Source organism: Dyella sp. 333MFSha (assembly GCF_900102405.1).
Taxonomy (GTDB): domain Bacteria; phylum Pseudomonadota; class Gammaproteobacteria; order Xanthomonadales; family Rhodanobacteraceae; genus Luteibacter; species Luteibacter mycovicinus.
On record NZ_FNBR01000001.1, the window covers coordinates 1,042,063 to 1,096,472 of the forward strand.

A 54,410-nucleotide genomic window follows, 5' to 3' on the forward strand; every position below is an offset into this window, starting at 1 on the left:
ATCTGTCAGGCGCGTTCCGGTCCGACACGATGCGGATGCACTCCCGGCTCAGGGCGCACGTAGCGGTTGCGGCTTGTCCAGTGCGGCGACCAGCGGCCCGTCGCGATCGTAGATGTCGGGCTTGTAGCTGAGCTTGCCGTCGTCGGCGATGTCCACGGTCCAATAGGCAAGAAGCACGGGCACCGCGGTGGGCAAGGTGACGTTCTGCGTCTTCTTCGTCGCGATGCGCTCGTCGATCGCCTGACGGCTGAACTTGTCCGGATCGTTGAACAGCAGCTCGACCAGGTCGAGAGGATGCTCGACGCGGATGCAGCCGGAACTCGTGTCGCGCTTGGCCCTGGAGAACAGCTCCTGGTGCGGCGTGTCGTGCAGGTACACCGCGAAGGAGTTCGGGAACCGGATCACCACCTGTCCCAGCGAGTTGCCCGGGCCGGCGTCCTGCCGCAGTGTGATCCCGCGCGGGTTGGCCCAGTTGACGCTGGATGCCGCCACCACGTTGCCGGCGCTGTCGAGCACGCGGATACGGTTGTTGGCGAGGTACGACGGGTTGCTGCGGATCTTGGGGAGCACGTCGTTCTTCAGGATCGTGGGCGGCACGGTCCACGTCGGGTTGAACGTGACGTAGGTGATCTGCGACCGGAAGATCGGCGTGCTTCGGTAGGGCTTGCCGACCTGCACACGCGACTTCCATACGGGATTTCCGTCGCGGTAGAAGCTGATCTTGTAGCCGGCGACATCGACGACGACGAACGTACCCTGCAGTGAATGCAGCAGCCAGCGTGCGCGCTCGAGATTGGCGCGGACCTGACTGATACGGTCCTGCACGGGGACGTTGAGCGAGGCCAGCGTGCCGGCGCCCACACTGCCATCAGCATCGAGATACTGATCGGCCTGAAAGCGTTTGACCGCGTCCGCCAGCGCGTTGTCGAAGTGGTGTCCATGGGCGAGCGTCGGATCGAGATAGCCGCCAGCCACCATGCGGGCGCGCAAGGCTTCGACGCGGGCGTCCTTCATGCCGGGCTTGAGCGTCGGGCCCTCGGGGACGCCGGGCCATCCGCCCTGCGCGGCGGTGGTTCGCAGCTGCGCCAGTGCATCGCGCAGTTTGGCGTAGAGCGGGTTTTGCGGCCTCGCCATGGCGAATGCCTGGTCGACACTGCGCTCATCGACCGATGTCTGCAGCATCGACATACCCTGTTGAGGATCGATGGCGGCGGCATCGAAGTTCCAGGTCGGATCGAGCCGGACGGGGTCGACCTTGCCGCGGGCCAACTGAACGAGCGCGGTGATGTAAGCGCTGCTCGCGGCCATGTCGAAGTCGGCCTTCTTCTCGGGCGTGGCGCTGGCGCGGTCGGGGGATTCGGCAAGCGCCTTCAGCTCGCTGAGGTGGTAATCCTCGGGAAGAAGCCCATCGGCGTCGACCGAGGCGAGGCCCCCGAGCAGTTGCTGGACATTGCTGTCGTCCGTCCATGCCGCGGTGTAGTGGCGCTGCATGTAGAAGTCGGCGAGTGCCTTACCGAGCGCGGCGTCCTGCCGCGAAATCGGGCTGCCCTGGATCGGCGCCATCTGCTGGACGCGTGCGTAAATGGCCTGGGCGACGGGATCGTCGATGGCTGGCGGGGCAGGGGTGGACGCCGCCGTTGCGGGGTCGGGCGCGACGATGGGCGGCGGCGACGCGCCCGATGCCGCCGTCGCCGGATGCACCTGCGGGCCCGCCGCGGCGGCGAGCGGAAAAAGCGACCACGCGAGGAGCGCGGCGCTGCGAAATCTGGCTTCCATAGTCATTATCTATCGCTTCCGGTGGAACGGCGGGCTTTACTTAAGCATTTCACATATATGAATGGCAGAGATGTGACGGCTTTGTGGTCAATAAATGATCAGCGCGTTAGGATGGCCCGTCGTACTTCATCCGGCTGGTCGCATGATTCGATCGTTTCGGACGCTTCTGGCGTCGGCGCCACTCCTTGGCGCACTGTTTTTTCTTCCCGCGCAGGCCCAGGCCGCCGACTCCCTCGGTGACGCTCTGGCTCATCTCGCTCCCTCCGCCGATCCGAAGGTGATCGGTCTCGCGGTCAAGGCGGCGGAGTGTGCGCAGACACAGGGCGGGGCGCCGTCGGATCGCCTGGCGGTGATCGATTACTCGAAGCCGTCGTCGCAGCCGCGTCTCTGGGTATTCGATACGGTGAACAGGAAGCTGCTGTTTCAGGAACTGGTCGCGCACGGCAAGAACAGTGGCGACGCCAACGCCACGAAATTCTCCAATGCGCCCGAAAGCCTCGCATCCAGCATCGGCCTCTTCCGTACGTCGGATACGTACATGGGGAAGAACGGGTATTCCCTGCGCATGTCGGGCCTGGAGCCCGGCGTCAACGATCAGGCACTCGCGCGGGCCATCGTGATTCATGGCGCCGCCTATGTGAATGAGGCGATGGCGAAAGTCGCCGGTCGTATCGGTCGCAGCTGGGGTTGTCCCGCCGTTCGCACGGCCATCGCACACAAGCTGATCGACGCGCTGAAGGGTGGTCAGATGGTCTTTTCGTACTACCCCGACCAACGCTGGCTGGCCTCTTCCCATTACCTGAAATGCAGCAACGGCCAGCTTGCCAAAGTGGAAGCCAACACCGTCGCGCGCGCCGGGATCTGATCCTCCCTCCCTGGTCGCGCTAGAATTCCCGGACCCTAACCGTGGAATCGAGCATGAAACACGTTCTTGCGATCGCTGCCTGTGTCGTCCTGGCCGGCTGCGCCACCAGCGGCATGACCGATACCCTGCCCAAGCTCAGCAGCAAGACGGGCAAGAGTGTCACGGCCTATGTGCAGTGCGTCGAACCGAAGTGGCAGGCACTCACCAAGGACGCGAAGGGTAACGCCAAGGACGACGAGGGCCGTGTCACCGCGAACGACAACGGCAAGCATGAGCGCCTTGATGTGACCGCCAGCGGTGCGGGTGCCCAGGTAGTGATGTACGAAATTCAGAAGGTGAAGGGCGGCGATTACGACGGCCGCTATCGCGAAGAGGCCATCTCCTGCCTGTAAGCGCGGTCGCCAGGCATCAGATGACGATGGGCTCGACCAGTTCGGGCCCATCGTTTTTCGGTGAGCCGACGCGCTTGCCGACCGGATGAAAGACGAGGTCCGGCCCGGCCGCCGAGCCGAGGGCTTCAAGTGCCGGTTCGAGGGGCGCGAAGAGCCAGTCCTCCCACGCCTCCGGTGCCAGCATGACGGGCTGACGATCGTGCACGTCGCCCGTGACCTTGCCCGGCTCGCCGGTCACGATGGTGAAGCTGCGTAGCGGCTCGCCATCCGGTCCCCGCCACACTTCCCACAGCCCCGCGAACAGAAGCAGCTCGCCATCGGCGGCCTGGATGAAGTATGGCTGCTTGCTGCCTTTTTCGCCGGTCCACTCGTAGTAACCGGAGGCGGGCACCAGACAGCGACGCCGTCTGACCGCCGCACGGAACGCAGGTTTTTCGGCAAGGCCTTCACGCCTGGCGTTGATCGTCTTCGCACCGATCGAGGCGTCCCGGGCCCATGAGGGTATGAGCCCCCAGCGACCGGGTCCGATGTCGGCGCGGCCATCGCCGGCGGTGACGATCAGTGCCCGCTGGGTGGGAGCGATATTGAACCGGTCGTCGCGCTGGTTGATTTCGCTGGTCAGATCGAGCTCGAGCCGCTCCAGTACGTCGCGACCCTGTCGTGACAGGGTGGCAGGGCCGAAGGTGGCATAGCGTCCGCACATGCCGATGAGCCTACCGATTTCTCGTGATCTTGATGTTTATGCTGCTTCGATCGACGACCGGGAGTGACGAGCGTCGATCGGAGGAACTATGGAATCGGTCCGTTATCAGCGCACGCTGGGCCAGCAGGCTACTTACCTCGTGGAGTACGACACCGAAGGTTATCGGATAAGCAGGGACGGGCGGCTCCGTCGGGCGCGACCGCTGGGCCCCGCCTGCCAGGCCATGGGCCGCCGTGAGCGGCAGCGCGCCGCGCGCCGGTTCGCCATCGACGACATCGAAAAGCTCATCGGGATGGAGGAGTAAGGCTCAGGCGACCGGACGGGCGTTGCGCGCGCGATCCACGGCGTCGAGCAACTGGGCACGGTCGAAGGGCTTTTCCAGAAAGACGGCTGTGCGCGGAAACGGCGCGAGGTCCTGTGGGAGCCGGCTGGAAATGACGACGATGGCGGTGGAGGGGCGTTCGCGCAGCGTCGCCTGCAAAAGGACGCTTCCGCGTCTTTCGCCTGGCGTATCGGCATGGATGACCAGCAAGGCCAGGTCGTCCATCTCATTGAAGGCCTGCTTCGCCGCCCGGTACGTCACGACGCCGCGTGCGTCGTAGCCCGCGTCGCTGAGAACCATGGCCACGGTCTCGGCGACCATGGCGGCACGGTCGAACACCAGAGCTGGCTGGCTGGCGAAGTCATTCATGGCGCGATTCTATCCCGCGCGCGCGCCGCGCGGGAGAGTCAGCTTTGCGACGCGTCGGGCGGCCAGTTGGCGTTGATCGTTTTCATCCGCGCCATCAGGTCGCGGACTTCGTCGTTCCGGTCGGCAATCCGCTTTTCCTCCGCCACCTTCTGAGCCGCGAAGTCCTGGTTCGTGCCCTGCACGGTCGCGTGGACAAGGCGACAGGTCTCCTCGGCCGACGCGGCCCGCGTGTGGAAGCCCAGGCGGTCGGCCAGGATCTCCATACGCAAGCCGGGGTGGGTCTGTTCCAGCTCCCGGGCGCGCACGAGGAAGAACTGCTGCCACTCGCGCTCGGGAGCGCCGGAAAGAACGGCTTCCACGCGCGGGATCTCGGGGCGGTCGAATTGCTCGGTATCGTCCACGGCCTCAAACGAGTCGATGTCGATCCAGTCGCGGCTGGCCATTGAGGTATTTCTCCTGGACGATGATAGTGAGCGATAGGGGCGCGCGATTGTTCGGCGTCGGATGTGCACGATCCGTCAGTGGACGGCGCCCGTTCACCGAGCGTCGACGTCACGAAACCAATGCTCTTCACATTCATCAACGAGGCTCTCTCCATGCGCCATTTCTTCATTGCCGGGCTCGCCAGCGTCGTGCTCATCTCCGGCTGCGCGACCCAGAACGAGCGCCACGTCGGTATTCACGACGTTCCGTCCAGCACGGTATTCGCCAATCAGTCTCCGGCGGACGGCGATGCCACGCTGAATATCGTGCGCGACCAGGGCCTCTGGGGCGCCGGGTGCTCGAGCGCCATCTATCTCGACGACAAGGCTGTGGCGGATATGGAGATCGGCGAGCAGCTGGTGCTTCGCGTGCCCTCCGGTACGCGGAAGCTGAGCCTTCTTCCGCACGGGTCGTGTTCGGCCGATCGCGTCGACGTCGACGCCAGTGTGGGGCAGGGCGAAACGAAGAACTTCTCGATTCCGGCCAGCGGTCGGGGACTCGGCGTGCAGGCTCCGCCTAAGGCATAACGCTTGCCATTGCCGTCGCGGAGGCGCAAGAATCATCACGTCGCCGCGACATCGGCAAGGGGGTGTTCCGTGCATCGACGTACCGTGGGTCAGTATTCCGTGGAGGTCCGCACCCTGCGAACCCTGGCCGGCGTCTGGAAAGCCGCCTACATCGTGGAGCCCGCCGTGAGCGCGGGCCCCCGCGATTTCGTGATGATCACCCTCCTGGACGAGTTCGACGACGAGCGCGTCGCCGTCGATGCCGCGATGGAGCGGGGCGTCAGGCACGCCGACTGGCTCAATGCCTCGCGTGGCGCATTGACGCAGTGACGTGACTGTTCCGGCGACTCCGCCATAACGCGGCCACGACGGCTGTCCGCCTAGCTTCGCCGCATGGGCCTCCGGCCCCTTCAGGCGGAGCCGACCTTGCAGCACACCACCCTCTACGTCCCATTCAATGCGTCCACGCGGGGTCCCTGGATCCTGCGTCGAAATGCCGAGCTGGTCGGCCAGTACCCGACGCGCGAAGACGCGCTGCGCCACGCGGTGAGCCTGACTGCGGCGTTGCGTGCGCAGTCGGGCCAGCAGGTCGACATCAAGATCGAGGATGAGTCCGGACGGTGGCAGGCGGCTGAGGTGGAGGGCGCTGGTCCCGTCTGAGGGCTTTTCTTTCCTCCGTCTCAGGATATGAGATCGCGGAAAGCGATAAGAGGCGCCTCCCTGTCCGGATGCCCTCATGGCCGCCTACCTTCAATCCCGACGTACCGACGAAGCCGATTCGGTGCTCGCCACGAGCCACGATGGGCGTACGCTCGCCAGTCGCCTTACCGACAAGTACGGCGACCGGGTCGCCACGGCGTTCACCGTGTTCGGACGGGAGGGGAGTTTCGTCCCCTTGCCTGCCGACCTGCCCGACGGACTCTCGAGAGCACTCACCGTCCGGGGCATCGAACGCCTCTACAGCCACCAGCAGGAAGCCTGGGAGGCCGCGCGTGCCGGGCGTAACGTGCTCGTGGCCACGCCGACCGCATCGGGCAAGACGCTCTGCTACACCTTGCCGGTGATTTCCTCGGTTCTGGAGACCGGCGGCAAGGCGTTATATCTCTTCCCGACCAAGGCGCTGGCGCAGGACCAGGTCGCCGAACTGCTCGACATCAACCGGGCGGGCGACCTGGGCGTCAAGGCGTTTACCTTCGACGGCGACACGCCGGGCGACGCGAGGCAGGCCATCCGCCTGCATGGCGACGTAGTGGTCAGCAATCCCGACATGCTCCACCAGGCGATCCTCCCGCATCACACCAAGTGGGCGCAGTTTTTCGAGAATCTGCGTTACGTGGTGATCGATGAGATCCACACGTACCGGGGCGTGTTCGGCTCGCATCTGGCCAACGTGCTGCGCCGGCTGAAGCGGATCTGCGCCTTCTACGGTGTCACGCCGCAGTTCGTCCTCTGCTCGGCCACCATCGGCAACGCCACGGAGCACGCGCAGGCGCTGATCGAGGACGAGGTGGTCACCATCTCGTCCAGCGGTGCGCCCAGTGGTGACAAGCACGTGCTGCTCTGGAATCCGCCGGTGATCAATCCGGACCTGGGCCTGCGGGCGTCGGCGCGCTCGCAGACCAACCTGATCGCCCGCGTCGCCATCAAGGCGAAAATGAAAACGCTGGTGTTCGCCCAGTCACGCCTGATGGTCGAGGTGCTGACCAAGTATCTGAAGGACGTCTTCGATCACGACACCCGCAAGCCCGCCCGCATCCGCGCCTACCGGGGCGGCTATCTCCCGACCGAGCGGCGTGAAGTCGAGCGCGCGATGCGAGCCGGCGATGTGGATGGCATCGTGTCGACCTCCGCGCTCGAACTGGGTGTCGACATCGGCAGCCTCGACGCCGTCGTCCTCAACGGGTATCCGGGTTCCATCGCGGCGACCTGGCAGCGCTTCGGTCGTGCCGGGCGCCGCCAGCAGCCGTCTCTGGGCGTGCTCGTCGCGACCAGTGCGCCGCTGGACCAGTACCTCATGCGGCACCCGGCCTTCCTGACCGAAGCGACGCCCGAGCACGCACGCATCCAGCCGGACCAGCCGCTCATCCTGCTCGACCACATCCGTTGCGCCGCGTTCGAGCTGCCTTTTCTCGCCGGGGATACCTTCGGTCCCGATGACGCGGAGCCCTATCTCACGGTGCTCGCCGAGTCGGAGGTGCTGCATCGCGAGGGTGACCGCTGGGAATGGATCGCCGACTCCTACCCGGCGAACGCGGTGAGCCTGCGCTCGGTCGCGGACGGCAATTTCGTCGTCGTCGACCGGACGGAGGGTCGCCAGACGATCATTGCCGAGGTCGACTATTCCGCCGCCGCTCTGACGCTCTACGAGGGTGCGATCCACATGATCCAGTCGGTGCCCTACCAGGTCGAGAAGCTCGACTGGGAAGGGCGCAAGGCGTACTGCACGCGGACGAGGGTCGACTACTACACCGACGCCATCGACTACACCAAGCTCAAGGAGCTGGAGTGTTTCGACGGCAGCAAGGCGGGGCAGGGCAGCGCCCGTCACGGTGAGGTGCACGTGGTGCGCCGGGTATCGGGTTACAAGAAGATTCGTTACTACACGCACGAGAACATCGGCTACGGTCCGGTGAACCTGCCCGATCAGGAACTGCATTCCACCGCGGTGTGGTGGCAGTTGCCGCAGACGGTGCTGGACGAAGCGTTCCGTTCGCGTCAGCACGCCCTGGATGGATTTCTGGGTGCGGCGTATGCGTTGCATACCTCGGCCATCGTCGCGGTCATGGCGGAGGCGCGCGACCTGCAGAAAGCCGTCGGTTCAGGTGACGGTGGATGGTCCGCGCAGGTGGATTCCTCCGGTCGCGGGCAGATCCATGCGCCTGATGGAGGCATCGCGCTGCCGGACGCGCTCGAGCGGTTCCTGCCCACCGTCTATCTGTACGACAACTTTCCCGGCGGCGTCGGCCTCAGCGAGCCGTTGTTCCATCGCTCGTCGGAGCTGCTCCGGCATGCGCTGGCGACCGTTGAAGGCTGCGAGTGCAAAGCGGGCTGTCCCGCCTGTGTCGGACCCGTACTGGCGGCGGACGAAGCGCGTGGGGAAAACACGCCACGTGCGCTGACGGCTCGTGTGCTGAGGTTGCTGGGGGCGGATGCGCGGATCGGTGGCGATGCATGAGTGATCTGGCTGCGCGGCTGCGGGCGCTGAGGAAGCAGGCGGGCATTCGCGAATCCGGGCCATCGCCGACAGGATCGGCCCCCGCCAGAAGCCGCTCCGCCGCGGATGCTTCGTCCGGGCCATCGGGTCAGACGGCCCGCCGGGAGCCGACCCTGCCGGCGAAAGCACCTCGCCCCGGTATCGATCTGGCCGCGCTGCGCCGCATGGCCGGCGTACGCGAGCGCGTCAGCCAGCCGCGCGCTCCTTTACGCTCGTACACCCGTGACGTTCCCGGCGATGAGCTGTCCCCCGGCCTCCGTCTTCTCGAGCAGCGTTTCGCCTCGTCCGAACCGCCTGCCGAGTTCGACCTGACCTTCGCGCGTCTCGCCACGGCGCGACGCGAGCATCTGCTGCACTTCGACACGGAAACCACGGGCCTGGCCGGCGGAACGGGTACACGCGCTTTCATGATCGGCGCCGCCGACTGGCACGACGGCGCGCTGCGTGTGCGTCAGCTCTACATCACGACCATGGCCGCGGAGACGGCGATGCTGAAGGCGTTCTCCGAGTGGATCGATCCGCATACGGTACTCGTCAGCTACAACGGCAAGTCGTACGACGCACCCTTGCTCGCCACGCGTTACCGGCTTGCCCGCCTCGCGAATCCCTTGTCCGGCCTGACGCATGTCGACCTGCTGCACCCGATGCGACGGCGCTACCGGCAGGACTGGGAGAACTGCAAGATGCAGACGGCCGAGCGCCGGCTGTTGCGCATCGTCCGCGAAGACGACCTGCCGGGGTCTGAAGCACCGCGTGCGTGGCTCTCCTACCTGCGTGGGGGCGCATCGACGGACCTGGTCCGCGTCGCCGATCACAACCTGCAGGACGTACGCAGCCTCAGCGGCCTGCTGATCGAGGCGCATGGCTGGGCGGAGAAGGACGCATTGGCGGCTTCGCTGGCCGATTACAAAAAATAGACGCCGGGCCGCGCAGGCTCGATGACGATCAACCATGCGGTGAGGAGTTCGCGTCATGAACGAAGCCACGAAACCCTGCGATCACGCCGGCTGTAACTGCCATGTGCCGGTGTCCAGGGACTTCTGCAGCGAGAGTTGCCGCATGGCGTCCGAAAGCCAAATGGGAGGCGCCGGCTGCGAATGTGGGCACGCCGCGTGTCAGCAGCGCCACCGATCCGGAGGTACCGACAATGAGCAACGACAGTAAGCAACCGACACCCGGTTACCGCGAGGACAATCCGAAGCCATCGAACGGCACCCCCTCGGTTCCCGGCGAGGGGCATCCTAAAGAGTCGCAGAACATGCCCAACGACAAGCCCGGTAAGCAGGGCTCCTGACAGAAAGGCCGCGCATCCTGCGATGCGCGGCCTTTTTGTTACCCGGAAGCAAGGTACCGCGATGCTATCAGGCGGCCTTGCGCAGCAGGCCGCCGATGCCGGCCATCGCGCCGCCGATCGCCTGGGTCTTGTGATCGTCGCCCATGGCGATGCCTTCCGCGCGGACGAACTCGAGATCGGTCACGCCGAGGAAGCCGAACAACGCCTTCAGGTAAGGCTCCTGAAAATCCATGGCCGCCGCAGGGCTGCCAGGGCTGTAGATGCCGCCGCGCGAGGACGCCACGATGACTCGCTTGCCGCCGGCCAGGCCTTCGGGCCCCGTCGCCGTGTAACGGAAGGTCTTGCCGGCGACCGTGATGCGATCGATCCAGGCCTTGAGCGAGCTGCTGATGGAGAAGTTGTACATCGGCGCGCCGACGACCACGACGTCGGCGGCCAGGAACTCCTCCATCACCCTGGCGCCTTCGGCGGCCTGCGGATCGTTTTCGCCGGACGGCAAAGCCCAGTGCGGCAGCGGTTCGGCGTGGACGTCGCGATAGGTGACTTCGACACCGGGATGGTTGGCGACGAATTCGGCGACGATCGCCGCGGTCAGGCCGCGGGAGACCGAGTGGGCGCCCAGCGCGCTGGCATCGATATGCAGGAGTTTCATGGACAGATTCCTCGACAGGGGCCGCCGTGGCGGTATGCCGACAAGTTACCCTGCGCACAATGCCTTGATTAGTCGGCGTGAGGTAGACTGATTGTTCTAAACGAGAAACGACGGACTCCCCGATGGAAGGCGCGCTGCAGGACCTCAACGACCTCTATTTCTTCGCCTCGGTGGTGGAGCACGGGGGTTTTTCGGCGGCGGGGCGGGCCCTGGGTATCCCCAAGTCGCGCCTCAGCAAGCGGATCGCCCAGCTCGAAGACCGTCTGGGAGTCCGGCTGTTACAGCGCACCACGCGCCGCTTCGTCGTCACCGAGATCGGCGAACGCTTCTACCAGCACTGCCGCGCCGTCCTCGAAGAGGCCCGCGCCGCACAGGATGCGGTGGACGAACTGCGCACGGAACCCCGTGGCGTGGTCCGCGTCAGCTGCCCGATCTCCCTTGCCCAGAACGTACTGGGCCCGATGCTGCCGGCTTTTCTGCTCGAGCACCCCAAGGTCCAGGTCCGCGTTACCGCGACCAATCGCCGGGTCGACCTGATCGGTGAGGGCTTCGACGTGGCGATCCGCGTGCGCGAAAAGCTGGACAGCGACGCCACGCTGGTCCTTCGCAGCATCGGCTATGCGCGCAGCCTGCTCGTGGCGAGTCCGAAGTTTCTCGACAGCTACGGCCGGCCGAAGACGCTGGACGATCTCGCCCAGGTGCCGGCGCTGTCCATGTTCGAGCACGAGGGTGCGCAGGTGTGGGAGATGGTCGATGCCAGCGGCAAGAAGGCCGCTGTCGAAGTAAAGCCGCGTCTGGTCAGCGGCGATTTTTCGGTGCTGATCGCCGCCGCCGTCCAATGCTGCGGTGTGGCCTTGCTGCCCGAGGAGTATTGCGGGCCGCTGATCGCCAACGGTCAGCTGGAATGGGTGCTTCCGGATTACACCACCGCGCAGGGCACGTTGCACTTCGTCTACCCGAGCCGGCGTGGCCTGCTGCCGGCGATCCGCAGTTTCGTCGACTTCCTCGCCGAACGCCTGCCCAAGGCTCGCTCGGACTTCCATAAGGAATGCGAGACGGTGGCGGGCAATCCCGCCCAGGCAGGGGCGCTGCAGATGGCGCGCATGTTAGGATCGGATCATTCGGCGGCATTTGGCCGTCCAAACGAATAAGGGCGTTCAATGCAGCTCGAAACCAAGCTTCCCAAGGTCGGTACGACGATTTTCAGTGTCATGAGCCAGCTCGCGCTGGAACATAAGGCGGTGAATCTGGGGCAGGGTTTTCCCGATTTCGAGCCACCGGAGGCACTGCGCGACGCGGTCACGCGCGCCATGGCCGAGGGCAAAAATCAGTATGCGCCGGGCGTCGGTATCCCGAAGCTGCGCGAGCAGATCGCCCTGAAGACCGAGCGACTCTACGGCCACCGCGTCAGTCCCGATACGGAAGTCACGGTCACCTCCGGTGCCACCGAAGCGCTGTTCTCGGCCATCGCCGCCGTCGTGCGCGCCGGTGACGAGGTCATCGTCTTCGATCCGTGCTACGACAGCTACGAGCCGGCCATCGAACTGCAGGGCGCGACGGCGGTGCATATTCCGCTGACGTTGCCGTCCTTCGGTATCGACTGGCAGCGGGTTCGCGATGCGATCACGCCGAAGACGCGCATGATCCTGATCAATTCGCCGCATAACCCGTCGGGTGCGGTGCTCTCTCGCGCCGATCTCGACGAGCTCGCGTCCATCGTGCTCGACTCCGGCATCGTGGTGCTGTCCGATGAGGTCTACGAGCACATCGTGTTCGATGGCGCCGAGCATCAGAGCGTGCTGCGCCATGCGGAACTCGCCACGCGGAGCATCGTCGTGTCGTCGTTCGGCAAGACATATCACTGCACCGGCTGGAAGGTCGGCTATGCCATCGCGCCGAAGGCGCTGACCGCCGAGTTCCGCAAGGTGCACCAGTACCTGACCTTCTGCACCTTCAATCCGGCGCAGCAGGCGTTTGCGGAGTTCCTCGAGTCCACGCCTGAGCATTACCTCGAGCTTCCGGCCTTCTATCAGGCCAAGCGCGATCGTTTTCGCGAGTTGCTCGCACCGTCGCGACTGAAGCTGCTGGACGTGCCGGGCGGATACTTCCAGCTGGTCGATTACAGCGCGATCCGCGATCTCGACGACATTAATTTCAGTGAATGGCTCGTGCGCGAGGGCGGTGTCGCCGCCATTCCGCTGAGCCCGTTCTACGAAAGCGCCCCGGACACGCGGCTGGTCCGGCTGTGCTTCGCGAAGAACGACGCCACCATGGAAGCCGCCGCGGAGCTGCTGTGCAAACTCTGACCGTCACGCTTGTCCAGGGTGCGACCCGCTGGCACGACGCCGCGGCTAACCGCGAGTATTACGGCGCCCTGGTACGCGGCGCCGCGCGGAGCGACCTCTTCGTCCTGCCGGAAACCTTCCTGTCGGGCTTCACCAACGATACGCTCGGCAATGCCGAGACCATGGACGGCGCGAGCGTCGCGTGGATGCGCTCGCTGGCCGGCGAGGTGAATGCCACGGTCACCGGCAGTCTGGTGATCCGCGAAGGCGAGACGGTCTTCAACCGGCTGATCTGGGCGTCGCCCGACGGCTCGCTGGCTTACTACGACAAGCGACACCTGTTCCGCATGGCGGGCGAGCACACGCGCTACGGTGGCGGTAACGAGCGCCTGATCGTGGAACTCAAGGGGTGGCGTATTCTTCCGCAGGTCTGCTACGACCTGCGCTTTCCGGTGTGGCTGCGCAACGGTCGTCGTGAGGCAGCCGCGGGCGGCATGGATTACGACCTCGCGCTGTTCGTCGCGAACTGGCCGGCGCCGCGTCGTCAGCCGTGGCGCACCTTGCTGCGTGCACGGGCGATCGAGAACCTGGCCTACGTAATCGGCGTGAATCGCGTCGGTGTGGACGGTAACGACCATCCGTACGCCGGCGACAGCGCGATCATCGATCCGGTGGGCGAGCCATTGATCGAACTGGGGCCGCAGGAGCAGGTGGTCACCCTTGTGCTCGATCCAAAGCCGTTGCAGGCGCACCGCGAGCGGTTTCCTGCGTGGATGGACGCGGATCGGTTTTCTCTGGACGTGTCGGTCTGACTGGATGTAGGAGCGCGCTTTGCGCGCGATGGGGTTCGGCGTCGGCGCTTCGTTGGCTTTTCGCGCGCGGGGCGCGCTCCTACCGCGCGCGGGCGCGCTCCTACCGCGCGCGGGGCGCGCCCCGGCCGCGCGCGGGGCGCGCTCCTACCTTGCGCTGAACGGAACTACCGGCCCCGCCTTGAGGCCCTTCCGCCACGCTGCCAGCTTTTCTTCGATGCCCTCACCGACGTCGATCTGCGGCTCCGACGCCTCGAGCGAATCCTTTTTTTCCCACGCCGCGATCTCCGTCTTCGCCTTACCGAAGGCTTCCACGAAATCGCTGGTGGCATTCAGTCCGTCGGTGAGCCAGGCACGGCCGAAGTAGGTGATGTCCGAGTCGGCGCCGCAGCCGAACGAGGTGCGGTCGGTGCGCGCCGAGGTCATGACCAGGGTGCCTTCGCCGCGCAGCTTCGGGACGAAGCCGCCGGAGTAGCACGCGTTGACCACCACGACCTTCCAGCGGAACGGGTGCCTGGCGAAGATATCGGCAAGGTCGTCGACGTCGAGCTGATCCAGCGGAATCGGGTCCATATCCACGAGCAGGGAGTGGTCGCTGCCGCCGTGGGTCGCGACATAGAGCAGCAACACGTCTTCCTTCGGGTCCATCACCTTCGACAGACCGGTCAGGGCGGCCTCGAGGTTGGTCCAGCTGGCGAGTGGGTAGGTCGACAGCGTTGCCGGATTGTTCTCCAGCACCAGCGTATGCCCCGGGCTGGCGAACCGCTTCGTCATCAGGCGATCCAGGTATTCGGCCTCGTTGCGGAACACGTCCTCGGAGCCGTCGCCCGCGAAAGCGATGGCGTAGACGTTGGTCTTCCCCGGTCGACGCTTCGCCAGCCTGGCCAGCGATGCCCTGACCCGATCGGGCTGTGCGGAGAAAACCTGCTCTGGCGTGGGAGCATCGTCTGGCCATGCGCTCGCGTCGAGCTCGACGGGCTGATCGTCGTCGGTATCGTCGTTCGCTGTCGCTGTCGCTGTCGCTGTCGCAGGAGCGGACGTGCTTGCCGGCCTGGCCGGCCCGGCGGTCGTCGCAACGGGCGCCGGCGCAACCCCGCGCGCGGAGACAGCGGCGACGGTTCGCGTCGTCACGGGAGCAGGCCCGAAACGAAGGACGCCTACGGTCCCCAGCACGCCGACCGCGAACGCGGCCAGCACGCAGATCGCCGTGCGTCGGCGCGGATCAAGGAATGATGGCATCGAAATCCGTCACGGCGGGGTGGCCGGCGTCCACCAGCGGAAGCGGCGGACGGATGAGGTGGGTGGTGCGCATGCCGGCATCGCGGGCGGCGTCGAGTTCTTCGCGGATGTCGGAAAGGAACAGAACCTGCGCAGGTTCCAGGCCGATCGCTTCGGCGATCTTCCGGTACGACTCCGTGTCACGCTTGTGACCCGTCTGCGTATCGAAGTAGCCGGAGAAGAGCGGAGTGAGATCGCCGTTTTCCGTGAACCCGAACAGAAGCTTCTGCGCGGGCACCGAACCTGACGAATACACGTAGAGCGAGAGCCCCTGCTGATGCCAGGCCCGCAGGCGTGCCGCCACTTCGGGATACATGTGGGAGGTGTAAACACCCGACTCGTAACCTTCACGCCAGATCATGCCCTGCAGCGCCTTCAGGGCCGTGGACTTGCGGTCTTCGTCGATCCAGCGAATCAGCAGGTCGATGATCTCACCCCGTGTCGCCTCGACGATGCCGGCCTCTTTGGCGGCTTCGTGCAGCCAGTGCTGTACCTCGGGTTCGTCCGTATGCGTTTCCACGTAGGCCGGCAGGTGCTGACGGGCATACGGGAACAGCACGTCCTTGACGAAGTCGATCGAGCTGGTGGTGCCTTCGATGTCGGTGAGGACGGCGCGGATATCGGACATGCGGGGGAAGCCTGCGGTGCGGGGAGACCATGCAGGATAAACGACGACCAGGGCCGGCGGAATGGCCGGGCGTCACGGGAGGTCGCGGAACGTTAACAGGCTTGCCGGCTAAGGCGGGGTATCCGTCCCCGGCCACCACCTCGCGGAGGTCATCCGCGAGGTGGTGAGAGCCGTCGTGCGCCCCGGCCGAAGCCTGGCGCGGGCAGGACTCAGGCTTCGCTGGTCTGCACGGCGGACGCGTGCGGGTTCATGCGCGGGAAGCGCTCCGCGATGTCCGTTCCGGTGAAGTTCGCCACCCAGCCTTCGGTGTTGGTGAACAGGCGAATAGCCACGAAGTAGGGCGACTCGCTCATGTCGAACCAGTGAGGCGTGCCATCCGGTACGCCGATCAGGTCGCCCTTTTCGCAAAGCACCTCGTAGACCTTGCCGTCCAGATGCAGCGTGAACTGACCGGCACCCGCGACGAAGAAGCGAACTTCGTCCTCGCTGTGCGTGTGCTCGTTGAGGAACTTCTGGCGGAACGCGGCACGATCGGGGTGATCGGGCTTGAGGCTGATGACGTCGACCGACCGATAGCCGTTTTCCGCCATCAGCCGGTCGATGTCGGCGCGGTAGGCGGCAATGACTTCGTCCTGCGTCGCACCCGGGGCGATCGGCTGGCCGGCTTCCCACTGCTCGAAGCGCACGCCTACCGCATGGAGCGCCGCGGCGATGTCGGCATGATTCTCGAGCACCGCGACCGGCGCTTCGTGCTTGTTGTCTTCGTAGATGCGCAGACGGCTCATCGGGTTAGCCTCCTCAGGTCGAGTTCGCAGCCCAGCAGAAATTCGAGTGCCTCGAGGTGACGGCGCGTCTCGGCCATGTCCCGGCCCCACGTGTAGATGCCATGCCCGTTGATCAGGTAGGCATGCAGCGGCTTGCCGGAGTCGATCCAGGCGTCCACACGGGCTTCGAGTTCGGGCATGTGCTGGGTATTGGGAAAAACGGGGATGTCGAGCACGCTTTCATGCGTGGTGTAGCCCGTGATGGCCTTCTGCAGCTCCCAGCCTTCGAGGCGCACACGGCCCTCGTCGGCAAACAGGCGCGAGCAGACGCTCTGCGTTCGCGAATGCGTGTGCAGCACGACGTTGGCTTCAGGGAAACGGCGATACACCTGGGTATGCAGTCCGGTCTCCGCGGAGGGGCGGTTGTCCGAGCCGACGGCCTTGCCATCCATGTCGACGACCATGATGTCGTCGCGCCCCAGCCGACCCTTGTCGCGGCCGGAAATCGTTATGGCGGCGAGCTCGTCGTCGATCCGCATCGAGAAGTTGCTGCTGGTCGCCGGGGTCCAGCCGAAGGCCGCAAGCTCGCGTGCCGCGTCGGCGATGGCGTCGGCGCGCTCGGCGAGCAGGACGGGATCGAGGTGGGACAGGGTCTTCGACATGGGGATTTGGACGTCCAAACGGGTATGAAGTGTATCACGCACGCCGAGGCGGACTTTTTTTCCGGTCTGCTGCGACCAGACGTCGCGGAGCGGAATGCGAACCACTGCTATTTTGGCAAATCGCGTACGCTTCAACTGGATGCGAGCCATCTGGCCCGCGGTTTGCTTTATCGACGGAGGTTAACCAATGTCGCAAGACGATAAGAACATGGAGGGGCGCCGCCGCTTCCTCAAGGCCGCCGCTGGCGGCGTGGCCGCCGCGGCGGTCCTCGGGACGGTGCCGCGTTTCGCGAACGCGCAGGACCTGCCGCACCTCGCCACGAGCGACCCGACGGCGTCGGCGCTGAAATACGTCGAGGACGGCAGCAAGGCCGTTGGCAAGAAGGATCCGAAGGACGCCTGCATGAACTGCAACTTCTACAGCGGCAAGGCCGGCGCCGCATGGGGCCCATGCCAGCTGTTCCCCGGCAAGGCCGTGGCCGCCAAGGGCTGGTGCGTATCGCACGCCGCGATGATGTGATGCCGGCCTGACGGTGGAAAAGGAGAAAGCGCCTTCGGGCGCTTTTTTTTGTGGTGGGCGCGACGAACCGCTTCGCCGGGCTCAGCCAAAGAAAAAGGCCAGCTCCACAGCCGGCCTTCCAGCCCATCACATCATGGGAATCGCAAAAATGCAGCCCAAGCGCGTCAGGCCGAGGAGCTGACCCGCCTGACGCGCTGGGCGGCAATCCGGGGCCCACTGCCAAGTGATTTACCCGCGGACTGAGGATCATACTCCCCTCCCGCCGCAGGCTGCCAATGGCAGTTAAATGACGGGCGAATTTCTGCCTATCTCGTCGCAAAACAAGGTCTTATAACGAAAACCTAATACTTTCTGTAAGATTTTCGTTAGCGGCTTACATGCGCGCCGGACCGTGCTTGAGCCGGCTGTGGCGATACCCGTATGCGCCATAGATGGCCATGCCGATCACAGTCCATGCGCCCATCAGCGCCCAGTTGTACCAGCTCATGTAGAACAGCAGCGCGATACAGCTCGCGATGCCGGCGAGGCAGGTGAACCAGACCCAGGGCACACGGAAAGTGCGCGGGAGCTCCGGTGCGGTGAGACGCAGGATCAGGACGCCGCCACACACGGCACAGAAGGCGATGAGCGTGCCCATCGAGGTCAGGTCGCCGAGGACGTTCAGCGGGAACACGGCGGCGAGCAGCGCGATACCGACGCCCGTGATCACCGTGTTGAGGTGCGGCGTGCGGTACTTCGGGTGCACGGTGGTGAACACCTTCGGCAGCAGCCCGTCGCGACCCATGATCATGAAGATGCGTGGCTGGGCGATGACCATGACCAGCACCACCGAGGACAAGCCGATGAGGGCGCCCACCTCGACCACGCCGCGCAGCCAGCCGAGCTCCGGATGGTTGCGGATGGCCGTGACGACCGGCTCGGACGTACCGAGCTCGGTAAACGGGACGAGTCCGGTGAGCACGGCGGCCATCGCGATGTACAGCACTGTGCAGATGCCGAGCGAGGCCAGGGTGCTGATAGGCATGTCGCGCTGCGGGTTCCTGGATTCCTGCGCCGCCGTCGAGGTCGCCTCGAAGCCGATGTAGGCGAAGAACACCATCGAGGCGCCACGCAGGATGCCGGACCAGCCGTACTTGTTCTCTCCCTGGTTCTCAGGGATGAACGGGTGCCAGTTGGCGGTATCGATGTGCTGTGCGCCGACCACGATCACGGTAATGATCAGGGCGGTCTTCAGCAGCACCATCGCCATATTGATGCCGGCGGATTCGCGGATGCCGACGTAGCAGAGCCAGGTCAGCGCCAGCACGATGCCCACGGCCGGAAGATTGAACATGGCGCCGGTGGTGACCAGATGGCCATCGACGTAATCGAGCGGTGCGTTGGTCAGGGCGGTCGGGATGTGAATGCCGACATGGTCGAGCAAGCTGACGAAATAGCCCGTCCAGCTGACGGCGACGGCGGACGCCGAGACGCCGTATTCGAGGACGAGGTTCCAGCCGATGAACCAGGCGGCACCTTCGCCGAGGGTGGCGTACGCGTAGGAGTACGCACTGCCGGAAACGGGAATCATCGAGGCGAACTCGGCATAGCACAGCGCGGTGAACGTGCTGCAGATGGCCGCGAGGATGAAGGAGATGATGATCGCCGGACCTGCGTGCTCCGCCGCGGCGACGCCGGTAATGACGAAGATGCCGCCGCCGATGACCGCGCCGATGCCCAGTGCGGTCAAACCCCAGGGGCCAAGGGTGCGGCGCAGGGCGGGGCCGTGCGCGTCGTCGGGTTCAGCCTGGGGGGCTTTCTTGGCGAGTAACTGCTTGAGCATGGGCGGCCCGGAAAGAAAAGACGTTGAGAGAATAGCCGCAAACGGAAAGGCCGGCGGGAGCCCGCCGGCCTTGTCACGTGAGCGTGTCGATCAGGAGAGCGACTTGCGCAACTTGCTGTGTGCGTAACCGTAGCCGAAGTAGATCAGCTGGCCGATGACGATCCAGCCGCACATCAGCCGCCAGTGTTCTTCAAATGCCTGCCAGAAAAGGTAGACGCAAGCCAGGGCGCCGATGATGCAGATCGGCCAGACGAACGGAACGCGGAAGCTGCGCTTCAGCTCCGGACGGGTGTAGCGCAGGATCAGCACGCCGATGCAGACGGTGGCGAAGGCGAGCAGGGTACCCATGGAGACGAGCTCACCGAGCACGCTGACGGGGAACAGGCCGGCCATGGCGGCCGCGGCGACGCCCACGATGATCGTACCGATGTACGGCGTGCGGAACTTCGGGTGCACCTTGGCCATGGTCTGCGGGAGCAGGCCGTCCTTCGCCATCGAGAAGAAGATGCGCGGCAGGCCCATGAGCATCACCAGGATGACCGACGACAGGCCGGTGATCGCACCGAGGATGACCAGCGCTTTCAGCCAGGACAGATGCGGATACAGACCAAGCGCGGTGGCGACCGGCTCCGGCGTGTTGAGCATGCGGAACGGGGCGATACCGGTCAGGACCAGCGCGACGGCGATGTACAGCACCGTGCAGATGGCGAGCGAGCCGAGAATGCCGATGGGCATGTCGCGCTGCGGGTTCTTCGCTTCGCCGGCGGCGGTGGAGACCGCATCGAAGCCGACGTAGGAGAAGAATACGATGGTCGCGGCGCGGAAGATGCCGCCCCAGCCGTAGGTACCCGGGCCTTCCGCTTCCGGGATGAACGGATGCCAGTTGGCCGGGTTGATCACCTGGATGGCGAAAGCGAGGAACAGCAGGATTACGGTGACCTTGATCGCCACGATGATCGAGTTGACGAAGGCCGACTGCGTGATACCGACGTAGCACAGGCCCGACAGCGCGGCGATGATGCAGACGGCGGGGAGGTTGACCAGGGTACCGGTCGCCTGGATGTGCCCCTCGACGAACTGGTACGGCGCCGACGCGAGCGCGGCGGGCAGGGCGAGATTGCTGCCGGTGAACTGGCCGACCATGCCGAGCAGTTCGTTGAAATAGCCTGACCAGCCCGCGGCGACCGTCGCGGCGGCGAACAGGTATTCGAGGACGAGATTCCAGCCGACGAACCAGGCGACGTACTCGCCGAGCGTGGCATAGGAATAGGAGTAGGCGCTGCCCGAGACCGGGAGCATGGCCGCGAATTCGGCGTAGCAGAGACCTGCGAGGGCGCAGGCGAAACCGGCGATAAGGAAGCTGATGACCAGTGCGGGACCCGCGTGAAGCGCGGCGGCCTGGCCGGTGATGACGAAGATACCTGCACCGATGACGGCGCCGACACCGAGAAGGATAAGGTGCTTCGCGGTGAGTACGCGCTTCAGCTCGTTATTTCCGTGGGCGCTGGTGCTGATGTGCTCACCGGCGTCTACGTGCGGCGCGGCCTCGATCGGATGCGTCGCGAACAGGTGTTTCAACATGTGTCTCCCCTACTACCGGAATGTAGCCTTTTATTATTGGGACCGCCGCGTGACTCACGGTGGACACGCCGCTGTCTTAAAGCGCTGGCACGGCACCATAGCCCAGCGGGCATTGGCCGTACAAGCTGCGATGCGGGGCGTGCCAAGGCCCTGCACGGACAGGGTGCGGATGTCGAGCATGACTTACGGCGGTTGTGCATGGCGCGGTGCTGCTTTCTCAGAAAACCATGTTCAGCGCGGCCTGCGGTGCCACGTAGTCGCCGGCGTTGCGGCCCGCGACGGTGAACTGGACACCCGCGATGAGCCCCATCGTGGGGCTGAGGTGGTACTCCACCGCCGGGGCAAGGCTGATGTCATGGGATGCCGCGACACGGTGGCGGGTCGTCTGCCCGTGGTGCGACCGACCGCTGACGGACACCGCACTCGCGCGGTTCCAGATCGCTTCGCCGACCAGGCCCCAGCGCGTGTCGAGGACATATTCAGCGGCAAGGGTCGCGTTCCAGGCCTGCCCGACGCGTGCCCGGCCGCGAAATCCTTGGGCGGTGCCATAAACGCTGCTGTCGTGTACCTTGACGTGCCCCGGCGACGGGCTCCAGGCGAGTTGCCCGCGCCAGCGCAGGGCGTGCTGGTTCGCCAGCCAGTGCAGCTGCTGCGCGCCGAGGCTCAGCGTGGTTCGCGCGGCGCCGTTGCCCGTGGCATTCAGCGGATTGGTGTCCAGCCGCTGGTATGTGCCGGTGACGAAGCGCTGCGCCACCGCCAGGGCCAGCACCAGGCCGGTGCCGTCGGCCGCGGGAGCGATGAGGCGCTGTTGCACGCGCAGTACGGAGTCGCCCATGCGAAGACCGTCGGTATGCCGTCCGCCGCCGGACGTGCGTGAGGCGTTCAGTGTGAGCTGGACCGCGCTGCTGTCGGTCAGGGCGTACGTCATGGGTACGGCGACCTGCCATTGGCGGTACATCGGATGCTGCTCGCGGCGGTGGCCCGTGTTGTCGTAGCTGCCACGCGTATTCGTATGGATGAGGTAAGGCTCGATGTTGAGCATTCCCATCGGCATCGTGTTGACGGCGGGCGTCACGAGCGGGCCGGTGAAGCGGGGCGATTCCTGCTCCGAAGACGCCTGTGCGGCGAAGGCTGCGGGTATCGTCAGGGCGAGAACGAGGGCGGTGACGTTGGGGATGTAGCGCATGCTGCGATTCCTTGCTGGGCTGAACTGCCATGCGCGTCGTGCGCATGGACCCATCCTAGGCGGCCACGCCCGGTGAAAAACATCGGATTAGTCCTAAAATGTCGTGCGAGAATGCTCAGCCCGACGTCACAGAAGCGCCCGCATGCACGCCGAACGCCACGCCTTGCTCGATGCATTTCGTCACTATGGCGAGCGATGGCCGGCCGAACCGGATGTGGAGCGATGTGTCGCCTGGTTGCGCGACAGCGAGCAGCCGTTCCATCGCGAAACGCTGGCTGGCCACTTCACCGGCTCCGCATGGCTGGTCAGCGGCGACGGCGAGCGCGTTCTGCTCATGCTGCATCGCAAGCTCGGCCGCTGGCTTCAGCCGGGCGGTCATGCCGATGGCGATCCCGACCTGGCCGAGGTCGCCCTTCGCGAAGCGCGGGAAGAGACCGGACTGCGGGATCTCGAGGTTCATCCCGTCATCTTCGACGTCGATACCCATCGCATCCCCGCACGGGGACACGAGCCGGAGCACTGGCACCATGACGTGCGTTACGTGGTGGTCGCGCGCGGCGACGAGACGTTCGTCGTCAACGAGGAAGCACTCGCGCTGGCGTGGCGTCCGGTCGCCGATATCGCGGCGGATCCGGAAGCGGATGTGTCCTTGCGACGCATGGCGGCGAAGTGGCTCGTCATGCGCGATACGCTGATGTCGTAGCGCGGTGCCTCAGTCCTGGTATCTTGCCGGCGCCGGATGCAGGGTGCCGCACTCGGTGCACGTGCGCGCCTCGACCGACCGGTAGAAGCGCTCGAAGACGGGCGGGAAGTCGTTCTCGATGCTGTCCAGCGGGAAATAGGTCTCGAACAGCTTGTGGTTGCAGTTTTCGCAGAACCACATCAATCCGTCCCGTTCACCCGCCAGCCGTCGCCGCTCGACGACGAGGCCTACCGAATTGGCCATGCGTTGCGGTGAATGCGGGACTCGGGCGGGCAGGTAGAAGACCTCACCGGCACGGATCGGTATGTCCCGTGCCCGACCTTCGTCCTGCACCTTCAGGACCATCTCGCCTTCGAGCTGGTAGAAGAACTCCGGGCCCTCGTCGTAGTGATAATCGGTGCGCGCGTTCGGGCCACCGACGATCATGATGATGAAATCGCCATCGACGATGCATTTGTTGCCGACAGGCGGCTTGAGCAGCGCGCGGTTGTCGTCGATCCATCGCTGAAGGTCGATCGGGGGGAGCAGACTCATGGCCGGGCGTCGTATGAGAAGTCACCGGATCATACTCCGGTGTCTTCGGGTACTTCCCGTCGTGGCCCGCACTGTCGTACAACTGCGCTCTTTCGTCACCGGATCGCCACCCATGCCGTCGTGGTACCACGACCGGGTCCCCACACCCGAACGCCGGCCGCCGCCGCAAGGCAGGCGCGAGGCGGCCGTCGTGGTCGTTGGCGGCGGCTTCGCCGGGCTGAATACCGTCCTCGGTCTCGCCGCACGGGGCGTGCGCGACATCGTGCTGCTCGATGCCGAGACCATCGGCTTCGGCGCGTCCGGCCGCAACGGCGGCTTCGTCTTCGCCGGTTACTCACTGGGTGAGCGCGCGCTGCTGGAACGTGCCGGCCCCGGCCGTGCAAGACAGCTCTACGGCCGCACGGTGGATGCCGTGAACCTCATTCGCGAGCGCATCTCCACCCTCGCCATCGACTGCGACATGGTCGACGCCGGGGTGGTCTGGGCGAACTGGTTCCGCGATGCCGGGCTGCTGCGTTCGCGCCAGGAACTGCTCGCGCGGGAGTACGGGGCCGACTGGCAGTGGATCCCCGCGAACGCCATGCACGAGTTCGTTCGCAGCGCTCGCTATCACGATGGTCTGTACGAGCGGAACGCCCTGCACATCGACCCGCTGGCGTATGCGCGCGGGCTGGCGCGCTCCGCCGAGAGCGCAGGAGTCCTCATCCACGAGGGATCGCGGGTGCGCATGCTCGAGCGTCGCGGACCACGCTGGACGCTGCGCGTGGGCGATGCGGAAATCGAAACGCCGAACGTCGTCCTGGCCTGCGGCGGCTATCTGGCCGGGCTGGATCGCGACATAGACCGCGCCGTGCTTCCCATTGCGACGTATGTGATGGTGACGGAGCCGCTGGGCGAAAGCCTGGGTGCGTGCCTGCGGACGCGCGCGGCGATCTACGACACACGCTTCGCCTTCGATTATTACCGTCCCCTGACGGACACGCGGCTGCTCTGGGGCGGTCGCATCTCGGTGCGCGACCGGTCGCCGCGCGCCGTGCAGCGATTGCTCAGGCGCGATCTGGCACGCGTCTTCCCGTCCCTGAAAGATGCGCGGATCGAGAAAGCCTGGTCGGGCCTGATGAGCTATGCACGCCATGAGATGCCCCAGGTCGGCACTCACGGCAACGGACTCTGGTACGCACAGGCATTCGGAGGCCATGGGCTGGCACCAACCTGCGCGGCGGGCGAAGCGCTGGCCGATGCGATCGCCGGCGGAGACACGTCCCTCGCGGCCTACGCGGACTTCGGTCTCGATCCCGTACATCGCCCGTTCGGTTATCTTGCGGCTCAGGGGACGTACTGGAATCATGAATTCCGCGACTGGTTCAAGTCGCGACTGGAAGGATGACATGAGCGAGGAAATCAGCTGGGCCGACTTCGAGAAGGTCATGCTTGTCGCAGGCACCATCGTGCGCGCGGAGGCCTTTCCCGAGGCTCGGCGCCCGGCCTACAAGATCTGGGCGGACTTCGGTCCGCACAGAGAACGAAAGACCAGTGCGCAGGTCGCCGCGATCTATGCGGCCGAGGAGCTGGTGGGCAAGCAGATCGTCGGGGTGATCAATTTCCCCGAGAAGCAGATCGGGCCGTTCCGGTCACAGTTCCTGTTGACCGGATTTCATACCGATGAGGGTGTGGTGATCACGACGACGGAGCGGGCGGTGCCGAACGGGGCCAGGCTGGCCTGATCCCCGCCGGACACCGGCTCACCTCACAGCGATTCGAAGATGCCGGCGGCACCCATGCCCGTGCCGATGCACATCGTCACCATGCCGTATTTCTGTTTCCGGCGGCGCAGGCCGTGGATCAGCGTGGCGGCGCGGATGGCGCCGGTAGCGCCCAGCGGGTGGCCCAGCGCGATGGCGCCGCCCAGCGGATTGACCTTCGACGGATCGAGGCCGAGATCGCGGATGACCGCGAGCGCCTGCGCCGCGAAGGCCTCGTTCAGTTCGATCCAGTCGAGCTGATCCTGGGTGATGCCGGTCTGATTGAGTGCCTTGGGAATCGCTTCCTTCGGGCCGATGCCCATGACTTCGGGCGCCACACCGGCGACGGAGAAGCCGACGAAGCGCGCAAGCGGAGTCAGACCGTGGTCCTTGATCGCCTTCTCGCTGGCGATGAGCAGGGCGCCGGCACCGTCGGACATCTGCGAGGAGTTGCCCGCGGTGACCGAGCCGCCGAACTGGCCGTTGCGGAACACCGGACGCAGCTTGCCGAGGACCTCCAGCGTCGTGTCCTTGCGCGGACCTTCGTCGGTGTCGATGACGCGACGGTCTTCGCGAACGCTGTGGTTCTTCAGGTCGGGGTAGCGGTCGTCGAGCTGAAACGGGGTGATCTCGTCCCTGAACTCACCGGCGGCGATCGCCGCGAAGGCACGCTCGTGCGACTGCAGGGCGAAGCGGTCCTGATCCTCGCGGCTGACCTTCCAGCGCTCGGCGACCTTCTCGGCCGTGATGCCCATGCCGAACGCGATGGCGCGGTTTTCGTCGTTGTCGAAGATCGCCGGATTCATGGCGATCTTGTTGCCCATCATCGGCACCATGCTCATCGACTCGGTACCGCCGGCGAGCATCAGGTCGGCCTCACCCAGGCGGATGCGGTCGGCCGCCATCGCGATGGCCTGCACGCCGGACGAGCAGAAGCGGTTGATGGTGACGCCCGGGACCTGCTCCGGCAGGCCGGCCAGCAGCACGCCGATGCGTGCGACGTTCATGCCTTGCTCGGCTTCCGGCATCGCGTTGCCGATGACGGCGTCGGCGATCAGGGCGGCGTCGATGCCCGGGGCCTGCTCGATGACGGCGCGGATGACATGCGCGAGCAGGTCATCGGGGCGGGTATTGCGGAACACGCCGCGCGGCGCCTTGCCCACCGGGGTGCGGGTGGCGGCGACGATGTACGCGTCTTGCACTTGCTTGCTCATGATTGGTTCCTTTAAGTTGTGAAGTCGGATGCGTAAGAGCGCGAAGCGCGTCAGTTACGCAGCGGCTTCCCCGTCGTCATCGTGTGCGCGATGCGGGCCTGGGTCTTTTCGGTCTGCGCCAGTTCGACGAAGTGGCGACGCTCGAGCGCGAGCAGCCACGTCTCATCGACCAGCGAGCCACGCTCGATCTTGCCGCCCGCCAGGGTGTCGGCGATGCGGCTGGCGATGTCGATGTCGTGCGGCGAGGCGAAATAGCCTTCGGCGAGATTCGCGAGCGAGGCTTTGAACGTGGCCGTGGCGACATCGCCGCCGACCGGGATGGCACGGCCGGGCATGGGCGGGCGATAGCCGGCCTCGGCCAGGGCGACCGCCTGGGCCTTGGCCACGTGCAGCACCTCATACGAATTGAAGACCACGATGTCGTCCTTGCGCAGGAGACCCATGGATTTGGCTTCGAGTGCGCTGGTCGAGACCTTGGCCATCGCCACGGTCTCGAAAATCTTCTTCAGGAACTCGAACGGGTCTTCCGGGTTGGCCTGCGCGGCGCGCACGGCGAACTCCTTCAGGCCACCGCCAGCGGGCAGCAGGCCCACGCCGGCTTCGACCAGACCGATATAGCTTTCCAGCGCCGCGACCGTACGCGCCGAATGCATCTGGAACTCGCAGCCGCCGCCGAGGGCCAGACCGCGAACGGCCGCGATCACCGGTACCAGCGAATACTTGATGCGCATGCTGGTGGCCTGGAAGTTCGCCACCATGGCTTCGAACTGAGCCAGCTTGCCGGCTTGCAGGAGGCCCAGCGCGCCCTTGAGGTCCGCACCGGCCGAGAACGGCTCGGACGGCTGCCACAGCACGACGCCGCGAAACTGCTGCTCCGCCAGGCCGATCGCATGCTGGATGCCGTCGAGCACGTGATCGTTGACCGTATGCATCTTGGTCTTGAACGAGATCACGCCGATGTCGTCGCCCGAGTGCCACAGGCGCACGCCGTCGTTCTCCCAGACCGTGGTGCCCTGGTCGAACTTCTCGCCCAGGATCGGATCCGGGAAGGCCTGGCGCGCGTAGACCGGGTGCGAGGAACGCGGCTTCTCCGCGTTGGCACTGGCCGAGTACGAGCCGGCCTTGCCGTGCACGCCGGCCCGACCGTCGGTGACCCAGGCGGGCAGGGGTGCGCTGCTCATGGTCTTGCCGGCGGCGATGTCTTCGGCGATCCAGCCGGCGATCTGCTGCCAGCCGGCGGCCTGCCAGAGCTCGAAGGGGCCGAGCTTCCAGCCATAACCCCAACGGATGGCGAAATCGACGTCACGCGCCGTCTCGGCGATATCGGCCAGGTGGAAGGCGGTGTAATGGAAGAGGTCGCGGAACACCGCCCAGAGGAACTGGGCCTGCGGATCCTGCGACGCGCGCAACCGGGTGAACTTCTCGGCGGGATCCTTGATGGCCAGAATGGCCGAGACCTCGTCGGAAGCCTTCTGCTCGGACGGGCGATAGTCCTGCTTCTGCAGGTCGAGCACCACGATGTCCTTACCTGCCTTGCGGTAGAAACCCGCGCCGGTCTTCTGGCCGAGCGCGCCCTTGTCGATCAGACCTTTGAGCCAGACCGGCGGCTGGAAATACGAGTGCCACGGATCGTCCGGGAGCGTGTCGCCCATGGTCTTGACCACGTGCGCCAGCGTGTCGAGGCCGACGACGTCCGCGGTGCGGAAGGTGGCGCTCTTCGGGCGGCCGATGGCCGGGCCGGTCAGTGCGTCGACGGTGTCGAAGCCCAGGCCGAACTGCTCGGTGTGGTGCATGGTCGACAGCATCGAGAACACGCCGATGCGGTTGCCGATGAAGTTCGGGGTGTCCTTGGCGTAGACGACGCCCTTGCCCAGCGTCGTGGTCAGAAAGGCTTCGAGGCCTTCCAGTACGCCCTTGTCGGTGAGCCTGGTCGGGATCAGTTCGACCAGATGCATGTAACGCGGCGGGTTGAAGAAATGCACGCCCGTGAAGCGGTGGCGCATCTCTTCGGGCAGCGCCTCGGCCAGCCCGTTGATCGACAGGCCCGACGTGTTGGACGCCAGCACGGCGGTCTTCGACACGTGCGGGGCGATCTTCTGATACAGGTCGAGCTTCCAGTCCATGCGCTCGGCGATCGCTTCGATCACCAGGTCCACATCGGCCAGCTGGGCCAGATCGTCCTCGTAGTTCGCCGGGATGATCGCGGCGCCAAGCGTTTTCTCCGCCAGCGGGGCGGGCGACAGCTTGGCCAGGTTGGCGATCGCCTTGAGGGCGATGCCGCTCTTCGGACCTTCCTTCGCGGGCAGGTCGAACAGCACGGTTTCAACGTTGGCGTTCGTCAGGTGAGCGGCAATCTGCGCGCCCATGACGCCGGCGCCGAGTACCGCGGCCTTGCGAATGCGTAACGGTGTTGCGGTCATGATGATCTCCGGTGGTACTTGGGATTCGTCCACGGTCAGCGCGTGGCCGTGGAGTTCGAAACGGTGGGGCTTCGCAGGCCGGCGGCGGCGAAGCGGATGAGGTGCTCGGCGGCGCTCTCCCGGTGGTCGCGTTCGTCCACGTCGTTCTTGCGCTGGATGATTCCGAAATCGGCCATCGCATAGGTCAGCGCGCCGGTGACGATGTCGAGGCGCCAGTAAATCTCCTCCTTGGCGAGACCAGGGAGCAGGCGGCCGAACTCGGCGGCGAACTGCCGCAGCACGTGGCCGTAGTTCTCGGAAAGGAACCGGCGCAGCGTCTCGTTGTGCTCGGCATAGGCCCGGGCCAGTACGCGGACGAAGGCGGCGCCGCCCCCGTCGTTCCGGGACAGGTCCAGAGCCGGCCTGATGTAGGCGTCGAGGATGTCCTCCAGGGACGTCCCGGCCTTGCCAGCCACCCTGGCCAGTGCCGCCAGGCGCCGGCTGTTCAGCTCGTCCAGCCGGCGGCGGAACACTTCCTCGATCAGCTTGTCCTTCGAACCGAAGTGGTAGTTGACCGCGGCCAGATTGACCCGGGCGGCAGCCGTCACCTGGCGCAGCGACGCCCCGGCGAAGCCATGCGTGGCGAACAGGGCCTCGGCGGCACCCAGGATGCGTTCCTTGGTGGTCCGCTCGCGGGACGCGTAGGGTGCGCTGGTCATGTCGGCGGACTCCGAGGCGGCAGGTTTGAATCAAACGATCGTTTGAGAATACGCCCGGGTCTGCGAAAGGGTCAATGTGCGAACGCACATGACGCCGGAGGCCTGCAAACGGCTTGCGATTGAGCTAGAATCTGTCAAGATTTCGTGAGCTAAGTCAGTCATTCCTGACGGCTTTGGCCCCAAACTTTCACCGGGCGTCCCCGCGGACGCTGGCAGACTCGTTCACCCTTTTCCCATTCCCCGGAGCAAACGTATGGCGCTGGAGCGCACCCTTTCGATCATCAAGCCCGACGCCGTCAAGAAGAACGTCATCGGTGAAATCCTGACCCGCTTCGAAAAGGCCGGTCTCAAGATCGTTGCCGCGAAGCTGAAGCAGCTGACCCGCGAAGAGGCCGAAGGCTTCTACGCCGTCCACAAGGAGCGTCCGTTCTTCGGCGCCCTGGTCGACTTCATGATTTCCGGCCCGGTCATGATCCAGGCCCTGGAAGGCGAAGGCGCGGTCCTCAAGAACCGTGACCTGATGGGCGCCACCAATCCGAAGGAAGCCGCCGCGGGCACGATCCGCGCCGACTTCGCCGAGTCCATCGACGCCAACGCGGTCCATGGTTCGGACTCGCTCGAGAACGCCGCGAACGAGATCAAGTACTTCTTCAACGACTCGGAAGTCGTTTCGCACTGAGACACGCCGTGAATACGCCTGCTGACAAGGTCAACCTGCTCGATTTCGATCGCCAGGGGCTGCGCGATTTCTTCGCCCAGCTCGGCGAGAAGCCCTATCGCGCCGAACAGGTCATGAAGTGGATCTACCACCGTCTCGAAAGCGATTTCGAGAATATGACCGATGTCGGCAAGGCGTTGCGTGAAAAGCTCAGCGCCAGCTGCTATGTGGGCCCGCCCAAGACCGCGTTCGAAAAGACCGCGGTCGACGGCACCCAGAAGTGGCTGCTCGGTATGGATGGCGGCAACGCCATCGAGACCGTGTACATCCCGGAGCCGACCCGCGGCACGCTTTGCGTGTCGTCGCAGGTCGGCTGCGCCCTGAACTGCCAGTTCTGCTCCACGGCAACGCAGGGTTTCTCCCGCAACCTGTCGACGGCCGAGATCATCGGTCAGGTCTGGGTCGCGGCCAAACATCTGGGCAACGTGCCTCACCAGCAACGCCGCATCACCAACGTGGTGATGATGGGCATGGGTGAGCCGCTGCTCAATTTCGACAACGTGGTGAAGGCCATGAGTCTGATGCGCGACGACCTGGGCTTCGGCCTGGCCAGCAAGCGCGTCACGCTCTCCACGGCCGGCCTCGTTCCGATGATCGACAAGCTCTCGACGGAAAGCGACGTCTCGCTGGCCGTCTCGCTTCATGCGGCCAACGACGAGCTGCGCACCGAGCTGGTCCCGCTGAACAAGCGCTATCCGCTGGCGGAACTCATGGCGGCGTGCGAGCGCTACATCAACCGTGCGCCGCGCACCTCGATCACGTTCGAATACACGCTGATGAAGGGCATCAACGATCGCCCCGAACATGCCAGGCAGCTGATCAAGTTCATGCGCCGCCTGCCGGGCGCGAACAAGGTCAACCTCATTCCGTTCAATCCGTTCCCGGGAACGCGCTTCGAGCGCTCCAATCAGGAAGACATCCGCAACTTCCAGACCCAGTTGCTCAACGCCGGTGTACTTACGATGCTTCGCCGCACCCGTGGTGACGACATCGACGCCGCATGCGGCCAGCTGAAGGGGCAGGTGGTCGATCGCACGCGCCGTCAGGCGGAATTCCGCAAGAAGCTCGAAGAGGGAGTGGTGAATGCGGCTTGAGCGGTGGGGGATGCTGGTGGCGCTCGTGTGGGCGTGCACCGGCTGCGTGGGTGACGGCTCGGTCCTGAAGCCCGCCACGGCGGCGGATGAGCGCGCCAAGGGAGCTCAGGTGCACACCGAGCTCGGTCAGCGGTACATGGAGAGCGGCAACCTGCAGGGCGCGATGGAAAAACTGCAGAAAGCGCTGTCGTTCGATCCCAGATACGTGCCGGCCCACACGGTGATCGCGGTGCTCTACGAGCGGATCAACGATCCGGTCAATGCGGAACTGCACTACCGTAAGGCGATCGAGTTCGATCCGAAAAAAGGTTCGCTGAACAACAATCTTGCGGTTTTTCTGTGCAAGCAGGGACGTGCCGGAGAAGCCAAACCGTTCTTCGATCGTGCCCTGGCCGATCCGTTTTACGAGACGCCCGACCTGGCCATGACCAACGCGGGCACCTGTCAGATCCAGGCTCACGATTACGAGGCCGCGGAAGGTTACTTCCGTAAAGCGCTCGAGCGTAATGGCAACAACGCCGATGCCCTGTATCAGATGGCTTACCTGTTGTACCTTAAGAACGATGCTTTCCGGGCACGGGCCTTCATGCAGCGCTACGAAGCGCTGGCCAGGCCCACTCCGGATTCGTTGAAGCTCGGTCGCGATATCGAGCTCCGTCTGGGCAACGGGGAGGTTGCCCAGGACTATGCCAAACGGTTGCGCTCACAGTTCCCGGATTCGGAACAAGCGCGCTCACTCGAAGCAAGCGCACGTCAATGACATCCGTACCTTCGAATTCTTCCGGTCGGGACGATCGCGAACAGGATCTGTTCGCCGGGCTCGCGCCGAACGCACACACGGAGCAAGCCATGGATCCCCAGCTCGATGTGAACGCTGACGAGGGCGGTCGCGTCCTGATCGACCTCGGTGCTGGCACCACGGGCTTCGGGGCCCGTCTGCGTGCCGCCCGGGAGGCGCGCGGCTACACCATCGAGGCCTGCGGTCAGGCGTTGCGTCTGCCGTCGCGCCTGCTGCGCCAGCTCGAAGCGGGTGAGTACGGCGGTATCGACTACCAGGTTTATCTGGCCGGCTATCTCAGTAAATATGGCAACCATCTCGGTGTCGACCCGGAAGCCACTGAGGCCGAGCTCGCGCGCCTGACCCCGCGCCAGCCGGAGCTCGTCGTCACCGGTGGGGTGTCCCATTCGCGCTATCTGCTCGAGCGCTATGTGACCGCCGCCACGTACGTCGTGCTGACCGCGGTAATCGTCGTGCCCATGGTGTGGCTCGGCGTACGCGGCACGCTCGATCGCGATATGCCGCGCCTGGCTCCGCTGGATGCCGCTCCCGTCGCTCAGCAGGATGCCCCGGCCGGCGCCTCGTCCACCGCGCTCGCGAGCGATGCCGCCCCCGCCAGGCCGGCGGCCGTGTCCGAGCCCCGCGCCGAGGACCAGCAGCCGCTGCTGGCGTCGATGGCCATGTTCCCGCCGCTGGACCGGGGTGCCGCCAGGGCGCCGTTGGCTACCGCCGCCGCCGCGCCTGTCGTCGATGACGCGGCGAAGGCTCAGGGGCAGGGCGCGCACAGCCTTTCTCTTTCGTTGCCGTCCGCGAGCTGGGTCGAAGTGACGGCCGCCGATGGCTCGCGTCTGGAGTACGGCATCCTGCCGGCCGGAACGCAGAAGTCCTACCGCAGCGACAGCCCTCTGGATGTCCGCATCGGCAATGCCACGGGTGCCCAGGCCTCGGTGGACGGGCAGGCCGTGCAGATCGACGCGTTCCGCCGCGCCAACGTCGCCCGTTTCCGTGTGGATATCCGCGACGGCAAGGCGACGCCGGTCTCCAACTGATCGCCGCGAGCGTGGTTCCGTCTCAGCGCGGCGCCGCCGGCCCGCGCTTTTCGGTTATCCTTGCCTATTGATCCGCCCCGTCATCGTCAGATGGCAGGTGCGGGCTTGTTCCCTTCAGGATGTGCTGCGCGGAGCGCAGTGGGTGATTGCATGTCTTTCGACGTATACGACGATTACGAACAAGGCGAACGCGTCCAGCAATGGCTGCGCAAGAACGGCGTTTCGATCGCCGTCGGCATCGCGCTGGGCCTCGTGCTGATCTTTGGCTGGCAGCAGTGGAAGTCGCACCGCGCCGGTCACGAGCAGGCGGCGGCCGGGGAATATTCGGCGCTTCAGGCGGCCGTGGCGCAGAACAACGCCAATGCGATCGACGTCCATACCGAAACGCTGCTGAAGGATTATGCGGACACCGCCTGGTCCGTCTTCGCGGCGGGTGAGCGGGCTCAGCGCAACGTCATGGCCGGTCAGCTCGACAAGGCTTCGGGCGACCTGGACTGGGCCGTGGCCCACGCCAAGGACGACGCGCTCAAGACACTCGTGCAGCTTCGTGTCGCACAACTCAAGTTTGCCCAGAACAAGCCACAGGATGCCCTCACCGCGCTGGACGCGATGCCGGGCAAGTCGTTTGTGGCCATCGCGCAGGAACTCCGCGGCGATGCGCTGGTCAAGCTTGGACGCCACGACGACGCACGCAAGGCCTATCAGGCGGCGATCGCCGCGATGGGCGACAGCGCACCGCAACGCGGTGTGGTTCAAACAAAGCTCGATGATCTGGCAGTGGCCGGGAAGCAGGGTGCATGAAACGTTTTTGGGCAATCGCGTTGACTTCGTCGCTGGTCGTTCTGGCCGGCTGCCATTCGTTCAAGAAGGAAAACGTCGAACCGCCGACCCCGCTCGACAAGAAGTTCGAGCCGACCCTCAAGGTCGAGCGTCTCTGGAAGTCCAGCATCGGTGACGGCGCCGCCGAGTCCGGTGTGCGTATGCGTCCGACCGTCGTCGACAACGTGCTTTACGCCGCCAGCACCGACGGCAAGATCGCCGCCTTCGAGGCGTCGACCGGCAAGAAACTGTGGTCCAAGAGCACCCGCCAGCATGGCTGGTTCGGCTGGGGCGACGCCAAGCGCGAAGACGCGCGCTTCTCCGGTGGCCCCGGCGCCGCCGGCGATCTCGTCGCCATCGGCACGCTGGATGGACACCTGTACGGTATCAACGCGAAGGACGGCGAGCGTCGCTGGTCGTCCGAGCTTTCCTCGGAAGTCATCACGGCGCCGGTCATCGTCAACGGTCTGGTCGTCGTTCGCTGCAACGACGGTCGCATCTACGGCATCGACGCCAGCAATGGCGAGCGCCGCTGGGTGTTCGACCAGGCCCAGGTGCCGCTCCTCAGCCTGCGTGGCAATGGCCGCCTGCTGATTGCCAACGGCGTGGTGTTCGTCGGCAGCGATGCCGGCAAGCTGATCGCCATTCGTCTGGACAACGGTGAGAAGCTCTGGGAGCAGACGCTCGCCAGCGGTGAAGGCCGTACCGAGATCGATCGCCTGAACGACGCCGATGGCTCGCTGGTCCTCGATGGCACCACGCTTTACGGCGCCGCGTACCATGGCAACCTCACCGCGATCGACGGCCCGAGCGGCCGTCCGCTGTGGAACCACGGCTTCTCGACGTTCACCTCGCTGGACGTGAAAGACAACGCCGTCTACGGTGTCGACGACCAGTCGCAGGTTTTCGCGTTCGACAAGAGCAGCGGTGCCAACATCTGGAAGCAGGCGGGCCTCAAGTACCGCTGGCTGACCGGTCCTGCGATCCAGGGCAACTATGCCGTGGTCGGCGACCTCGACGGTCACATCCACTGGCTGGCGGTGGGCGACGGCAAGATCGCCGCACGCGAGCGCCTGTCCAAGAAAGCCATTCGTGCCCAGCCCCTCGTGGTGGGTGACACCGTGTTCGTTGAAGATGTCGAGGGCCACATCGGCGCCTACCGCATCGCGACGAACTGATCCACAGGATAGATGTAACTCCCATGTTGCCCGTCGTCGCTCTGGTCGGCCGTCCCAATGTCGGTAAGTCGACCCTCTTCAATGCGCTGACGCGTAGCAGGGACGCTCTTGTCGCCGATATGCCCGGCGTCACTCGTGACAGACACTACGGTGTCTGTCGTCTCGGTCCCCGACCGTTCGTTGTCGTGGATACCGGCGGCTTGTCCGGTAGTGATGAAGGCATTGAAGGCCTCACCGCGCAGCAGGTTCGTCTCGCGATCAGCGAGGCCAACCTGCTCGTCTTCGTGGTGGATGCCCGTGATGGCGTCCTCCCGCTGGATGCCGGCATCCTCACCGAGCTCCGCCGCAGCGGCAAGCCGGTCATCGTCGTCGTCAACAAGACCGACGGTGTCGACGAAATCGTGGCGCTGGGCGAATTCGCTTCGTTCGGCATCGCTGAAACGCTGCCCATGTCCGCCGCGCACAACCGCGGCGTCGACGTGCTGGTGGCCAAAGCCATCGGTTACCTGCCGGACGACAGGGATAACGACCCCGCGCTCGAAGATCAGGGCATCCGCGTGGCGATCGTCGGTCGTCCCAATGCCGGCAAGTCCACGTTGATCAATCGTCTGCTGGGCGAGGATCGTCTCATCGTTTCGGACCTCGCCGGCACCACGCGCGATCCGATCCGGGTATCGCTGGAGCGTGACGGCAAGCGCTACACGCTGATCGATACCGCGGGCGTCCGTCGCCGCGCGCGCGTCGAGGAAGCGGTAGAGAAATTCAGCGTTATCAAGACGTTGCAGTCTATTGCTGCGTCGCAGGTGACGGTCGTTCTGATCGATGCCCGGGAAAATCTCGCCGACCAGGACCTGACCCTCATCGGCCACGCCATCGAAGAAGGCCGGGCGCTGGTCATCGCGGTGAACAAGTGGGACGGCATGGACTCCTATGCCCGCGAGCAGACGCAGAAAGCGCTCGAGCGCCGCCTGCAGTTCGCCGAGTGGGCGAAGACGGTCTTCATTTCCGCGCTGCACGGCTCCGGCCTGCGCGAACTCATGAAGGCGGTCATTCGCGCTCACGGGGCAGCGACGAAGGTGCTGACGTCCAGCGAACTGACCCGGACGCTCGAGCAGGCTTACGAGGCCTATCAGCCGCCGTTGGTCCGCGGGCATGCACCCAAGCTGCGTTACGCCCATCCGGGCGGATTCAATCCGCCGACGATCGTGATCCACGGCAGCCGGACCAAGCACATCGCGCCGGCGTACCGTCGTTACCTGGAAGGGTTCTTCCGCAAGCGTTACAAGCTGGAAGGCACGCCCATCCGTATCGATTTCCGCGATGGTGAGAACCCGTTCGCCGGCAAGAAGAACGTCCTGACGGAAGGCCAGCAGCGCCGCCGCCGGGAAATGATCCGCAACGCGAAGCGACGCGAGAAGTAAGCGTCGCCCTCGCAGAGGTGCCTCGCATGACCGAAGACCTGGGTAGGGATCGCTGGCTGGCCGAGTTGCGCCAGCGGGTGCCCGAGATCGCCGCGACCGATGCCTTGTCCCGCCAGATGGACGGGGCATTGCTGATCGATGTCCGTGAGGACAACGAGCGCAGCGAGGGCTCGCCGGCTGGTGCGAGCGGGCTCTCACGTGGATTTCTTGAACTTCGCATCGAGCAGATCGAGCCGGACCGGCAGCGCGAGATCCTCGTGCTCTGTGGTAGCGGCCAGCGCTCGTTGCTCGCCGCCGAGGCCTTGCAGCGCATGGGCTATGCCCGGGTGTCGTCGGTCGCGGGCGGCATGGCGGCGTGGAAGGTCGCGGGCTTGCCGGTGCTTGCGGGTGCGCTCGATAGCGACGCCGCTGAGCGCTACGCCCGACAGGTGTTGCTACCGCAGGTCGGTGAGGCTGGGCAGTCCAGGCTTGCCGCTGCTCGCGCGGTCGTGATTGGGGCGGGCGGCCTGGGGTCTCCGGCGTTGCTTTACCTCGCCGCCGCCGGCGTCGGGCACCTCACGCTGATCGACGACGATCGCGTCGAGCGATCCAATCTGCATCGCCAGGTCGTCCATGCGGACGCGCGCGTGGGCATGAGCAAGGCGGAGTCGGCCCGGATGACGCTGCTTGCGCTCAACCCGCGCATTCATGTCCGTGTCGTGGTCGAGCGCCTTCGCGCGGACAACGTCGAAGCGATGATCGGTGGGCACGACGTGGTGATCGATGGTGCGGACAATTTCGCCACGCGCTACCTGTTGGCCGCGGCAACGCGGCGCCTGGGGCTGCCGATGGTCTATGCCGCGATCGAGCGCTTCACCGGCCAGGCGAGTGTGTTCGATCCGCGACGCGACGATTCTCCCTGCTATCGCTGCCTGTTCCCGGAGCCGCCGGCGGCCGCCGATGCACCCAACTGCAGCGAGGCCGGTGTGCTGGGGGTGCTCCCCGGACTGGTGGGTATGGTGCAGGCGACCGAAGCGATGAAGCTGGTCCTTGGCATCGGCGAAACGCTCGTCGGACGATTGCTGACGTACGACGCCCTCGGCATGCGTTTCCGCGAGCTGAAGCTGAGGCGCGATCCGCAGTGCCCGGGTTGCGGTGCCGGGGCGTCCTTCGACGGCTATGTGGACCTCGAGCGGATGTGCGCGATCGCCGGATGAGGCGGTCCGGACCGGCTGCTGACCTCATCTTTTCGGGAAGTCGGAAGATCCGCTCAGAATCGATCCCCCGACACGATGGAATACATCGCAGCGTCGACAGGTGTACTGCGTAATATCAATCGTTTACGAAGTATTCCTTCCAACATGCCTCCGATGCGTTCAGCTGTCTTCCGGCTCGGCACGTTGTCGTGGGCCGCGACGATTTCCAGCCGCGAGACCCGCACGGCCTCGAATGCGAACTGGACCGCGAGCTTGCCCGCCCGTGTCGCGACGCCCTGGCCCTGAGCCGACTCACGCACCCAGTAACCGAGGTTGGCGAAACGGTGCTCGCGGTTGAGGTGGTTCACGCCCATGCCGCCGAGCAGTGCATCCGTCGCTGCATCGAAAACGAGGAACTCATGGCCTTCGCCCATGAGCCAGGCCTTCTGGCAGGTTGCGATCCATGCCGCCGCATCCATGGGCGTGTATCCCGCATGGCACCAGTCCTGCCAGCGGCCGACGGTTGCGACAGACTCGCGTACGGCTTCGGCGAGGGCTTCCATGTCGCCGGTACGGTGGGGACGAAGCGTGACCTGCCCATCGGTCAGCGCGTTTGGGTAGGGAAGGGTTTCGATGGCCATGCCGGAGAGTATGCAAGCGTCGTAAGCTCAGGGGATAATGTCCGGTTTCCACAGGGCGATATCCCATGACCGCACGTATTCTCGACGGCAAGCGCATCGCCCAGGAACTGCTCGAGCATATCGGGCGCCGTGTCGCCAAGCGCATTACCGAGGGGCATCGCGCCCCCGGACTCGCCGTGGTTCTGGTCGGCGAAGACCCTGCCTCTGCGGTCTACGTCAGGAACAAGCGCAAAGCCTGTCAGCAGGTGGGCTTCAAGTCGTTCGGCTACGACCTTCCGGCCGAAACGTCGCAGGAAGAACTATTTGCGCTGATCGACAAGCTCAATGCGGATCCGGCGGTTCACGGCATCCTCGTACAGTCGCCGCTGCCCGCGCATATCGATGAAGAAGCGCTGGTCGACCGGATCGATCCGATGAAAGATGTCGATGGCTTCCAGGCGGTCAATGTCGGTCGCCTCGCGCTGCGCCGTTTCGGTCTGCGTCCGTGCACGCCCAAGGGTGTGATGACGCTGCTGGGTCATACCGATCGCCCGGTACGCGGCGAGCACGCGGTCATCGTCGGCGTCTCTAACCACGTCGGTCGGCCGCTTGCGCTTGAGCTCCTTATTGCAGGAAGTACAGTCACTTGTTGCCACAAGTTCACCCAGAATCTCGAAGGCTTCGTGGCGCAGGCGGACATCCTCGTCGTGGCCGCGGGTAAGCCGGGGCTGGTCAGGGGTGAATGGATCAAGCCGGGCGCCGTGGTCATCGACGTAGGTATCAATCGCCTGGAGGACGGGCGTCTGGTGGGCGACGTGGAATTCGCCCCCGCGGCCGAGCGTGCGTCATGGATCACGCCGGTGCCGGGTGGGGTGGGACCGATGACGGTGGCGACGTTGATGGAGAACACGCTGGAGGCGGCGGAGGCTCTCGACGGTTGAGAGGCAGGGGATCGCCGGCATGGCCGGCTCCTGCTGGAGCGCACTCGTCGCGCTGTCGTTTTGCTGCAACGCACGCTATAATGCCGCGATTTACTCGCGGGACTAATGCTATGCGCATCCTTGCCGAGGCACTCACTTACGATGACGTGTTCCTGGTTCCCGGCCACTCCACGGTTATGCCCCGTGATGTGGATACCTCAACGCGGTTCACGCGCGGCCTGCGCCTGAATATACCCATCGTGTCCGCCGCCATGGACACCGTGACCGAAGCCCGCCTCGCCATCACGATGGCCCAGAACGGCGGCATCGGCATCATCCACAAGAACATGACCGCCGAGCTCCAGGCCGCTGAAGTACGCCTGGTCAAGAAGTTCGAAGCCGGCGTCATCCGCAGCCCGATCACCGTCCGCCCGGACACCTCGATCGGCGACGTCATGGCCCTGACCCGCGCGCACAACATCTCCGGCGTGCCGGTGGTCGACGGCGAGAAGCTGGTCGGCATCGTCACAAGCCGCGACCTGCGTTTCGAGCGCAAGCACGACGACCCGGTGCGCAACATCATGACCCGCGAAGATCGCCTGGTCACGGTGAAGGAAGGTGCCTCGCACGACGAAGTCCTCGAACTGCTGCACCGCAACCGCATCGAAAAGGTCCTGGTCGTCAACGACAGCTTCCAGCTGCGCGGTCTGATCACGGTCAAGGACATCCAGAAAGCCCGCGACAATCCCAACGCCGCCAAGGACTCGCATGAGCGCCTGGTCGTGGGCGCCGCCGTGGGTGTGGGTGGCGACACCGAGCGTCGCATCGAGCTCCTGGTCGACGCCGGCGTGGACGTGGTCGTGGTCGACACGGCGCACGGTCACTCGCAGGCGGTCATCGACCGCGCGGGCTGGGTCAAGAAGCATTACCCGCAGGTCCAGGTCATCGCCGGCAACATCGTCACCGGTGAGGCTGCGCGTGCGCTGCTCGACGCCGGTGTCGACGCGGTCAAGGTCGGCGTGGGTCCCGGGTCCATCTGCACCACCCGTATCGTCACCGGTATCGGCGTGCCGCAGATCACCTCGATCGACATGGTCGCCACCGCGCTGAAGGGCGAGATCCCGCTCATCGCCGACGGCGGCATCCGTTACTCGGGCGACATCCCCAAGGCACTGGCCGCCGGCGCGTCCTCGGTCATGCTCGGCTCGATGTTTGCCGGTACCGAAGAAGCCCCGGGTGAGGTCGAGCTGTTCCAGGGTCGCTCCTACAAGAGCTACCGCGGCATGGGCTCCATCGGCGCCATGCAGCTGGGCTCCAAGGACCGTTACTTCCAGGACGAAGCCGACGCCGACAAGCTCGTGCCGGAAGGCATCGAAGGTCGCGTGCCGTATCGCGGTCCCCTGCGCAACATCATTCACCAGATGATGGGCGGGCTGCGTGCCTCCATGGGTTACATGGGCGCCGCCTCGATCGAAGAGATCCACGAGAAGGCCCAGTTCGTGAAGGTGACCGGCGCCGGTGTGCTCGAAGCGCATCCGCACGACATCCAGATCACGAAGGAAGCGCCGAACTACCGCCGGGACTGATGCGCTCACGCGCTCGACCCCGGTGACCCAGGACGCCCGCCGCAAGTGGGCGTTCTGCTTTTTCAGGCCAACGCGCAGCGCGCGGGGCCGCCAGAAATTTCATACCGCCAGGCCGCCACGATGACCGATATCCACAGCGACAAGATCCTCATCCTCGACTTCGGTTCGCAGTACACGCAGCTGATCGCCCGCCGCATCCGCGAGATCGGTGTCTATTGCGAGGTGTGGGGCTGGGATCACGCACCGGACGAGATCGCCGGCTTCAACCCGAAGGGCGTCATCCTGTCGGGCGGCCCGGAATCGGTGACCGAGGACAACTCGCCGCGCGCGCCCCAGCAGGTCTTCGACCTCGGCGTGCCGGTGCTGGGCATCTGCTACGGCATGCAGACCATGGCCGAACAGCTCGGCGGCAAGGTCGAAGCCGGCCACGATCGCGAGTTCGGTCCGGCCACCATCACCTTCGGCAGCTGCGCGCTGTTCGACACGGTGGTCGAGGACGGTGAGGCGCTGGGTGTATGGATGTCGCACGGCGACCGCGTCACCGCGATCCCGGAAGGTTTCAGGGTTACCGCGTCGACGTCCAGCCTGCCGCTCGCCGCCATGGCCGACGACACGCGCCGCTTCTACGGCGTCCAGTTCCACCCGGAAGTGACCCACACCAAGCGCGGCATGGAGCTCCTCCGCCGTTTCGTCGTCGACCTCTGTGGCTCGGCCACGCTGTGGGACGCCGCACACATCATCGAAGACGCCGTCGCCCGCGTGCGCGAGCAGGTCGGCAGCGATCGCGTGCTCCTGGGTCTCAGCGGCGGTGTGGATTCGTCCGTCGTGGCCGCGCTGCTCGAGAAGGCCATCGGCAACCAGCTGACGTGCGTCTTCGTCGATACGGGTCTGCTGCGTTTCCAGGAAGGCGACCAGGTCATGACCACCATGGCCGAACACATGGGCGTGCATGTCATCCGCGTGGATGCGAAGCAGCGTTATTTCGACGCGCTGGCTGGCGTGGAAGACCCGGAAGCCAAGCGCAAGGTCATCGGCCGCCTGTTCATCGAGATCTTCGACGAAGAGTCGGCCAAGCTTGAAGGCGTGAAGTGGCTGGCCCAGGGCACGATCTATCCCGACGTCATCGAATCCGCCGGCAGCAAGACGGGCAAGGCCCACGTCATCAAGAGCCATCACAACGTCGGCGGCCTGCCGGAGCACATGAAGCTCAAGCTGGTCGAGCCGTTGCGCGAGCTGTTCAAGGACGAAGTCCGCCGCATCGGCGTCGAGCTCGGCCTGCCGCGCGAGATGGTCTATCGCCATCCGTTCCCGGGCCCGGGTCTGGGCGTGCGCGTGCTCGGCGAGGTCAAGGCGGAATACGTCGACCTGCTGCAGCGGGCCGATGCGATCTTCATCGAGGAGCTGCGCAGCCATGGTCTGTATGACCGGGTGAGCCAGGCGTTTGCAGTGTTTCTGCCCGTGCGCTCGGTGGGCGTGGTCGGTGACGGCCGGGCTTACGAGTGGGTGATCGCGCTGCGTGCCGTGGAGACGATCGACTTCATGACGGCGCATTGGGCGCACCTGCCGTATGACTTTCTTGATAAGTGCTCGACGAGGATTATCAATGAGTTGCGTGGTATTTCTCGCGTCGTTTATGACATTTCGGGGAAGCCGCCGGCTACGATTGAGTGGGAATGACGGAGCGTCTTTCGGGGGGATCGCCAGGCATTGATGAAAGTGATGTAACGTATTGATCTTGAAAATCTAAGTTGCGTTCTCTTCGGTGGATACCACCGGCTGCGGGAGGACGTGTCGGTTCCGGTGCTCAGCCCGGCTTTGTGAGGGAGGGGCGCACGATGACCTTGACCAGGATCGCTTCTGGTTGGCAACGCGCGGTTTTCATTTGTCCAGAAAAGATCACTCAGGATAATCTTTTTCCTGAATTTTCAAACTTATAGTCCTTGGCGTAAGTTTATAAAAATGGTATTTTGAGCACTATGGGTGCTCAAAATTCAGGAAAATTGAACCATTTGGTGGGCGAACTGGGCGATACCCGCCTTGTGTCCAGCCGCTGGCTGCGCGCGCATGACTACTCCAACAGCCTGGTCGCGCGCTATGTCGGCAGCGGCTGGCTGGTGTCGCCGGCGCGTGGCGTTTACATGCGCGCGGGCGGGCGGCTGCAATGGGATGGTGTGGTCCGCAGCCTGCAGGTCGGGGAGGGCATGCCACTGCATGTCGGCGGGCGTTTCGCACTGGCCTTGCAAGGGCACGAGCACTACTTGCGTTTGGGCGATGCCGGAACGATCACGCTTTATGGGCCAGCGCCTCCGCCGGGCTGGGTCGGCAAACTATCCATGGAGCAGCGCTTCGAGTACCAGGGCAAAGGGCCGTTCGATCTGCCGGCCGTGTCCTTCACTGCGGAAGTCTCCGAGACGGCGCTATCCAAGGTGGGTCTGGCCTTGCACTCCGCTGCACCTGGCGTCGATGCCTTGGTCTGCTCGACGCCCGAGCGGGCCATGCTGGAGTTGTGCGATGGCGTATCGGATGCGGCAGGGGTCTACGAGGCCGATGCGCTGATGCAGGCCATGACCACACTGCGACCACAGCGCGTCGCTCTGCTGCTGCGCCACTGCGGAAGCATCAAGGCCAAGCGGCTGTTCCTGGCGCTGGCCGATCATCATCGGCATGCCTGGCTGGCCCACGTGTCAATGGATGGCGTCGATCTGGGCCGGGGTAAGCGCGCGTTGGTGACCGGCGGACGCCTGCATCCGACCTACCAGATCACCTTGCCGGGAGACCTCGATGAGCACCTGGCTTGATCGATGGGATCGACGCTATACCGACCGTGTGCGGTTGCTGGTGTAGATCCTGCCGGTGCTGGCCCAGGAGCCGCGCTTCGCGCTCAAGGGCGGCACCGCAATCAACCTGTTCGAGCATGACCTGCCGCGTCTGTCCGTAGACATCGACCTGGCCTGGCTGCCGGTGCACGACTATGCCGAAGATGCGAAGCTGATCGATGAAGCGCTCGTGCGCTTGGCCGATGCGAGCCATCGTGCGCCTTTCTGCAATCGCTCGAGGATGAGCAGCCGGATTTCGGGTTGATCGGCCTTGCCCATGCGACCGATCTGCCCGGCGTGCGGCGCAAGCTGCACAACCTGGCACAGCGCACGGCCGCCAAACGCGCTGCGGATCGTGGGCAGTTGGCGGACGTGCTGGCGTGCATCAAGACGCGCTGACGCAGCGGGTGTTACAAAAGGCGGTGGAGCGATCGCGAACCTCGGATCAGTGAGTTGCAGCCAGCGCCACCGCATCATCGCCAGCAGGAATATGTGACGGACTTCCCGCATCGTTCGCCGCAAGCCATACCGCCTCGGCGACCTGCACCGACCGCGTGATCGGATGATCGCCCTGCCAGCTGGCAAATACGTTCTTCGCCAGTTCCGCGTACGGCTCGGGGAAACCCGCCGCCATGCGTGGCTGGGCGTTCTCGCCGAACCGCGTGTCAGGCGCGCGGCCCGGCAGCACGACACGAACACGTACGTTGAACTGCTCCAGTTCGAGCGCCAGCGAATCGGAGAAGGCATTCACCGCGGCCTTGCTCGCCGTATAGACGGACAGCAGATGCAGGGGGCGGAGCGTCACGGTCGAGGTCACATTGACGATCACGCCGTCCTTGCGCTCGCGCATCTGCGGAACGAAAGCCTGCGTCACGGCGATGGTGCCGAGCGTATTGGTCTCGAAGACGTCGCGGGCAACGTCCATTGGCGTGCCCTCCAGCGCGTTGAGCATGCCGATCCCCGCATTGTTGACCAGAACGTCGATCGGGCCGGCGTCCGCCACGGCCCGGCGGATGCTGGCCGGATCGGTAACGTCGAGTGCGATCACCCGCAGGCGGTCGGAGCGGGGCAGGACGTCTTCGCGTGGCGTGCGCATGGTGGCGACGACATGCCAGTCGCGGTCGAGGAAGTAGCGGGCGATCTCGAGGCCGAAGCCGGACGAGCAGCCGGTGATAAGGACGGTTTTCATGGGATCTCCTGGTTGGGGTGTGCAGAAGAGTCACGATACGGCGCCGCGTCCGGACTTGCTACAATCATTCGTCCCATTATCGTTTGCAGGAGTCCGGTCGTGGTCGATCCGCTCGCCGATGTCGTCACCTTGCTACAGCCGAAGCCGACGTTTTCGAAGGCAGTCAGCGCGGCGGGGCCCTGGCGCGTTCGCCGGAAAGAAGCGGGGCAGCCGTTTTATTGCGTCATCCTCGATGGGTCCAGCCGGATGCAGACGAACGGAGAGGCGCCGATCACGCTCGAGGCAGGCGACTTCATCCTGATTCCCGAAGCCTTCGACTTCACCATGTCGGGCCTGGTGGAAGTGCCGGACGACGCGCCGGATAGCTTGCCCGCGGCCATGCCCGATGGCCGGTTCCGTCTCGGAACCATCGACGCGCCGGCGGATGTGGAATACCTGATCGGTCACTGTGCGTTCGGCTCGCCGGACGCCGATCTGCTCGTCTCGCTGCTTCCCCGGATCGTGCTGGTGCGTGGCGAGCGTCGCCTCGCTACGCTGGTCGAACTCCTGCGCGATGAATCGCGCGCGCAACGGCCGGCGCGTGATGTCGTACTCGCTCATTTGCTGGAACTGCTTTTCATCGAGGCACTGCGATCGACCGGTACGGCGGCGTCGCCCGGGCTGGTACGGGGACTGACCGATGCACGACTGGCCCTCGCGCTCCGGCAGATGCACGCAAGTCCGGAGAAGCCCTGGACCGTCGTGGAACTTGCGAAGATCGCGGCGCTGTCTCGCTCGGTGTTTTTCGAGCGCTTCAGCCGCGCCGTGGGTGTGGCTCCCATGGAATACCTGCTGTCGTGGCGTATGGCTCTGGCCAGGCGGCTGCTGCGCGGAAAAGACATGGGTGTGGCTACCGTCGCCGGGCGCGTCGGCTATAGCTCGGCGAGCGCGTTCAGCGTTGCCTTCGCGCGTCATGTGGGCATGCCGCCGACGCAATTCAGAGACGCGTAGAAGCGCGTCGGGACGATATGCGATGCCCGGTGATGTATCCGCTGCGATCGCTCAGGCGGCCTGTTCGCCCATCGGAACCCGCTCGACCAGGAAATCCACGAAGGCCCGGATGCGCGATGCCAGGTGCGGATGTCCCACGAATACGGCGTGCGTGGCCTGGCGTTCGCCCGTAGCGAACGCGTCGAGGATCGATATCAGTCGTCCTTCGGCGATGTCGCGCTCGACGTGGTAACTCGACAGGCGGGCGATGCCCACGCCTTCCATCGCCATGCGCCGCATCGTCTCCCCGTTGTTCGCGCGAAAATTGCCGCCGATGGGCACCTGACGTACCTGTCCCGTCGCGGGGTCCAGGAAGGGCCACGAGGTAAACGCCGGACCGAGGTTGAAGGCCAGGCAGTTGTGTGAGGCCAGGTCGTCCGGCGTGGTGGGTACGCCATGGCTTTTCAGATAGGCCGGCGAAGCGAAGACGACGAACCCGGCCTCGCCGATCTTGCGGGCTTTGAGGCCGGAGTCGGGCAGGGTGCCGACGCGGATGGCGACGTCGGCACGATCGTCCACCAGGTCCACGATGCTGTCGCTGAGCGACAGGTCCAGTTCGACGCGCGGGTACAGGGCGAGAAAGTCGGGCACCAGCGGAACCACCTTGCGCACGCCGAACGACACCGAGGCACTGACTCTGAGCCGCCCCGAGGGCGTCGACCGGGCGCCATGGGCGACCAGGCGCTCCGCCTCGTCGATATCGGCCAGGACGCGCAGGGCGCGCGCGTGATAGACCTCGCCTTCAGGCGTGAGCTGCAGCGTGCGGGTGGTGCGTACGATCAGGCGGGTGCCCAGACGCGCTTCGAGGCGTGCGACCAGCTTGCTGATCGCGGACGGTGACAGGCCGGCGGCGCGGGCGGCGCCAGCGAAACTGCCGGCCTGCACGACGCGCATGAACGCTTCCATTTCACCGGCGCGGTTATCCATGAAGAAACCTCTATTCGTGAATTCAAGGAACGGGTGTCGGTCCGCGGCGCGTCTTGTCGCCCGGACGTCCAGCTTTCATATTACGTCCTGATCACGGCAGCTCACGATCTTGCAAGCCATGTGGCGTGCCGATCGAACTATATTGATGAAATCAGCGACCGAATGTCCCGAATGACGTCTCATTCGTTCGCGTGCTTGCCGATTCCCTTTCCCATCACCATGTCGGAAGCCATCCCGACCCTTTTCCGGAGCCACCCCATGGCGCAGCCCGCGCTTTTCAAACCCTTCCGCGTACGTAACCTCGAACTGGCCAACCGGATCGTGATCGCTCCCATGTGCCAGTACTCGGCCGACAACGATGGCCGCATGACCGACTGGCACCAGATTCACCTGGGGCAGCTGGCCCTGTCCGGTGCGGGTCTACTGACCATCGAGGCGACGGCCGTCGAGCCGGAAGGTCGCATCACGTGGGGCGACGTCGGCCTGTACGACGACGCCACCGAGGCGGCCATGGGCAAGGTGCTGGAGAGTGTGCGCCACTGGTCCGATATGCCGATCGGTATCCAGCTCGGCCACGCCGGACGTAAGGCGTCCACCGAGACATCCTGGGCCGGTGGTCATCAGCTGGCGCCGGATGACGTACACGGATGGCAGACGGTAGGTGCTTCGCCGATTCCCTTCCACGCGGGCGATGTAGCTCCGACCGAGCTCGACAAGGCCGGCCTCGCGAGGGTGCGCGACGCGTTCGCCGCGGCCGCCGTGCGTGCGGCGCGCCTGGGCCTGGCGTTCGTGCAGCTGCACGGGGCCCATGGCTACCTGTTGCACCAGTTCCTCTCGCCGCTGTCGAACCAGCGCAGTGACGAATACGGCGGTTCGCTTGAGAACCGCATGCGTTTCCCGCTGGAAGTCTTCGACGCCGTGCGCGCCGCGTTCCCCGTCGATCGCCCCGTGACCATGCGTGTTTCCGCGACCGACTGGGTGGACGGCGGTTGGGACCTCGAGCAGACCATCGCCTTCGCCAAGGCGCTGGAGGCGCGTGGCTGCGATGCCATCCACGTTTCCACCGGCGGCCTCGACGAACACCAGAAGATCCCCGTTGGACCGAGCTATCAGGTGCCGTTCGCGCGCGGCGTGAAGGAAGCGGTCGACATGCCGGTCGTGGCTGTCGGTCTGATCACCAGCCCCGAGCAGGCGGAAGCCATCGTGGCCACGGGCGAGGCCGACCTGATCGCCCTGGCGCGAACGATTCTCTACGACCCGCGCTGGCCCTGGCATGCCGCCGCCGAACTGGGCGGCACGGTCCATCCGCCCAAGCAGTACCTGCGTTCGCAGCCATCGCGGCATCGCCACCTCTTCGACGTCGAAGGGCTGGTCGAACCGCAGGCCGCGTGGCGGCGGGATGAGGGTGGCGCTTACCGCTGAGTTATCGCTGGCAAGCAGCGCCGGTCCGACGTGCCGCAGGGTCGACCCCTGCGGCATTTTCGTTCAGGCGAATCTCTGTACCAATCGGTACACTGCGACCTCCATCGACACAGGAATCCGATCGTGGCCGCTCCGTTGCCTCCCTTCACGCACGCTACCGCCGTTCAGAAGGTCCGCATGGCCGAAGACGGCTGGAACAGCCGCAACCCGGCGAAGGTCGCGCTGGCGTACACCCGCGACAGCCAATGGCGTAACCGCGCCGAGTTCGTCAATGGCCGCGAGGCGATCGTCGCCTTCCTCACCCGTAAATGGGAGAAGGAGCACGACTACCGTCTGATCAAGGAGCTCTGGGCCTTCGACGGCAACCGCATCGCCGTCCGTTTCGCCTATGAATGGCGCGACGACAGCGGTCAGTGGTACCGCTCATACGGCAACGAGAACTGGGAGTTCAGCGCGGAGGGCGAGATGGAGCGCCGCTACGCCTGCATCAACGATCTGCCTGTCGCCGAGTCCGATCGCAAGTTCCGCTGGCCACAGGGGCGTCGTCCGGACGATCATCCGGGACTCTCCGATCTGGGACTTTGAGCGCGATGGCTCGCGAGGTCTACGAGCGTGCGGAGATCATCCCGCTGCTGGCCGAGGCGTTTCGGGAACTCGGCTACGACGGGGCGACGATGAGCCGTATCACCGAGCGTACCGGGCTGGGCAAAGGAAGCCTCTATCACTTTTTTCCCGGTGGGAAGGAAGAGATGGCGGCGGCCGTTCTGGCGGATATCGATGCCTGGTTCGATGAACACATCTTCAAGCCGTTGCGTGACGCCGAGCCCGGTGTGGCGATCGAAGGGATGTGGAAAGCCGTGGATACCTATTTCGATTCAGGACGACGTGTCTGTCTCGTCGGCGCATTCGCCCTGGATGAGACACGCGACCGCTTCGCGATGGCGGTGAAGAACTATTTTGTCCGTTGGATCGATGCTCTGAGCGAATGCCTTGGTCGGCTGGGACAGCCCCGGGTCATGGCGCGCGAGGTGGCGGAAGATGCGGTCGCCGGCATTCAGGGGGCGATCGTTCTGTCGCGGTCGCTGGGCCAGCCCGGCATTTTCAGGCGTGCCGTGGCCCGGATGGCTTGTCGGACAAGTGCCGGGCGCTAAGATGTACGAACTGTTGCCGCCCCTACGTCCTGATCTCCGGCAAAGACGGATCGCCTCTCATGCCCACCAAAGAACCCACACGCTGTGCCTGGGCCGGATCCGACCCGCTCTACACCGAGTACCACGACACGGAGTGGGGCGAGCCTCTGCACGATTCGCGCATGCTCTGGGAGCAGCTGATGCTGGAAGGTTTTCAGGCTGGGCTCTCGTGGATCACCATCCTGCGCAAACGCGAAAACTTCCGAAAAGCGTTCAAGGGGTTCGATCCGGTCAAGGTTGCCCGCTTCGGTGAGAAGGACATCGTGCGCCTGCTGGACGATGCCGGCATCATCCGTTCGCGCGCCAAGATCGAGGCGACCATCAACGGGGCGCGCATTTATGGAGACATGCACGCCCGCGGCGAAGACTTCGACAGCTACTGCTGGTCGTTTACCGACGGCAAGGTGATTCGTGGCGACGGCCGCACGGCGCCTACGCAGACGCCTTTGTCGGTCACCATCTCGAAAGACCTCAGGAAGCGCGGCTTCAAGTTCGTCGGTCCGACCATCACCTATGCCTGGATGCAGGCCGTGGGTATCGTCGACGACCACGCCCTCGGCTGCTTCCGTCGCTGACGAAACGACGTAGAATCCCCGGCCTGCCTGACGGAAGACCGCTCTTGTCCGCACCTCCGGTTTCCAGCGACGACCGCTTTACCGACGCCGATCGCGCGTGGATGGCCCGTGCGCTTCAGCTGGCGGAACACGCGCGCGATGCGGAGGGCGAGGTGCCCGTCGGTGCCGTGCTCGTGCAGGGTGGCGTCGCGATCGGCGAAGGCTGGAATCGCAACATCACCCTCAACGACCCCACCGCACATGCGGAAATCCAGGCGCTGCGGGCCGGAGGCCAGGCTGTCGCCAACTACCGGTTTCCAGGCTCCACGCTGTATGTGACGCTCGAGCCTTGCACCATGTGCGCGATGGCCATGATCCACGCACGGGTTGGGCGCGTGGTGTTCGGCGCGACCGATCCCAAGACCGGCGCAGCCGGGAGCGTCTTCGATACGCTGGTTTCGCCGTTGCACAACCACCGGGTGACGGTCGAGGGCGGCCTTGGGGCTGACGTGGCGAGCACGATGCTGCGTGAGTTCTTCCGCGCCAGGCGCCAGGCGCCACGGGTTGAAGGTCAGGCGTAGGGCGCGAGCGCGTCCGTGACCGACTGCTCGATCTTCACATCTATCAGTGCGTCCGCGCGGGTGACGCCGAGGTTGACCGAGGCGATGGGGAGACCTTTGCGCGAGGCTTCGAGAACGAAGCGGTAGCCGGAGTAGACCATCAGCGACGAGCCGACCACCAGCATGGCGTCGGCCCGGGCCAGATGTGCCCAGGCCGTGTCGACACGGGCGCGGGGGACATTTTCACCGAAGAAGACGACATCGGGTTTCAGGATCCCGCCGCAGACCGTGCAGGTCGGGATGACGAATGCGCTGAAGTCCACCTCGTCGAGGTCGGCGTCGCCATCGGGCGCCACCGTGGCCTGCAGCGCGAGCCACGCGGGGTTCGCTTCCTCGAGCCTGGCCTGCATGGCGGCGCGCGTCGTGATATCGCCGCATTGCATGCAGCGCACGCGGTCGAGGCGTCCATGAAGGTCGACCACATTGAGGCTGCCGGCCGCTTCGTGCAGCCCGTCGACGTTCTGGGTCAGCAGGAGTTCGATGCGCCCCTCGTGCTCCATCCGTGCCAGTGCCCGATGCGCGAGGTTGGGGCTCACCGATGAGAAATGGCGCCAGCCGATCATGCCACGCGCCCAGTAGCGTGCCCGGGCCGGCGGACCGCTCATGAACATCTGCAGGGTCATCGGCGGGCTGCGTTTCCACGCGCCCTGACCATCGCGGTAGTCGGGAATACCGGAATCGGTACTGATGCCTGCGCCAGTCAGCACGAAGAGGCGCGGATGGGTGTCGATGAAGGTGTGCAGGGTACTCACAGTGCCGGGCACTATAGCCGATCGCTCAGCTGTGTTTGCGCAGCACCTGAAGCGCATGCGCGGCGTCTTCCCCGAAGCGCCGGATCGCCGCGTCGACGCTGGCATCCCGTTCTTCCGCCAGGCGGCGCTCCAGCGTGAGTCCCATGCGCGCGAGGTCGGTGGCCTCGGCCATACCAAGCGCACCGGAGACCCGGTGCAGCCAGGCCTGCAGATCGGCGATGCCGGGCTGGGCGAGCAGGACGTCGAGTTCGGAAAGATCGCGGCTGAGTGAGCGATCCAGTGCCGAGATCACTTCGCGCAGCGCATGGGTGCCTCCGAGCGTGGTCCGCAGGGTCTCGATGTCGATGCGCGGAGGATGGCGTGGCAAGGTCAGCGTGACCTCGATGATGACCCGTGTACCCCGATCCGGCGCGCACTCCCTGTGCAGGACGCCATCGAGCGAGGCGATCAGCCGGGCGGCAGTGTCCAGGCCTGGACAGTCGTCGAGCGTCTCGCCGGGATCGGCCACCGTGATGTGGACCAGCTGGCCGTCCGGCACATCGCCGACGACATCGACCTGCAGCGCGACATGTGCATGGACGGTGACGGCGAAGGCGCGGTCGAGCAGCAGGCAAAGGACGTCACCGAGCGCTGCGTAAGGACCCACGAGATCGGGCGCCAGGGCGGCGTCCAGCTCGAGCTGAAGCGTGCCGCCGCGCTGCCGGGCGAGGCCCGTGTAGTAGTGGCTTACGCGCGTCAGCAGGTCGGGCAGGTCAGCGCTCGCACCCATGCGGACGCAGGCCCGGGCGATGCGTTCGCGCCATGCGTGAACTCGCGCGCGCAGGCGCATTCGTAGTGGCGATGCCGGCGGCGATGTGCTCAACTCTGCGCCCCGCCGCACGGACTGGCTACGGAGAAAGGATTACTCATGGTTCACCGCGTCATTCTTGCGGATGATCATCCCGTCGTTCTCAAGGGCATCAGCCTGGCCCTGACCAAGGACGGCCTTGCCGACGTGGTCGGCGAGGCGCAATCGCCCGATGAACTGCTGGCCGCGCTCGCCGCGCAGCCTTGCGATGCGCTGATTACCGATTTCAGCATGCCGGAGCCCGGACGGGACGGGCTCGCGCTGCTTACGGAAGTGCGGAAGCTCTATCCGGCATTGCCGATCATGGTGATCACCACGCTGGCCAATCCCGCGCTGTATCGCGAGATTCTCGGTACGGGCGTCCGCGGACTGATCGGGAAGTCGGGCGACACCCGGGAAATTCCCGAGGCATTGGCGCAGATCGTGTCCAACCATGTGTACCTGGGTGCCTCCGTTCGCGAGATGATCGTTACGCCGCAGGGCGAGCCGGTGGGCAAGGGCACCCTGGCGGACCTGTCGCCGAGGGAGCTGGAGATCCTGCGGTTGTTCGCCGCGGGTAACAGCGTGACCGACATCGCCCGCGCCACGGGCCGCGGCCTCTCGACCGTGAGCCAGCAGAAGACGAATGCCATGCGCAAGCTGCGTCTGGACACGGACGCGGAGATCTTCGAATACATCGACCGGCTGCGGTTACCGCCGGCCGATGAGAGCGATGGCAAACAAGATAGTCGCAGGCGGCCACGCCGGACATAGAAAAAATCTCAAAAGTGCACACCGGTTTGACAACGCCATTCAGGCGGCATGCCTACAATGCCCCGGTCCGGTGCCCTGACGGCACCGCCCAAGGAGAGCTATCGGTGAGTGCCAAGATCAGCCCGCTGGCGGGAAAGCCCGCTACGGAAACCACTCCGGTCGACGTCGCCGCCCTGCTTGCCGCGTATCACGACCTGCGACCCGATCCGTCGGTGCCCGAGCAGCGCGTCGTCTTCGGTACGTCCGGCCACCGGGGCTCCTCGTTCGATCGTTCGTTCAACGAATGGCACGTGCAGGCCGTGGTCCAGGCGATCTGTGAGTATCGTCGTAAGGAGGGCGTGGACGGGCCCGTGTTCGTGGGCATCGATACCCACGCGCTGTCCGCCCCGGCGTTTGAAAGCACGATCGAAGTGCTCGCCGCGAACGGTGTGCCGACGTACATCTCGGCCGGTGGGGAATACACCCCCACACCCGCGGTCTCGCACGCGATCCTGGTGTTCAACCATGGGCGCGAGAGCGGCCGTGCCGACGGCATCGTCATCACGCCGTCGCACAACCCGCCCGAGAGCGGCGGGATCAAGTACAACCCGCCGCACGGTGGGCCCGCCGATACCGATGCGACATCCTGGATCGCGGCGCGCGCCAATGCGCTGATCGAGGGCGGCCTGCGTGACGTGAAGCGGCAGCCGTACGCACAGGCGCTGAAGGCGTCGACGACGCAGGAATACGACTTCCTGGAACGCTACGTGGCCGATCTGGGCAACGCGCTCGATCTGGACATCATCCGGAACAAGGGCGTCCGGATGGGCGTGGACCCCCTGGGTGGCGCCGGCGTCCATTACTGGCGCGCCATCGGTGAGCGGTACAAGCTCGACCTGACCGTGGTCAGTGAGACCGTCGACAAGACCTTCTCCTTCATGTCGCTCGACTGGGATGGCCGTGTCCGCATGGATCCATCGTCCGCCTATGCGATGCAGCGTCTGATCGGCCTGAAGGACAAGTTCGACGTGGCCTTCGCTTGCGACACGGACCACGATCGCCACGGCGTGGTCGCGCCCAGCACCGGGCTGCTGCCGGCCAATCACTATCTGGCGGCCGCCGCCTGGTATCTCTTCCAGAATCGACCCGGCTGGCGCGCGGACGCGGCCGTCGGCAAGACGGCGGTGAGCACGGGTCTGCTCGACCGCATCGCCGCGCATCTGGGCCGCCCGCTACGCGAAGTGCCGGTCGGGTTCAAGTACTTCGTGTCCGGACTCTACGACGGCAGTCTCGGCTTCGGCTGCGAGGAAAGCGCTGGCGCGTCGTTCCTGTCGAAGGACGGCGGGGCCTGGTCGACCGATAAGGACGGCATCGTCGCCGCGTTGCTTGCCGGCGAGATGACCGCACGGCTGGGCAAGGATCCCGGCGAGATCTACCGGGGTATCACCGGCGAACTGGGTGATCCGGCCAATTCGCGCATCGACGCGCCGGCCTCCCACGCGCAGAAGGCGAAGCTGTCGAAGCTCGCCCCGGACCAGGTCGAATCCAGGAC

General features: G+C 65.3%; 59 protein-coding genes (1 of these 59 running past the window's edge). 38 read left to right on the forward strand and 21 right to left on the reverse strand.

All coding sequences use genetic code 11. The annotated features are described in order from the left end of the window. Window positions 1-48: 48 nt before the first annotated feature. Window positions 49-1,776, reverse strand: coding sequence for a L,D-transpeptidase family protein (locus tag BLT40_RS04715; RefSeq protein ID WP_143025832.1), 1,728 nt, complete (start codon window positions 1,774-1,776; stop codon window positions 49-51). A gap of 142 nt (window positions 1,777-1,918) precedes the next feature. Between BLT40_RS04715 and BLT40_RS04720 the strand changes: the two genes are divergently transcribed. Continuing rightward, window positions 1,919-2,641: a murein L,D-transpeptidase catalytic domain family protein gene (locus BLT40_RS04720; protein WP_090351840.1), complete on the forward strand. Its 723-nt coding sequence runs from the start codon at window positions 1,919-1,921 to the stop codon at window positions 2,639-2,641. Window positions 2,642-2,694: 53 nt separating this feature from the next. Further along, entirely contained in the window at window positions 2,695-3,033 is a 339-nt protein-coding gene (locus BLT40_RS04725) for a hypothetical protein (RefSeq protein WP_079519963.1), read from the forward strand. Window positions 3,034-3,049: 16 nt separating this feature from the next. Here BLT40_RS04725 and BLT40_RS04730 read toward each other — a convergent pair whose 3' ends face one another. Further along, window positions 3,050-3,736 (reverse strand): SOS response-associated peptidase, encoded by a 687-nt coding sequence (locus BLT40_RS04730; protein ID WP_090351843.1) that lies wholly within the window; start codon window positions 3,734-3,736, stop codon window positions 3,050-3,052. Between the two features lie 88 nt (window positions 3,737-3,824). Between BLT40_RS04730 and BLT40_RS04735 the strand changes: the two genes are divergently transcribed. Beyond that, the gene (locus BLT40_RS04735; protein ID WP_079519959.1) at window positions 3,825-4,040 is read left to right on the forward strand and encodes a hypothetical protein; all 216 of its coding nucleotides are present in this window, start codon (window positions 3,825-3,827) and stop codon (window positions 4,038-4,040) included. A 3-nt stretch (window positions 4,041-4,043) separates the two neighbouring features. Here the strand turns inward: BLT40_RS04735 and BLT40_RS04740 are convergent, their stop codons facing one another. Both BLT40_RS04740 and BLT40_RS04745 read right to left on the reverse strand, forming a co-directional pair. Next, window positions 4,044-4,427, reverse strand: a complete 384-nt coding sequence (locus tag BLT40_RS04740; RefSeq protein ID WP_079519957.1) for a DNA-binding transcriptional response regulator — start codon at window positions 4,425-4,427, stop codon at window positions 4,044-4,046. A 38-nt stretch (window positions 4,428-4,465) separates the two neighbouring features. Further along, window positions 4,466-4,870: a hypothetical protein gene (locus BLT40_RS04745; RefSeq protein ID WP_079519955.1), complete on the reverse strand. Its 405-nt coding sequence runs from the start codon at window positions 4,868-4,870 to the stop codon at window positions 4,466-4,468. 153 nt (window positions 4,871-5,023) lie between these two features. Between BLT40_RS04745 and BLT40_RS04750 the strand changes: the two genes are divergently transcribed. The 6 genes from BLT40_RS04750 (at window position 5,024) to BLT40_RS20205 (ending at window position 9,924) form a co-directional block, all read left to right on the forward strand. Then, window positions 5,024-5,437, forward strand: coding sequence for a hypothetical protein (locus BLT40_RS04750; RefSeq protein ID WP_139382605.1), 414 nt, complete (start codon window positions 5,024-5,026; stop codon window positions 5,435-5,437). 69 nt (window positions 5,438-5,506) lie between these two features. Beyond that, window positions 5,507-5,746 carry a hypothetical protein gene (locus BLT40_RS04755; protein ID WP_079519951.1) on the forward strand — a complete coding sequence of 80 codons (240 nt, stop codon included), beginning with the start codon at window positions 5,507-5,509 and terminating at the stop codon, window positions 5,744-5,746. Between the two features lie 96 nt (window positions 5,747-5,842). After that, on the forward strand, window positions 5,843-6,076 hold the full coding sequence (locus tag BLT40_RS04760; protein WP_139382604.1) for a hypothetical protein: 234 nt from the start codon (window positions 5,843-5,845) through the stop codon (window positions 6,074-6,076). 76 nt (window positions 6,077-6,152) lie between these two features. After that, complete coding sequence (locus BLT40_RS04765; protein ID WP_079519947.1) at window positions 6,153-8,591, forward strand: DEAD/DEAH box helicase; 2,439 nt, start codon at window positions 6,153-6,155, stop codon at window positions 8,589-8,591. Beyond that, window positions 8,588-9,547 (forward strand): ribonuclease H-like domain-containing protein, encoded by a 960-nt coding sequence (locus BLT40_RS04770; RefSeq protein WP_079519945.1) that lies wholly within the window; start codon window positions 8,588-8,590, stop codon window positions 9,545-9,547. Before BLT40_RS04765 ends, BLT40_RS04770 begins: the two co-directional genes overlap by 4 nt. A 230-nt stretch (window positions 9,548-9,777) precedes the next feature. Continuing rightward, the gene (locus BLT40_RS20205; RefSeq protein ID WP_176167669.1) at window positions 9,778-9,924 is read left to right on the forward strand and encodes a hypothetical protein; all 147 of its coding nucleotides are present in this window, start codon (window positions 9,778-9,780) and stop codon (window positions 9,922-9,924) included. Between the two features lie 67 nt (window positions 9,925-9,991). Here BLT40_RS20205 and BLT40_RS04775 read toward each other — a convergent pair whose 3' ends face one another. Beyond that, entirely contained in the window at window positions 9,992-10,576 is a 585-nt protein-coding gene (locus BLT40_RS04775) for an FMN-dependent NADH-azoreductase (protein ID WP_079519943.1), read from the reverse strand. A 122-nt stretch (window positions 10,577-10,698) separates the two neighbouring features. Between BLT40_RS04775 and BLT40_RS04780 the strand changes: the two genes are divergently transcribed. Genes BLT40_RS04780 through BLT40_RS04790 form a run of 3 tightly spaced genes read left to right on the forward strand, consistent with a single transcriptional unit; the run spans window position 10,699 to window position 13,673 of the window. Further along, window positions 10,699-11,727: a LysR substrate-binding domain-containing protein gene (locus BLT40_RS04780; RefSeq protein WP_079519941.1), complete on the forward strand. Its 1,029-nt coding sequence runs from the start codon at window positions 10,699-10,701 to the stop codon at window positions 11,725-11,727. 9 nt (window positions 11,728-11,736) lie between these two features. Further along, window positions 11,737-12,882 (forward strand): pyridoxal phosphate-dependent aminotransferase, encoded by a 1,146-nt coding sequence (locus BLT40_RS04785; RefSeq protein ID WP_079519939.1) that lies wholly within the window; start codon window positions 11,737-11,739, stop codon window positions 12,880-12,882. Then, window positions 12,870-13,673: an amidohydrolase gene (locus BLT40_RS04790; protein WP_079519937.1), complete on the forward strand. Its 804-nt coding sequence runs from the start codon at window positions 12,870-12,872 to the stop codon at window positions 13,671-13,673. Before BLT40_RS04785 ends, BLT40_RS04790 begins: the two co-directional genes overlap by 13 nt. Before the next feature lie 144 nt (window positions 13,674-13,817). Here BLT40_RS04790 and BLT40_RS04795 read toward each other — a convergent pair whose 3' ends face one another. The 4 genes from BLT40_RS04795 to BLT40_RS04810 all read right to left on the reverse strand — a co-directional run bounded on the left by BLT40_RS04795 (window position 13,818) and on the right by BLT40_RS04810 (window position 17,002). After that, a complete protein-coding gene (locus tag BLT40_RS04795; protein WP_090351847.1) occupies window positions 13,818-14,909 on the reverse strand; it encodes a C13 family peptidase in 1,092 nt (363 codons plus the stop codon). Continuing rightward, on the reverse strand, window positions 14,893-15,576 hold the full coding sequence (gene mtnC, locus BLT40_RS04800) for an acireductone synthase (protein WP_079519933.1): 684 nt from the start codon (window positions 15,574-15,576) through the stop codon (window positions 14,893-14,895). Before mtnC ends, BLT40_RS04795 begins: the two co-directional genes overlap by 17 nt. Window positions 15,577-15,785: 209 nt before the next feature. Further along, the gene (locus tag BLT40_RS04805; RefSeq protein WP_090351850.1) at window positions 15,786-16,361 is read right to left on the reverse strand and encodes a 1,2-dihydroxy-3-keto-5-methylthiopentene dioxygenase; all 576 of its coding nucleotides are present in this window, start codon (window positions 16,359-16,361) and stop codon (window positions 15,786-15,788) included. Then, on the reverse strand, window positions 16,358-17,002 hold the full coding sequence (locus BLT40_RS04810) for a methylthioribulose 1-phosphate dehydratase (RefSeq protein WP_079520335.1): 645 nt from the start codon (window positions 17,000-17,002) through the stop codon (window positions 16,358-16,360). Before BLT40_RS04810 ends, BLT40_RS04805 begins: the two co-directional genes overlap by 4 nt. A gap of 187 nt (window positions 17,003-17,189) precedes the next feature. On the opposite strand from BLT40_RS04810, the gene BLT40_RS04815 reads away from it, so the two are divergent. Beyond that, a complete protein-coding gene (locus tag BLT40_RS04815; protein WP_079519930.1) occupies window positions 17,190-17,522 on the forward strand; it encodes a high-potential iron-sulfur protein in 333 nt (110 codons plus the stop codon). A gap of 373 nt (window positions 17,523-17,895) precedes the next feature. Here BLT40_RS04815 and BLT40_RS04820 read toward each other — a convergent pair whose 3' ends face one another. The 3 genes from BLT40_RS04820 to BLT40_RS04830 all read right to left on the reverse strand — a co-directional run bounded on the left by BLT40_RS04820 (window position 17,896) and on the right by BLT40_RS04830 (window position 22,111). Then, window positions 17,896-19,344, reverse strand: a complete 1,449-nt coding sequence (locus BLT40_RS04820) for an amino acid permease (protein ID WP_090351853.1) — start codon at window positions 19,342-19,344, stop codon at window positions 17,896-17,898. 90 nt (window positions 19,345-19,434) lie between these two features. Next, window positions 19,435-20,925: an amino acid permease gene (locus BLT40_RS04825; protein ID WP_079519927.1), complete on the reverse strand. Its 1,491-nt coding sequence runs from the start codon at window positions 20,923-20,925 to the stop codon at window positions 19,435-19,437. Between the two features lie 217 nt (window positions 20,926-21,142). Then, window positions 21,143-22,111 (reverse strand): hypothetical protein, encoded by a 969-nt coding sequence (locus BLT40_RS04830; RefSeq protein WP_090351855.1) that lies wholly within the window; start codon window positions 22,109-22,111, stop codon window positions 21,143-21,145. Between the two features lie 142 nt (window positions 22,112-22,253). Here BLT40_RS04830 and BLT40_RS04835 point away from each other — a divergent pair, with 142 nt between their 5' ends. Next, window positions 22,254-22,814: an NUDIX hydrolase gene (locus BLT40_RS04835; RefSeq protein ID WP_052191261.1), complete on the forward strand. Its 561-nt coding sequence runs from the start codon at window positions 22,254-22,256 to the stop codon at window positions 22,812-22,814. A 9-nt stretch (window positions 22,815-22,823) separates the two neighbouring features. Here the strand turns inward: BLT40_RS04835 and BLT40_RS04840 are convergent, their stop codons facing one another. Next, on the reverse strand, window positions 22,824-23,348 hold the full coding sequence (locus BLT40_RS04840) for a 3-hydroxyanthranilate 3,4-dioxygenase (protein WP_079519923.1): 525 nt from the start codon (window positions 23,346-23,348) through the stop codon (window positions 22,824-22,826). A 112-nt stretch (window positions 23,349-23,460) separates the two neighbouring features. Here BLT40_RS04840 and BLT40_RS04845 point away from each other — a divergent pair, with 112 nt between their 5' ends. Both BLT40_RS04845 and BLT40_RS04850 read left to right on the forward strand, forming a co-directional pair. Further along, window positions 23,461-24,735, forward strand: a complete 1,275-nt coding sequence (locus tag BLT40_RS04845) for an NAD(P)/FAD-dependent oxidoreductase (RefSeq protein WP_079519921.1) — start codon at window positions 23,461-23,463, stop codon at window positions 24,733-24,735. A 1-nt stretch (window position 24,736) separates the two neighbouring features. Continuing rightward, window positions 24,737-25,072 (forward strand): tRNA-binding protein, encoded by a 336-nt coding sequence (locus BLT40_RS04850; RefSeq protein WP_090351858.1) that lies wholly within the window; start codon window positions 24,737-24,739, stop codon window positions 25,070-25,072. A gap of 23 nt (window positions 25,073-25,095) precedes the next feature. On the opposite strand, the gene BLT40_RS04855 is transcribed toward BLT40_RS04850, so the two are convergent. The 3 genes from BLT40_RS04855 to BLT40_RS04865 are packed head-to-tail and all read right to left on the reverse strand — an operon-like array spanning window position 25,096 to window position 29,422. After that, window positions 25,096-26,304 (reverse strand): acetyl-CoA C-acyltransferase, encoded by a 1,209-nt coding sequence (locus BLT40_RS04855; RefSeq protein ID WP_090351860.1) that lies wholly within the window; start codon window positions 26,302-26,304, stop codon window positions 25,096-25,098. A 50-nt stretch (window positions 26,305-26,354) separates the two neighbouring features. After that, a complete protein-coding gene (locus tag BLT40_RS04860) occupies window positions 26,355-28,724 on the reverse strand; it encodes a 3-hydroxyacyl-CoA dehydrogenase/enoyl-CoA hydratase family protein (RefSeq protein ID WP_090351862.1) in 2,370 nt (789 codons plus the stop codon). A gap of 35 nt (window positions 28,725-28,759) precedes the next feature. Further along, window positions 28,760-29,422: a TetR/AcrR family transcriptional regulator gene (locus BLT40_RS04865; RefSeq protein WP_036112986.1), complete on the reverse strand. Its 663-nt coding sequence runs from the start codon at window positions 29,420-29,422 to the stop codon at window positions 28,760-28,762. Window positions 29,423-29,675: 253 nt separating this feature from the next. Between BLT40_RS04865 and ndk the strand changes: the two genes are divergently transcribed. From ndk to moeB, 8 genes are all read left to right on the forward strand, one after another. Beyond that, window positions 29,676-30,101: a nucleoside-diphosphate kinase gene (gene ndk, locus BLT40_RS04870; protein ID WP_036112989.1), complete on the forward strand. Its 426-nt coding sequence runs from the start codon at window positions 29,676-29,678 to the stop codon at window positions 30,099-30,101. A gap of 8 nt (window positions 30,102-30,109) precedes the next feature. Then, window positions 30,110-31,234, forward strand: a complete 1,125-nt coding sequence (gene rlmN, locus BLT40_RS04875) for a dual-specificity RNA methyltransferase RlmN (protein WP_239709043.1) — start codon at window positions 30,110-30,112, stop codon at window positions 31,232-31,234. After that, a complete protein-coding gene (gene pilW / locus BLT40_RS04880) occupies window positions 31,224-31,994 on the forward strand; it encodes a type IV pilus biogenesis/stability protein PilW (RefSeq protein ID WP_036112995.1) in 771 nt (256 codons plus the stop codon). Before rlmN ends, pilW begins: the two co-directional genes overlap by 11 nt. A gap of 89 nt (window positions 31,995-32,083) precedes the next feature. Beyond that, window positions 32,084-33,061, forward strand: a complete 978-nt coding sequence (locus BLT40_RS04885) for a helix-turn-helix domain-containing protein (RefSeq protein WP_255363941.1) — start codon at window positions 32,084-32,086, stop codon at window positions 33,059-33,061. Between the two features lie 150 nt (window positions 33,062-33,211). Further along, window positions 33,212-33,862, forward strand: coding sequence for a YfgM family protein (locus BLT40_RS04890; protein WP_036113000.1), 651 nt, complete (start codon window positions 33,212-33,214; stop codon window positions 33,860-33,862). Beyond that, window positions 33,859-35,058 carry an outer membrane protein assembly factor BamB gene (bamB, locus tag BLT40_RS04895; RefSeq protein ID WP_036113002.1) on the forward strand — a complete coding sequence of 400 codons (1,200 nt, stop codon included), beginning with the start codon at window positions 33,859-33,861 and terminating at the stop codon, window positions 35,056-35,058. Before BLT40_RS04890 ends, bamB begins: the two co-directional genes overlap by 4 nt. Window positions 35,059-35,081: 23 nt before the next feature. Next, window positions 35,082-36,479 (forward strand): ribosome biogenesis GTPase Der, encoded by a 1,398-nt coding sequence (gene der, locus BLT40_RS04900; RefSeq protein ID WP_036113005.1) that lies wholly within the window; start codon window positions 35,082-35,084, stop codon window positions 36,477-36,479. Window positions 36,480-36,505: 26 nt separating this feature from the next. Beyond that, window positions 36,506-37,675, forward strand: a complete 1,170-nt coding sequence (gene moeB / locus BLT40_RS04905) for a molybdopterin-synthase adenylyltransferase MoeB (RefSeq protein WP_090351870.1) — start codon at window positions 36,506-36,508, stop codon at window positions 37,673-37,675. Window positions 37,676-37,728: 53 nt separating this feature from the next. Here the strand turns inward: moeB and BLT40_RS04910 are convergent, their stop codons facing one another. Further along, window positions 37,729-38,295 (reverse strand): GNAT family N-acetyltransferase, encoded by a 567-nt coding sequence (locus BLT40_RS04910; RefSeq protein ID WP_090351873.1) that lies wholly within the window; start codon window positions 38,293-38,295, stop codon window positions 37,729-37,731. A 65-nt stretch (window positions 38,296-38,360) separates the two neighbouring features. Here BLT40_RS04910 and folD point away from each other — a divergent pair, with 65 nt between their 5' ends. From folD to BLT40_RS20530, 6 genes are all read left to right on the forward strand, one after another. Continuing rightward, entirely contained in the window at window positions 38,361-39,215 is an 855-nt protein-coding gene (gene folD / locus BLT40_RS04915) for a bifunctional methylenetetrahydrofolate dehydrogenase/methenyltetrahydrofolate cyclohydrolase FolD (RefSeq protein WP_090351875.1), read from the forward strand. 110 nt (window positions 39,216-39,325) lie between these two features. Continuing rightward, entirely contained in the window at window positions 39,326-40,780 is a 1,455-nt protein-coding gene (gene guaB / locus BLT40_RS04920; protein WP_036113016.1) for an IMP dehydrogenase, read from the forward strand. Between the two features lie 120 nt (window positions 40,781-40,900). Then, entirely contained in the window at window positions 40,901-42,457 is a 1,557-nt protein-coding gene (gene guaA / locus BLT40_RS04925) for a glutamine-hydrolyzing GMP synthase (RefSeq protein WP_079520334.1), read from the forward strand. A 299-nt stretch (window positions 42,458-42,756) separates the two neighbouring features. Beyond that, window positions 42,757-43,578, forward strand: a complete 822-nt coding sequence (locus BLT40_RS04930) for a type IV toxin-antitoxin system AbiEi family antitoxin domain-containing protein (protein WP_090351878.1) — start codon at window positions 42,757-42,759, stop codon at window positions 43,576-43,578. A gap of 46 nt (window positions 43,579-43,624) precedes the next feature. Next, window positions 43,625-43,861, forward strand: a complete 237-nt coding sequence (locus BLT40_RS20525; RefSeq protein WP_255363972.1) for a nucleotidyl transferase AbiEii/AbiGii toxin family protein — start codon at window positions 43,625-43,627, stop codon at window positions 43,859-43,861. Continuing rightward, complete coding sequence (locus BLT40_RS20530; protein ID WP_255363942.1) at window positions 43,858-43,995, forward strand: hypothetical protein; 138 nt, start codon at window positions 43,858-43,860, stop codon at window positions 43,993-43,995. The genes BLT40_RS20525 and BLT40_RS20530 overlap by 4 nt, the downstream gene beginning before the upstream one ends. Window positions 43,996-44,041: 46 nt before the next feature. On the opposite strand, the gene BLT40_RS04940 is transcribed toward BLT40_RS20530, so the two are convergent. Beyond that, complete coding sequence (locus BLT40_RS04940; RefSeq protein WP_090351881.1) at window positions 44,042-44,785, reverse strand: SDR family oxidoreductase; 744 nt, start codon at window positions 44,783-44,785, stop codon at window positions 44,042-44,044. A gap of 99 nt (window positions 44,786-44,884) precedes the next feature. Here BLT40_RS04940 and BLT40_RS04945 point away from each other — a divergent pair, with 99 nt between their 5' ends. After that, window positions 44,885-45,775 carry an AraC family transcriptional regulator gene (locus BLT40_RS04945; protein ID WP_043694105.1) on the forward strand — a complete coding sequence of 297 codons (891 nt, stop codon included), beginning with the start codon at window positions 44,885-44,887 and terminating at the stop codon, window positions 45,773-45,775. A gap of 51 nt (window positions 45,776-45,826) precedes the next feature. On the opposite strand, the gene BLT40_RS04950 is transcribed toward BLT40_RS04945, so the two are convergent. Then, window positions 45,827-46,741 (reverse strand): LysR family transcriptional regulator, encoded by a 915-nt coding sequence (locus tag BLT40_RS04950; protein ID WP_036113034.1) that lies wholly within the window; start codon window positions 46,739-46,741, stop codon window positions 45,827-45,829. Between the two features lie 258 nt (window positions 46,742-46,999). Here BLT40_RS04950 and BLT40_RS04955 point away from each other — a divergent pair, with 258 nt between their 5' ends. From BLT40_RS04955 to tadA, 5 genes are all read left to right on the forward strand, one after another. After that, window positions 47,000-48,163 (forward strand): NADH:flavin oxidoreductase/NADH oxidase, encoded by a 1,164-nt coding sequence (locus BLT40_RS04955; protein ID WP_090351884.1) that lies wholly within the window; start codon window positions 47,000-47,002, stop codon window positions 48,161-48,163. Between the two features lie 120 nt (window positions 48,164-48,283). Continuing rightward, window positions 48,284-48,748 (forward strand): nuclear transport factor 2 family protein, encoded by a 465-nt coding sequence (locus BLT40_RS04960; protein WP_217699725.1) that lies wholly within the window; start codon window positions 48,284-48,286, stop codon window positions 48,746-48,748. 5 nt (window positions 48,749-48,753) lie between these two features. Then, a complete protein-coding gene (locus BLT40_RS04965; protein WP_090351887.1) occupies window positions 48,754-49,314 on the forward strand; it encodes a TetR/AcrR family transcriptional regulator in 561 nt (186 codons plus the stop codon). 59 nt (window positions 49,315-49,373) lie between these two features. Next, complete coding sequence (locus BLT40_RS04970; RefSeq protein ID WP_079519891.1) at window positions 49,374-49,928, forward strand: DNA-3-methyladenine glycosylase I; 555 nt, start codon at window positions 49,374-49,376, stop codon at window positions 49,926-49,928. A 44-nt stretch (window positions 49,929-49,972) separates the two neighbouring features. After that, window positions 49,973-50,488, forward strand: a complete 516-nt coding sequence (gene tadA / locus BLT40_RS04975) for a tRNA adenosine(34) deaminase TadA (RefSeq protein WP_255363943.1) — start codon at window positions 49,973-49,975, stop codon at window positions 50,486-50,488. Here tadA and BLT40_RS04980 read toward each other — a convergent pair. Beyond that, window positions 50,479-51,336 carry an NAD-dependent protein deacetylase gene (locus BLT40_RS04980; protein ID WP_090351889.1) on the reverse strand — a complete coding sequence of 286 codons (858 nt, stop codon included), beginning with the start codon at window positions 51,334-51,336 and terminating at the stop codon, window positions 50,479-50,481. The two genes, tadA and BLT40_RS04980, sit on opposite strands and share 10 nt — an antisense overlap. Beyond that, complete coding sequence (locus BLT40_RS04985) at window positions 51,305-52,048, reverse strand: hypothetical protein (protein ID WP_143025833.1); 744 nt, start codon at window positions 52,046-52,048, stop codon at window positions 51,305-51,307. The genes BLT40_RS04980 and BLT40_RS04985 overlap by 32 nt, the downstream gene beginning before the upstream one ends. A gap of 138 nt (window positions 52,049-52,186) precedes the next feature. Between BLT40_RS04985 and BLT40_RS04990 the strand changes: the two genes are divergently transcribed. Together BLT40_RS04990 and pgm are read left to right on the forward strand one after the other, a co-directional pair. After that, on the forward strand, window positions 52,187-52,879 hold the full coding sequence (locus BLT40_RS04990; RefSeq protein WP_052191257.1) for a response regulator: 693 nt from the start codon (window positions 52,187-52,189) through the stop codon (window positions 52,877-52,879). A 104-nt stretch (window positions 52,880-52,983) separates the two neighbouring features. Further along, window positions 52,984-54,410: the 5' portion of a phosphoglucomutase (alpha-D-glucose-1,6-bisphosphate-dependent) gene (gene pgm / locus BLT40_RS04995; protein ID WP_090351894.1), read on the forward strand. Its footprint extends 214 nt past the window's final position; the window shows 1,427 of its 1,641 coding nt (coding positions 1-1,427); the start codon lies at window positions 52,984-52,986; its stop codon lies off the right edge, out of view.

What these genes read in the sequence shown, in the direction of transcription:
- BLT40_RS04965 (WP_090351887.1), top strand. Translation starts at nt 48,754, where the DNA reads ATGGCTCGCGAGGTCTACGAGCGTGCGGAGATCATCCCGCTGCTGGCC.
- BLT40_RS04820 (WP_090351853.1), bottom strand. Translation starts at nt 19,344, where the DNA reads ATGCTCAAGCAGTTACTCGCCAAGAAAGCCCCCCAGGCTGAACCCGAC.
- BLT40_RS04955 (WP_090351884.1), top strand. Translation starts at nt 47,000, where the DNA reads ATGGCGCAGCCCGCGCTTTTCAAACCCTTCCGCGTACGTAACCTCGAA.
- BLT40_RS04865 (WP_036112986.1), bottom strand. Translation starts at nt 29,422, where the DNA reads ATGACCAGCGCACCCTACGCGTCCCGCGAGCGGACCACCAAGGAACGC.
- BLT40_RS04840 (WP_079519923.1), bottom strand. Translation starts at nt 23,348, where the DNA reads ATGAGTCTGCTCCCCCCGATCGACCTTCAGCGATGGATCGACGACAAC.
- moeB (WP_090351870.1), top strand. Translation starts at nt 36,506, where the DNA reads ATGACCGAAGACCTGGGTAGGGATCGCTGGCTGGCCGAGTTGCGCCAG.
- BLT40_RS04855 (WP_090351860.1), bottom strand. Translation starts at nt 26,304, where the DNA reads ATGAGCAAGCAAGTGCAAGACGCGTACATCGTCGCCGCCACCCGCACC.
- BLT40_RS04825 (WP_079519927.1), bottom strand. Translation starts at nt 20,925, where the DNA reads ATGTTGAAACACCTGTTCGCGACGCATCCGATCGAGGCCGCGCCGCAC.
- ndk (WP_036112989.1), top strand. Translation starts at nt 29,676, where the DNA reads ATGGCGCTGGAGCGCACCCTTTCGATCATCAAGCCCGACGCCGTCAAG.
- BLT40_RS04970 (WP_079519891.1), top strand. Translation starts at nt 49,374, where the DNA reads ATGCCCACCAAAGAACCCACACGCTGTGCCTGGGCCGGATCCGACCCG.
- BLT40_RS04810 (WP_079520335.1), bottom strand. Translation starts at nt 17,002, where the DNA reads ATGTCGAAGACCCTGTCCCACCTCGATCCCGTCCTGCTCGCCGAGCGC.
- BLT40_RS04815 (WP_079519930.1), top strand. Translation starts at nt 17,190, where the DNA reads ATGTCGCAAGACGATAAGAACATGGAGGGGCGCCGCCGCTTCCTCAAG.
- BLT40_RS20205 (WP_176167669.1), top strand. Translation starts at nt 9,778, where the DNA reads ATGAGCAACGACAGTAAGCAACCGACACCCGGTTACCGCGAGGACAAT.
- BLT40_RS04980 (WP_090351889.1), bottom strand. Translation starts at nt 51,336, where the DNA reads ATGCGCTTCAGGTGCTGCGCAAACACAGCTGAGCGATCGGCTATAGTG.
- BLT40_RS04735 (WP_079519959.1), top strand. Translation starts at nt 3,825, where the DNA reads ATGGAATCGGTCCGTTATCAGCGCACGCTGGGCCAGCAGGCTACTTAC.
- BLT40_RS04885 (WP_255363941.1), top strand. Translation starts at nt 32,084, where the DNA reads ATGGATCCCCAGCTCGATGTGAACGCTGACGAGGGCGGTCGCGTCCTG.
- bamB (WP_036113002.1), top strand. Translation starts at nt 33,859, where the DNA reads ATGAAACGTTTTTGGGCAATCGCGTTGACTTCGTCGCTGGTCGTTCTG.
- der (WP_036113005.1), top strand. Translation starts at nt 35,082, where the DNA reads ATGTTGCCCGTCGTCGCTCTGGTCGGCCGTCCCAATGTCGGTAAGTCG.
- BLT40_RS04770 (WP_079519945.1), top strand. Translation starts at nt 8,588, where the DNA reads ATGAGTGATCTGGCTGCGCGGCTGCGGGCGCTGAGGAAGCAGGCGGGC.
- BLT40_RS04910 (WP_090351873.1), bottom strand. Translation starts at nt 38,295, where the DNA reads ATGGCCATCGAAACCCTTCCCTACCCAAACGCGCTGACCGATGGGCAG.
- BLT40_RS04890 (WP_036113000.1), top strand. Translation starts at nt 33,212, where the DNA reads ATGTCTTTCGACGTATACGACGATTACGAACAAGGCGAACGCGTCCAG.
- BLT40_RS04730 (WP_090351843.1), bottom strand. Translation starts at nt 3,736, where the DNA reads ATGTGCGGACGCTATGCCACCTTCGGCCCTGCCACCCTGTCACGACAG.
- BLT40_RS04715 (WP_143025832.1), bottom strand. Translation starts at nt 1,776, where the DNA reads ATGGAAGCCAGATTTCGCAGCGCCGCGCTCCTCGCGTGGTCGCTTTTT.
- pilW (WP_036112995.1), top strand. Translation starts at nt 31,224, where the DNA reads ATGCGGCTTGAGCGGTGGGGGATGCTGGTGGCGCTCGTGTGGGCGTGC.
- BLT40_RS04940 (WP_090351881.1), bottom strand. Translation starts at nt 44,785, where the DNA reads ATGAAAACCGTCCTTATCACCGGCTGCTCGTCCGGCTTCGGCCTCGAG.
- BLT40_RS04930 (WP_090351878.1), top strand. Translation starts at nt 42,757, where the DNA reads ATGGGTGCTCAAAATTCAGGAAAATTGAACCATTTGGTGGGCGAACTG.
- BLT40_RS04740 (WP_079519957.1), bottom strand. Translation starts at nt 4,427, where the DNA reads ATGAATGACTTCGCCAGCCAGCCAGCTCTGGTGTTCGACCGTGCCGCC.
- BLT40_RS04780 (WP_079519941.1), top strand. Translation starts at nt 10,699, where the DNA reads ATGGAAGGCGCGCTGCAGGACCTCAACGACCTCTATTTCTTCGCCTCG.
- BLT40_RS04860 (WP_090351862.1), bottom strand. Translation starts at nt 28,724, where the DNA reads ATGACCGCAACACCGTTACGCATTCGCAAGGCCGCGGTACTCGGCGCC.
- BLT40_RS04985 (WP_143025833.1), bottom strand. Translation starts at nt 52,048, where the DNA reads ATGGGTGCGAGCGCTGACCTGCCCGACCTGCTGACGCGCGTAAGCCAC.
- BLT40_RS04805 (WP_090351850.1), bottom strand. Translation starts at nt 16,361, where the DNA reads ATGAGCCGTCTGCGCATCTACGAAGACAACAAGCACGAAGCGCCGGTC.
- BLT40_RS04845 (WP_079519921.1), top strand. Translation starts at nt 23,461, where the DNA reads ATGCCGTCGTGGTACCACGACCGGGTCCCCACACCCGAACGCCGGCCG.
- mtnC (WP_079519933.1), bottom strand. Translation starts at nt 15,576, where the DNA reads ATGTCCGATATCCGCGCCGTCCTCACCGACATCGAAGGCACCACCAGC.
- BLT40_RS04750 (WP_139382605.1), top strand. Translation starts at nt 5,024, where the DNA reads ATGCGCCATTTCTTCATTGCCGGGCTCGCCAGCGTCGTGCTCATCTCC.
- BLT40_RS04990 (WP_052191257.1), top strand. Translation starts at nt 52,187, where the DNA reads ATGGTTCACCGCGTCATTCTTGCGGATGATCATCCCGTCGTTCTCAAG.
- folD (WP_090351875.1), top strand. Translation starts at nt 38,361, where the DNA reads ATGACCGCACGTATTCTCGACGGCAAGCGCATCGCCCAGGAACTGCTC.
- BLT40_RS04950 (WP_036113034.1), bottom strand. Translation starts at nt 46,741, where the DNA reads ATGGATAACCGCGCCGGTGAAATGGAAGCGTTCATGCGCGTCGTGCAG.
- BLT40_RS04720 (WP_090351840.1), top strand. Translation starts at nt 1,919, where the DNA reads ATGATTCGATCGTTTCGGACGCTTCTGGCGTCGGCGCCACTCCTTGGC.
- BLT40_RS04835 (WP_052191261.1), top strand. Translation starts at nt 22,254, where the DNA reads ATGCACGCCGAACGCCACGCCTTGCTCGATGCATTTCGTCACTATGGC.
- BLT40_RS04830 (WP_090351855.1), bottom strand. Translation starts at nt 22,111, where the DNA reads ATGCGCTACATCCCCAACGTCACCGCCCTCGTTCTCGCCCTGACGATA.
- guaA (WP_079520334.1), top strand. Translation starts at nt 40,901, where the DNA reads ATGACCGATATCCACAGCGACAAGATCCTCATCCTCGACTTCGGTTCG.
- BLT40_RS04795 (WP_090351847.1), bottom strand. Translation starts at nt 14,909, where the DNA reads ATGCCATCATTCCTTGATCCGCGCCGACGCACGGCGATCTGCGTGCTG.
- BLT40_RS04745 (WP_079519955.1), bottom strand. Translation starts at nt 4,870, where the DNA reads ATGGCCAGCCGCGACTGGATCGACATCGACTCGTTTGAGGCCGTGGAC.
- guaB (WP_036113016.1), top strand. Translation starts at nt 39,326, where the DNA reads ATGCGCATCCTTGCCGAGGCACTCACTTACGATGACGTGTTCCTGGTT.
- BLT40_RS04765 (WP_079519947.1), top strand. Translation starts at nt 6,153, where the DNA reads ATGGCCGCCTACCTTCAATCCCGACGTACCGACGAAGCCGATTCGGTG.
- BLT40_RS04785 (WP_079519939.1), top strand. Translation starts at nt 11,737, where the DNA reads ATGCAGCTCGAAACCAAGCTTCCCAAGGTCGGTACGACGATTTTCAGT.
- BLT40_RS04850 (WP_090351858.1), top strand. Translation starts at nt 24,737, where the DNA reads ATGAGCGAGGAAATCAGCTGGGCCGACTTCGAGAAGGTCATGCTTGTC.
- BLT40_RS04775 (WP_079519943.1), bottom strand. Translation starts at nt 10,576, where the DNA reads ATGAAACTCCTGCATATCGATGCCAGCGCGCTGGGCGCCCACTCGGTC.
- BLT40_RS04725 (WP_079519963.1), top strand. Translation starts at nt 2,695, where the DNA reads ATGAAACACGTTCTTGCGATCGCTGCCTGTGTCGTCCTGGCCGGCTGC.